Annotated in this window: 51 protein-coding genes and 1 rRNA gene (2 of these 52 cut by a window edge); 45 read left to right on the top strand and 7 right to left on the bottom strand. The window is 39.0% G+C overall.

Annotated elements, in window-relative coordinates; translation table 11 throughout:
* A protein-coding gene (locus PYW34_RS08565) for a peptide chain release factor 3 (RefSeq protein ID WP_002295394.1) crosses the window boundary here: on the top strand, positions 1 to 1,549 show its 3' portion. 32 nt of this gene lie to the left of the window's left edge; 1,549 of the gene's 1,581 nt are visible here — the last part of the coding sequence; the start codon falls outside the window, past its left edge; its stop codon occupies positions 1,547 to 1,549.
* A gap of 196 nt (positions 1,550 to 1,745) precedes the next feature.
* Positions 1,746 to 1,970 carry a hypothetical protein gene (locus PYW34_RS08560; protein WP_002287661.1) on the top strand — a complete coding sequence of 75 codons (225 nt, stop codon included), beginning with the start codon at positions 1,746 to 1,748 and terminating at the stop codon, positions 1,968 to 1,970.
* A 204-nt stretch (positions 1,971 to 2,174) separates the two neighbouring features.
* On the opposite strand, the gene PYW34_RS08555 is transcribed toward PYW34_RS08560, so the two are convergent.
* Entirely contained in the window at positions 2,175 to 2,495 is a 321-nt protein-coding gene (locus tag PYW34_RS08555; RefSeq protein ID WP_002290825.1) for a DUF1827 family protein, read from the bottom strand.
* Positions 2,496 to 2,642: 147 nt separating this feature from the next.
* Complete coding sequence (locus tag PYW34_RS08550; protein ID WP_015371012.1) at positions 2,643 to 4,877, bottom strand: ATP-dependent Clp protease ATP-binding subunit; 2,235 nt, start codon at positions 4,875 to 4,877, stop codon at positions 2,643 to 2,645.
* A 478-nt stretch (positions 4,878 to 5,355) separates the two neighbouring features.
* Between PYW34_RS08550 and PYW34_RS08545 the strand changes: the two genes are divergently transcribed.
* The 6 genes from PYW34_RS08545 to PYW34_RS08520 all read left to right on the top strand — a co-directional run bounded on the left by PYW34_RS08545 (position 5,356) and on the right by PYW34_RS08520 (position 11,091).
* The gene (locus PYW34_RS08545) at positions 5,356 to 5,622 is read left to right on the top strand and encodes a phosphocarrier protein HPr (RefSeq protein ID WP_002287602.1); all 267 of its coding nucleotides are present in this window, start codon (positions 5,356 to 5,358) and stop codon (positions 5,620 to 5,622) included.
* Entirely contained in the window at positions 5,622 to 7,349 is a 1,728-nt protein-coding gene (ptsP, locus tag PYW34_RS08540) for a phosphoenolpyruvate--protein phosphotransferase (protein ID WP_002295388.1), read from the top strand. Before PYW34_RS08545 ends, ptsP begins: the two co-directional genes overlap by 1 nt.
* A 163-nt stretch (positions 7,350 to 7,512) precedes the next feature.
* A complete protein-coding gene (locus tag PYW34_RS08535; protein ID WP_002319376.1) occupies positions 7,513 to 8,559 on the top strand; it encodes a glycosyltransferase family 4 protein in 1,047 nt (348 codons plus the stop codon).
* Between the two features lie 16 nt (positions 8,560 to 8,575).
* A complete protein-coding gene (locus tag PYW34_RS08530; protein WP_002287605.1) occupies positions 8,576 to 9,799 on the top strand; it encodes a glycosyltransferase family 4 protein in 1,224 nt (407 codons plus the stop codon).
* An 88-nt stretch (positions 9,800 to 9,887) separates the two neighbouring features.
* Positions 9,888 to 10,775, top strand: coding sequence for an NAD(P)-dependent oxidoreductase (locus PYW34_RS08525; RefSeq protein ID WP_002287606.1), 888 nt, complete (start codon positions 9,888 to 9,890; stop codon positions 10,773 to 10,775).
* A gap of 85 nt (positions 10,776 to 10,860) precedes the next feature.
* On the top strand, positions 10,861 to 11,091 hold the full coding sequence (locus PYW34_RS08520) for a YkuJ family protein (RefSeq protein ID WP_002287607.1): 231 nt from the start codon (positions 10,861 to 10,863) through the stop codon (positions 11,089 to 11,091).
* Between the two features lie 56 nt (positions 11,092 to 11,147).
* On the opposite strand, the gene PYW34_RS08515 is transcribed toward PYW34_RS08520, so the two are convergent.
* A complete protein-coding gene (locus PYW34_RS08515; protein WP_002333322.1) occupies positions 11,148 to 12,113 on the bottom strand; it encodes a GIY-YIG nuclease family protein in 966 nt (321 codons plus the stop codon).
* Positions 12,114 to 12,418: 305 nt separating this feature from the next.
* On the opposite strand from PYW34_RS08515, the gene PYW34_RS08510 reads away from it, so the two are divergent.
* From PYW34_RS08510 to PYW34_RS08410, 21 genes are all read left to right on the top strand, one after another.
* Positions 12,419 to 12,859, top strand: coding sequence for a MarR family winged helix-turn-helix transcriptional regulator (locus PYW34_RS08510; protein WP_002287610.1), 441 nt, complete (start codon positions 12,419 to 12,421; stop codon positions 12,857 to 12,859).
* 9 nt (positions 12,860 to 12,868) lie between these two features.
* Positions 12,869 to 13,831 (top strand): beta-ketoacyl-ACP synthase III, encoded by a 963-nt coding sequence (locus PYW34_RS08505; RefSeq protein ID WP_002295382.1) that lies wholly within the window; start codon positions 12,869 to 12,871, stop codon positions 13,829 to 13,831.
* A gap of 52 nt (positions 13,832 to 13,883) precedes the next feature.
* On the top strand, positions 13,884 to 14,108 hold the full coding sequence (locus PYW34_RS08500; RefSeq protein WP_002287614.1) for an acyl carrier protein: 225 nt from the start codon (positions 13,884 to 13,886) through the stop codon (positions 14,106 to 14,108).
* 106 nt (positions 14,109 to 14,214) lie between these two features.
* Entirely contained in the window at positions 14,215 to 15,132 is a 918-nt protein-coding gene (fabD, locus tag PYW34_RS08495) for an ACP S-malonyltransferase (RefSeq protein ID WP_002287616.1), read from the top strand.
* Between the two features lie 11 nt (positions 15,133 to 15,143).
* Positions 15,144 to 15,881 carry a 3-oxoacyl-[acyl-carrier-protein] reductase gene (fabG, locus tag PYW34_RS08490; protein ID WP_002287617.1) on the top strand — a complete coding sequence of 246 codons (738 nt, stop codon included), beginning with the start codon at positions 15,144 to 15,146 and terminating at the stop codon, positions 15,879 to 15,881.
* A gap of 18 nt (positions 15,882 to 15,899) precedes the next feature.
* Positions 15,900 to 17,135: a beta-ketoacyl-ACP synthase II gene (gene fabF / locus PYW34_RS08485; protein WP_002287619.1), complete on the top strand. Its 1,236-nt coding sequence runs from the start codon at positions 15,900 to 15,902 to the stop codon at positions 17,133 to 17,135.
* 2 nt (positions 17,136 to 17,137) lie between these two features.
* Positions 17,138 to 17,614 carry an acetyl-CoA carboxylase biotin carboxyl carrier protein gene (gene accB, locus PYW34_RS08480; RefSeq protein ID WP_002290844.1) on the top strand — a complete coding sequence of 159 codons (477 nt, stop codon included), beginning with the start codon at positions 17,138 to 17,140 and terminating at the stop codon, positions 17,612 to 17,614.
* A gap of 24 nt (positions 17,615 to 17,638) precedes the next feature.
* Positions 17,639 to 18,058, top strand: a complete 420-nt coding sequence (fabZ, locus tag PYW34_RS08475) for a 3-hydroxyacyl-ACP dehydratase FabZ (RefSeq protein WP_002287621.1) — start codon at positions 17,639 to 17,641, stop codon at positions 18,056 to 18,058.
* Between the two features lie 7 nt (positions 18,059 to 18,065).
* Complete coding sequence (locus PYW34_RS08470; protein WP_002295381.1) at positions 18,066 to 19,445, top strand: acetyl-CoA carboxylase biotin carboxylase subunit; 1,380 nt, start codon at positions 18,066 to 18,068, stop codon at positions 19,443 to 19,445.
* Positions 19,446 to 20,315: an acetyl-CoA carboxylase, carboxyltransferase subunit beta gene (accD, locus tag PYW34_RS08465; protein WP_002287623.1), complete on the top strand. Its 870-nt coding sequence runs from the start codon at positions 19,446 to 19,448 to the stop codon at positions 20,313 to 20,315.
* Positions 20,308 to 21,093 (top strand): acetyl-CoA carboxylase carboxyl transferase subunit alpha, encoded by a 786-nt coding sequence (locus PYW34_RS08460; RefSeq protein WP_002295380.1) that lies wholly within the window; start codon positions 20,308 to 20,310, stop codon positions 21,091 to 21,093. The genes accD and PYW34_RS08460 overlap by 8 nt, the downstream gene beginning before the upstream one ends.
* A gap of 227 nt (positions 21,094 to 21,320) precedes the next feature.
* Positions 21,321 to 21,848, top strand: coding sequence for a YqeG family HAD IIIA-type phosphatase (locus PYW34_RS08455; protein WP_002287626.1), 528 nt, complete (start codon positions 21,321 to 21,323; stop codon positions 21,846 to 21,848).
* Positions 21,845 to 22,954, top strand: coding sequence for a ribosome biogenesis GTPase YqeH (yqeH, locus tag PYW34_RS08450; RefSeq protein WP_002333323.1), 1,110 nt, complete (start codon positions 21,845 to 21,847; stop codon positions 22,952 to 22,954). Before PYW34_RS08455 ends, yqeH begins: the two co-directional genes overlap by 4 nt.
* 15 nt (positions 22,955 to 22,969) lie before the next feature.
* Complete coding sequence (gene yhbY / locus PYW34_RS08445; RefSeq protein ID WP_002295376.1) at positions 22,970 to 23,281, top strand: ribosome assembly RNA-binding protein YhbY; 312 nt, start codon at positions 22,970 to 22,972, stop codon at positions 23,279 to 23,281.
* A 9-nt stretch (positions 23,282 to 23,290) separates the two neighbouring features.
* Positions 23,291 to 23,941 (top strand): nicotinate-nucleotide adenylyltransferase, encoded by a 651-nt coding sequence (locus PYW34_RS08440; protein WP_002295375.1) that lies wholly within the window; start codon positions 23,291 to 23,293, stop codon positions 23,939 to 23,941.
* Positions 23,925 to 24,518 carry a bis(5'-nucleosyl)-tetraphosphatase (symmetrical) YqeK gene (yqeK, locus tag PYW34_RS08435; RefSeq protein WP_002287635.1) on the top strand — a complete coding sequence of 198 codons (594 nt, stop codon included), beginning with the start codon at positions 23,925 to 23,927 and terminating at the stop codon, positions 24,516 to 24,518. Before PYW34_RS08440 ends, yqeK begins: the two co-directional genes overlap by 17 nt.
* 20 nt (positions 24,519 to 24,538) lie before the next feature.
* A complete protein-coding gene (rsfS, locus tag PYW34_RS08430) occupies positions 24,539 to 24,898 on the top strand; it encodes a ribosome silencing factor (protein WP_077940756.1) in 360 nt (119 codons plus the stop codon).
* A 3-nt stretch (positions 24,899 to 24,901) separates the two neighbouring features.
* The gene (locus PYW34_RS08425; protein ID WP_002287639.1) at positions 24,902 to 25,642 is read left to right on the top strand and encodes a class I SAM-dependent DNA methyltransferase; all 741 of its coding nucleotides are present in this window, start codon (positions 24,902 to 24,904) and stop codon (positions 25,640 to 25,642) included.
* 216 nt (positions 25,643 to 25,858) lie between these two features.
* A complete protein-coding gene (locus PYW34_RS08420) occupies positions 25,859 to 27,010 on the top strand; it encodes a nucleotidyltransferase (protein WP_002330254.1) in 1,152 nt (383 codons plus the stop codon).
* Positions 27,011 to 27,140: 130 nt separating this feature from the next.
* Positions 27,141 to 27,860, top strand: a complete 720-nt coding sequence (locus PYW34_RS08415; protein WP_002287641.1) for a YebC/PmpR family DNA-binding transcriptional regulator — start codon at positions 27,141 to 27,143, stop codon at positions 27,858 to 27,860.
* A 178-nt stretch (positions 27,861 to 28,038) separates the two neighbouring features.
* Positions 28,039 to 28,686, top strand: a complete 648-nt coding sequence (locus PYW34_RS08410) for a hypothetical protein (RefSeq protein WP_002295372.1) — start codon at positions 28,039 to 28,041, stop codon at positions 28,684 to 28,686.
* 92 nt (positions 28,687 to 28,778) lie between these two features.
* Here PYW34_RS08410 and helD read toward each other — a convergent pair whose 3' ends face one another.
* Positions 28,779 to 31,058, bottom strand: a complete 2,280-nt coding sequence (helD, locus tag PYW34_RS08405) for an RNA polymerase recycling motor HelD (RefSeq protein ID WP_002333324.1) — start codon at positions 31,056 to 31,058, stop codon at positions 28,779 to 28,781.
* Positions 31,059 to 31,335: 277 nt separating this feature from the next.
* Between helD and PYW34_RS08400 the strand changes: the two genes are divergently transcribed.
* The 5 genes from PYW34_RS08400 to PYW34_RS08380 all read left to right on the top strand — a co-directional run bounded on the left by PYW34_RS08400 (position 31,336) and on the right by PYW34_RS08380 (position 39,182).
* Positions 31,336 to 33,159: a heavy metal translocating P-type ATPase gene (locus tag PYW34_RS08400; RefSeq protein ID WP_002287647.1), complete on the top strand. Its 1,824-nt coding sequence runs from the start codon at positions 31,336 to 31,338 to the stop codon at positions 33,157 to 33,159.
* Between the two features lie 46 nt (positions 33,160 to 33,205).
* Positions 33,206 to 33,385 (top strand): 2-hydroxymuconate tautomerase, encoded by a 180-nt coding sequence (locus PYW34_RS08395; protein ID WP_002287649.1) that lies wholly within the window; start codon positions 33,206 to 33,208, stop codon positions 33,383 to 33,385.
* 336 nt (positions 33,386 to 33,721) lie between these two features.
* Positions 33,722 to 35,662 carry a threonine--tRNA ligase gene (gene thrS, locus PYW34_RS08390; protein ID WP_002287651.1) on the top strand — a complete coding sequence of 647 codons (1,941 nt, stop codon included), beginning with the start codon at positions 33,722 to 33,724 and terminating at the stop codon, positions 35,660 to 35,662.
* A gap of 224 nt (positions 35,663 to 35,886) precedes the next feature.
* Positions 35,887 to 36,735, top strand: coding sequence for a MurR/RpiR family transcriptional regulator (locus PYW34_RS08385; protein WP_002333325.1), 849 nt, complete (start codon positions 35,887 to 35,889; stop codon positions 36,733 to 36,735).
* Between the two features lie 293 nt (positions 36,736 to 37,028).
* On the top strand, positions 37,029 to 39,182 hold the full coding sequence (locus PYW34_RS08380) for a peptidoglycan D,D-transpeptidase FtsI family protein (RefSeq protein ID WP_002287654.1): 2,154 nt from the start codon (positions 37,029 to 37,031) through the stop codon (positions 39,180 to 39,182).
* A 185-nt stretch (positions 39,183 to 39,367) separates the two neighbouring features.
* Here PYW34_RS08380 and PYW34_RS08375 read toward each other — a convergent pair whose 3' ends face one another.
* Positions 39,368 to 40,177 carry a Cof-type HAD-IIB family hydrolase gene (locus tag PYW34_RS08375; RefSeq protein WP_002296740.1) on the bottom strand — a complete coding sequence of 270 codons (810 nt, stop codon included), beginning with the start codon at positions 40,175 to 40,177 and terminating at the stop codon, positions 39,368 to 39,370.
* Between the two features lie 292 nt (positions 40,178 to 40,469).
* Here PYW34_RS08375 and PYW34_RS08370 point away from each other — a divergent pair, with 292 nt between their 5' ends.
* The gene (locus PYW34_RS08370; protein WP_002295362.1) at positions 40,470 to 41,906 is read left to right on the top strand and encodes an NCS2 family permease; all 1,437 of its coding nucleotides are present in this window, start codon (positions 40,470 to 40,472) and stop codon (positions 41,904 to 41,906) included.
* Positions 41,907 to 42,075: 169 nt separating this feature from the next.
* The gene (locus PYW34_RS08365) at positions 42,076 to 43,272 is read left to right on the top strand and encodes a multidrug efflux MFS transporter (protein WP_002290958.1); all 1,197 of its coding nucleotides are present in this window, start codon (positions 42,076 to 42,078) and stop codon (positions 43,270 to 43,272) included.
* Between the two features lie 61 nt (positions 43,273 to 43,333).
* On the opposite strand, the gene PYW34_RS08360 is transcribed toward PYW34_RS08365, so the two are convergent.
* Complete coding sequence (locus tag PYW34_RS08360) at positions 43,334 to 43,519, bottom strand: YjzD family protein (protein ID WP_002295359.1); 186 nt, start codon at positions 43,517 to 43,519, stop codon at positions 43,334 to 43,336.
* Between the two features lie 230 nt (positions 43,520 to 43,749).
* On the opposite strand from PYW34_RS08360, the gene dnaE reads away from it, so the two are divergent.
* The 3 genes from dnaE to pyk all read left to right on the top strand — a co-directional run bounded on the left by dnaE (position 43,750) and on the right by pyk (position 50,052).
* On the top strand, positions 43,750 to 47,064 hold the full coding sequence (gene dnaE, locus PYW34_RS08355; protein WP_002330253.1) for a DNA polymerase III subunit alpha: 3,315 nt from the start codon (positions 43,750 to 43,752) through the stop codon (positions 47,062 to 47,064).
* Between the two features lie 167 nt (positions 47,065 to 47,231).
* On the top strand, positions 47,232 to 48,194 hold the full coding sequence (gene pfkA, locus PYW34_RS08350) for a 6-phosphofructokinase (RefSeq protein ID WP_002304759.1): 963 nt from the start codon (positions 47,232 to 47,234) through the stop codon (positions 48,192 to 48,194).
* 73 nt (positions 48,195 to 48,267) lie between these two features.
* On the top strand, positions 48,268 to 50,052 hold the full coding sequence (gene pyk / locus PYW34_RS08345; protein WP_002295355.1) for a pyruvate kinase: 1,785 nt from the start codon (positions 48,268 to 48,270) through the stop codon (positions 50,050 to 50,052).
* Positions 50,053 to 50,086: 34 nt separating this feature from the next.
* Here the strand turns inward: pyk and PYW34_RS08340 are convergent, their stop codons facing one another.
* Entirely contained in the window at positions 50,087 to 50,989 is a 903-nt protein-coding gene (locus tag PYW34_RS08340) for a LysR substrate-binding domain-containing protein (protein ID WP_002295354.1), read from the bottom strand.
* Positions 50,990 to 51,174: 185 nt separating this feature from the next.
* Between PYW34_RS08340 and PYW34_RS08335 the strand changes: the two genes are divergently transcribed.
* The 6 genes from PYW34_RS08335 to PYW34_RS08310 all read left to right on the top strand — a co-directional run.
* On the top strand, positions 51,175 to 51,744 hold the full coding sequence (locus tag PYW34_RS08335) for a YceD family protein (RefSeq protein ID WP_002295352.1): 570 nt from the start codon (positions 51,175 to 51,177) through the stop codon (positions 51,742 to 51,744).
* A gap of 57 nt (positions 51,745 to 51,801) precedes the next feature.
* A complete protein-coding gene (gene rpmF, locus PYW34_RS08330) occupies positions 51,802 to 51,981 on the top strand; it encodes a 50S ribosomal protein L32 (protein ID WP_002290970.1) in 180 nt (59 codons plus the stop codon).
* A gap of 169 nt (positions 51,982 to 52,150) precedes the next feature.
* Complete coding sequence (gndA, locus tag PYW34_RS08325; protein ID WP_002295350.1) at positions 52,151 to 53,572, top strand: NADP-dependent phosphogluconate dehydrogenase; 1,422 nt, start codon at positions 52,151 to 52,153, stop codon at positions 53,570 to 53,572.
* A 192-nt stretch (positions 53,573 to 53,764) separates the two neighbouring features.
* Positions 53,765 to 54,451, top strand: a complete 687-nt coding sequence (locus tag PYW34_RS08320; protein ID WP_002290973.1) for a response regulator transcription factor — start codon at positions 53,765 to 53,767, stop codon at positions 54,449 to 54,451.
* On the top strand, positions 54,448 to 55,953 hold the full coding sequence (locus tag PYW34_RS08315) for a HAMP domain-containing sensor histidine kinase (protein ID WP_002333326.1): 1,506 nt from the start codon (positions 54,448 to 54,450) through the stop codon (positions 55,951 to 55,953). Before PYW34_RS08320 ends, PYW34_RS08315 begins: the two co-directional genes overlap by 4 nt.
* A gap of 685 nt (positions 55,954 to 56,638) precedes the next feature.
* Positions 56,639 to 57,671: ribosomal RNA gene (locus PYW34_RS08310) — 16S ribosomal RNA — on the top strand; it runs 527 nt beyond the window's last position.

Here is a 57,671-nt window from a genome sequence, read left to right as displayed (position 1 = left end):
CAATCGCAGAACTTTTGCGATCATTTCCCATCCGGATGCTGGGAAAACAACGATTACAGAACAATTACTATTGTTTGGTGGGGCTATCCGTCAAGCCGGGACCGTAAAAGGCAAAAAAACAGGTAATTTTGCCAAATCAGACTGGATGGAAATCGAGAAACAACGTGGGATTTCTGTTACTAGTTCTGTTATGCAGTTTGATTATCAAGGGAAACGAGTAAATATCTTGGATACACCAGGACATGAAGATTTTTCTGAAGATACTTATCGTACTTTGATGGCCGTGGATAGTGCGGTCATGGTAATCGATAGTGCAAAAGGGATCGAAGCACAGACAAAGAAATTATTCCAAGTTGTAAAAAAACGTGGCATCCCGATATTTACTTTTATCAACAAACTAGATCGTGATGGTCGTGAACCATTGGAATTGTTAGAAGAATTAGAAGAGCTATTAGATATCGAATCTTATCCGATGAATTGGCCAATCGGTATGGGTAAAGGGCTAGAAGGTCTTTATGATATCTACCATAATCGTGTAGAGTTTTATCGTCCGGAAAATTATCAGGATGAACGATTAGTAGAATTGGATGAAGATGGACTGCTTCCCGAAAATCATCCTCTAACTGAAAATTCCTTATATGAACAAGTCTTAGAAGAAGTAGAACTAATCAAAGAGGCTGGAGATGCATTTAATCAAGAAAAAATTGCTCGTGGCGATCAGACACCAGTATTTTTTGGTTCTGCATTGACTAACTTCGGTGTACAGACTTTTTTAGAGACTTTCGTTGAATTGGCACCAGCTCCTTATGGACACAAAACACAAGATGATCAGATGGTAAGTCCTTATGAGGAAGAATTTTCAGGTTTCGTATTCAAGATCCAAGCAAATATGAATCCAGCCCATCGTGACCGAATCGCTTTTGTCCGAATCTGTTCTGGAACATTCGAACGAGGAATGGATGTCTGGTTGGAACGTACAAATAAAAAACTGAAATTAAGCAATGTCACACAATTTATGGCAGATTCGAGAGAAAACGTCGAAAAAGCAGTAGCAGGCGATATCATCGGTGTATATGATACAGGCAATTATCAGATTGGGGATACATTGTTCGAAGGAAAACTAAAAGTTGCTTATGAAGAACTCCCTTCATTTACTCCAGAGCTGTTTATGAAAGTGACTGCAAAAAATGTCATGAAACAAAAATCCTTCCACAAAGGAATCTATCAATTAGTTCAAGAAGGAGCGATTCAGCTTTATAAAACATATCTAACGGAAGAATATATCATTGGAGCTGTTGGTCAGCTACAATTCGAAGTATTCCAATATCGTATGTTAAATGAGTATAACGCCGAAGTAATCATGTCTCCAATGGGACACAAAATCGCTCGCTGGATCGATCCAGAAGATTTGGATGAGAAGATGAGTTCAAGTCGCAATATCTTGGCTCGTGACCGTTTCGACCAACCGTTGTTCTTATTCGAGAACCAATTTGCAGAACGCTGGTTTGCGGATAAATATCCCAATGTAAAATTAAAAAGTTTGATGTAAAGAAGTCTTGACACAAGCTGCCCTGCATCAAGTAATAAGAATAGCCAAACAAAAACAGCCTCTCATATTTTGTTTAGAGCCGTGACGGATTTTCCGTGACGGCTCTTTTTACTATTTAAAATCATAGAAATGTCTAATCAAAAAAATATAAAAATTATTTTGCGTACATATGATTAAAGAAAGGAGAGTGTGACACATGGAAACAGAATGGCAAAGACGTGAAAGAAAAAAACAGAAAAAAGAAGAGATGTTACGATTATGTCGATTATTAGATGTAAAAGACTGGGACAAAAACGAGCAAATTGCACAAAAAGTACGATCAATCATCCATAAAGAGGAAAAAGTTAAAAATAAAGACACACGTAGAACTGAAAATGAAAAGAGAAAAGTACAAAAGAAAAGAGAAAAATCAAAAAGCTAGAAAGAAAAAGAGGCTGAGACAGAAGCGTTTAACTCCAAGAAATAAGCTGGAATTCACAAAAATTTGAAAAGCAATTTTCGTGAATTTTAGCTTATTTCCGAAGGAGTTGCTTCTGCTTCCGCCGTTTATACGTGTTTAGAGCGTGAGACAAAAGTGTTCTTTACTTTTGTCCCACGCTCTTTAATTATTATGTTCAAAATTTGTTTACACGGCTAATGTAGCGCCTAATTCATGTTTTGGAATCGAGATTTCAACAAGGCCTGCCAATTCGATTACTTTGATTTCATCCTCGTGGTAAACGGCGTCTTTGATTTTATCTAAGAAATAATTTTTAGCATCTTCGATTTCTTTCGGCTGGATTTTACGTTTGTCATTGATCAGCAGAATTTCATTATGTTCAGGGGCTTCAGTGTAGACAATAGTGGTATTTCCGGCTGTGTAGACCTTGACTAGATGGGCATCAGTGTTTTCAAGCTGGTTTAATACAAGACGGGAATGGCTGTTTGTTACATTTACCAATTTCATGGCGCTCACCTCTTTTATGTATTTTTAATTGCTTGTTTCTCTTATTATAATTTCTTTTTTATAAAATGAACAGTATTTTGACTTTTCTGAAAAAAGAATGAGACGGCATTTCTCAAAGAAATACCGTCTCACGCTATAAAACTGGATTTATTCAGCCGTTTCTTCGGCTGATTCTTTAGCCAAACGTTCTGGTTTAGAAGTAACGATGATTTTTCCATCTTTATCCAGTTTTGCTTTCAACTCATGGATAGAAGGGTGATCAAGATAAAATTCAGCGATACCATCTTCGATTTGTTCTTGGATCGTGCGTCGAAGAGGACGAGCACCCATAGATGGATCATAGCCTAAGTCAACTAATTTTTCTTTGACATTCGTAGGAACTTCGATGTGAAGTTGCTGTGCTGCCAGCATTTGGTTGACATCGTCTAGCATTAGTGTGACGATTGTCATCAAGTTTTCTTTTGATAATGCACTGAATTCGATGATCCCGTCAAAACGGTTCAGAAATTCTGGTGTAAAGTAGTTGTTTAATTGGTTCAATACAGAACGAGTAACACCTTCGCGTGCCGCACCAAAACCAACGTTTGCTTCTACTTTACCAGTTCCGGCATTACTTGTCATAATGATGATCGTATCTTTAAAGCTGACCGTTCTTCCTTGTGCATCTGTCAATCGACCATCATCTAAGATTTGCAAGAACATATGCAAAACATCTGGATGAGCTTTTTCTACTTCATCTAACAAGACAAGACTGTAAGGATTTCTCCGTACTTTTTCTGTTAATTGACCAGCTTCTTCGTATCCGACATAACCTGGAGGAGAACCAATCAATTTAGAGACACTATGTTTTTCCATATATTCAGACATATCGAAACGAATCATTGAATCTTGTGAACCGAATAGTTCGTAGGCAAGTTGTTTCGCAAGCTCTGTTTTACCTACACCAGTTGGTCCAACAAATAAGAAGGAGCCGATTGGACGATTCTGTTTGTTTAATCCAACACGGTTTCGGCGAATCGCTTTCGCTACTCGATCTACAGCGTTATCTTGTCCGATGACATGAGCTTTCAAGTCATCTGCTAAGTTTTTCAGTTGTGTCTGTTCTTTTTCTTTTAATTCACCCACTGGAATACCTGTCCGTTGTTCAACGATTTTTTCCATATCTTTTTCGGTAATCACAGGTGTTTCCTCTTCAGTGAGCTGACGTTCTTTCATTTTTTGAAGTTTATTGATCTGATCGCGATAATAAGCTGCTTTTTCGAAATCTTCTTCTCGAGAAGCTAAAACTTTTTGTTCTTCTGCTTCTTGCAGTTTTTTCTCGATTGTTTTAGGATCAACGATTTGGATCGTCAAGTTTTTCTTAGAACCTGTTTCATCTAGCAAATCGATGGCTTTATCCGGCAAGAAGCGATCTTGGACGTAACGATTGGATAAAGTTGCGGCTGCTTCGATGGCCTCATCAGTATATTTTACATGATGATAGTCTTCATAACGTTTTTGCAAACCTTTCAAAATACTGATCGTTTCTTCGACAGTTGGTTCATCTACCCGTACAGGTTGCATACGACGTTCTAAAGCAGCGTCTTTTTCGATGATGCGGTACTCATTTAAGGTAGTAGCACCAACCATTTGCAATTCTCCTCGAGCTAAAGCTGGTTTTAAAATATTACCAGCATCCATATTTCCATCACCAGCAGAACCAGCACCGACGATTTCGTGAACTTCATCTATGAATAGGATCACATTTTCTGCTTGACGGATCTCTTCAATCAATTTTTGCATACGTTCTTCAAATTGTCCTCGTATACCAGTACCTTGGACTAAAGATATGACATCTAAACGAATGACTTCTTTGTCCATTAATTTTTGCGGTACATCACCATCTACGATTTTTTGTGCTAAACCTTCAACAACTGCTGTTTTACCAACACCTGGTTCTCCAATCAAGACAGGATTGTTCTTGGTTCGGCGATTTAAAATTTCAATGACTCGTTTGATTTCGTCATCGCGTCCGATCACAGGATCGATATCACCTTGTCGTGCTTGTTCTGTGATATTGATTCCGTATTCTCCCAATAAACCTTCTGTATTGCCTTGAGGTGGCTGACCACCATTGAAGTTGTTGTTTCCGCCAAATTGTGTTGGTGGTGTTTGCTCATAATTTCCTTGCTGTTGCATTTGGCGAGACATGGAACGGAAAAGATCGTCCAAACTGCCAAATCCAAATGGATCATTTTGGGCCATATTAGTCAGACCTCCATTTTGTTGATTTTTGATTTTTTGATAACAGCTCTGACAGTAATCGAGTTGTGTCCGCTGACCATTGACAGTGGCATACAAGTGAATCGTTGCCTCATTCTTGCCGCAGTTTTGACAAAGCATGAATCATTCACGTCCTTTCACAAAAATGGGTACATCCATATTTTACATCTCGTTTTTCATGAGGTAAAAGAATAACCCCTAGTTTTTTAAGAGATTTATGAGGTAGAAAAGGTGAAATCTCTATTGACCATTCCTGACCTTTAACTCTTATTATACTAAAAATAAAAAGGGAAGCAAGTAATTCGTTTCATATGAAAACAAAGAGGGTCAAAGGAAAGAATGATAAACGTCAGGAGAAGAGAAAGCGACAAGAAAAAGAAAATAAACACGTTTGTTATAAAATGTGAAGAAAAGGATGAAAAAGAATCCGGAATAATTTGAATACTTTTATCTGAAATTGAATGAAAACTGTTGTATCTAACGAAAAAAAATGTTAATCTTTACAGATGAAAGGGTGGCATTTGTTAGGATTCTCTGAATTACTAAAAAAGAAAACCCTCACATAAAAACAACACTCACTTAAAGGAGACCGATTAATATGGAAAAGAAAGAATTTCACGTAGTAGCAGAAACTGGGATCCACGCTCGTCCAGCTACACTATTAGTACAAACAGCAAGCAAATTTAACTCTGATGTAAACTTAGAGTATAAAGGTAAATCAGTAAACTTGAAATCAATCATGGGCGTTATGTCTTTAGGTGTAGGTCAAGGTTCTGATGTTACTATTACTGCAGAAGGTGCTGACGAAGCTGATGCAATGGCAGCAATCGTTGAAACAATGAAGAAAGAAGGCTTATCTGAATAATGGTTGAAATGCTAAAAGGGATTGCCGCTAGTGACGGTGTAGCCGTTGCAAAAGCTTACCTGCTAGTTCAACCGGATTTAACATTCAGTAAGGCAACAGTAGAAGATACTGCGGCTGAAGAAGCTCGTTTGGATGCTGCATTAGCTAAATCTACTGAAGAATTGCAGCAAATTCGTGAAAAAGCAGCGCAAAGCTTAGGTGAAGCAGAAGCGCAAGTATTTGATGCCCATTTGATGGTTCTTTCAGATCCAGAAATGGTAGGTCAAATCAAGCAAAATATTAAAGACAACAGCGTAAATGCTGAATCAGCGCTAAAAGAAGTAACGGATATGTATATCGGTATGTTCGAAGCAATGGAAGATAATGCTTATATGCAAGAGCGTGCTGCAGATATTCGTGACGTTGCTAAACGTATTTTAGCGCACTTATTAGGCGTTACTTTACCAAATCCATCAATGATCAACGAAGAAGTGGTCGTTGTTGCACATGACTTGACTCCAAGTGATACAGCACAATTAGATCGCAATTTTGTAAAAGCGTTTGTAACAGACATTGGTGGACGTACTTCACATTCTGCTATCATGGCACGTTCTTTAGAAATTCCAGCAATCGTTGGGACAAAAGAAATTACTGCTAAAGTCAAAGAAGGCGATATTTTGGCTGTCAACGGGATCGAAGGCGATGTAATCATCGATCCTACAGATGAACAAAAAGCTGAATTTGAAAAAGCAGGTGCAGATTACGCAGCACAAAAAGCAGAATGGGAAAAATTAAAAAATGCAGAAACTGTCACAGCTGACGGCAAGCATTTTGAATTAGCTGCAAACATCGGAACACCAAAAGATCTAGTTGGTGTCCATAATAATGGTGGAGAAGCAGTTGGTCTGTACCGTACTGAATTCCTGTATATGGATTCTCCAGACTTCCCAACAGAAGATGACCAATATGAAGCTTACAAAGCTGTATTAGAAGGTATGGAAGGAAAACCTGTAGTTGTTCGTACAATGGACATCGGTGGAGATAAAGAACTACCATATCTGCAATTACCTCATGAAATGAATCCATTCTTAGGATATCGTGCATTGCGTATCAGTTTATCTGAACAAGGCGACGAAATGTTCCGTACACAAATGCGTGCATTGCTTCGTGCATCTGTTCATGGTAACTTACGTATCATGTTCCCTATGGTAGCTACACTCAAAGAATTCCGCGCAGCAAAAGCGATCTTTGAAGAAGAAAAACAAAAATTGATCAGTGAAGGCAAGGAAGTATCTGATACGATCCAAGTCGGCATCATGATCGAGATTCCAGCAGCAGCAGTCTTAGCAGACAAGTTTGCAAAAGAAGTAGATTTCTTCTCTGTAGGTACGAACGATTTGATTCAATACACAATGGCAGCAGACCGTATGAACGAACGCGTTTCTTACTTGTACCAACCATATAACCCATCAATTTTACGTTTGATCAAAAATGTAATTGATGCAGCACACGCTGAAGGAAAATGGGCAGGTATGTGTGGAGAAATGGCTGGAGATCAAACAGCTGTTCCATTGCTAGTAGGTATGGGTCTAGATGAGTTCTCAATGAGTGCGACATCTATTCTTAAAACGCGTAGTTTAATGAAACGCTTGGACACAGCGAAAATGGCTGAACTTGCTGATCGTGCATTGAAAGAATGCGATACGATGGAAGAAGTCGTTGAACTTGTTCATGAATATGTAAAATAAACAACGTATCAAAAGCTGGTGTGGCTTGTAAAAGAGCTACGCCAGTTTTTTTGTTCTTTTTTAAGAAAACGTTTTTGTCAGTAAGAATAGACAAAAATAGGGCTTAAGTTTGAGTGACAGTTTGTAGGCTATGTTATACTATATAAGTGAAGGGGGACGTAAGGTGAAGGTATTATTATATTTTGAAAGTGAAAAAATGCTTGCAAAATCTGGAATCGGGCGTGCGCTTGATCATCAAAAACGTGCTCTGACGGAAGTCGGTATCTCTTATACACTAGATGAAAAAGAAGATTATGACATCCTGCACATCAATACATACGGAATCAATAGTCATAATATGGTCAATAAAGCCAGAAGAGAAGGAAAAAAAGTTGTCTATCATGCGCATTCTACAGAGGAAGATTTCCGAAATTCCTTTATCGGATCGAACCAGCTTTCTCCTATCGTAAAAAAATATCTGGTAGGATTGTACCAAAAAGCGGACTATCTGATCACGCCAACACCTTATTCAAAACAGTTGTTGGAAAGCTATGGTATCCGTGTGCCGATTCAAGCTATTTCCAATGGGATCGACTTAGAGAAATATCGCCCTGATCCAATGAAAGAACAAAAGTTCAGAGAATATTTCAAACTGTCTCCGGATCAAAAAGTAATCATTTGTGTCGGTTTGTTTTTCGAACGTAAAGGAATCATTGATTTCGTAGAAATTGCTAAGAAGATGCCCGAATACACATTTATTTGGTTTGGTCATGTTCCCATGTACTCGATTCCTCGGAACATCCGGAAAATTGTAAAAGAAGATCATCCTGAAAATGTCCTGTTTCCTGGTTACATTCGTGGAGAGATCATAGAAGGTGCGTATTCAGGTGCAGATCTATTCTTTTTCCCTTCTTATGAAGAGACAGAAGGGATCGTTGTTTTAGAAGCTTTAGCAAGCAAACAAAACGTACTTGTTCGAGATATTCCAGTGTATAATGGCTGGTTAGAAGATAGCAAGAACTGCTATATGGGGAAGACAAACGAAGAATTTATCCGACTGATCCAACAGATTACCAATCAAGAACTACCGAGTACGACACAAGCCGGTTATCAAACAGCAAAAGAGCGAAGTATCAATAAAATCGGTGAAGAACTTAAAAATGTATACGAAAGTGTACTGAATGAAAAAGTCTCTAGCAAATTAAAAAAAGTAAATCAGATCAAGGACTAGTTTGGAGGCGAAAAACATGAAAATCGGCTTTTTTACCGATACCTACTTTCCGCAAGTCAGCGGAGTTGCTACATCGATCAAAACATTAAAACAAGAATTAGAAAGACATGGGCATGAAGTCTATATTTTTACAACGACCGATCCTAATGCGGATAAGTTGGAAAAAGATGTGATTCGAATGCCAAGTGTACCATTTATTTCTTTCAAGGATCGAAGAGTTGTTGTTAGAGGCATGTGGTATGCTTATTTGGTTGCCAAAGAACTAGAACTAGATCTTATTCATACCCATACAGAATTCGGAGCAGGGATACTTGGGAAGATGGTAGCTAAGAAGTTGAAAATACCTCTGATCCATACTTACCATACGATGTATGAAGACTACCTTCATTATATCGGTAAAGGAAAAGTGATCAGGCAATCCCATGTAAAATACTTGTCTAGATTATTTGCAAATCATACGACAGGTGTAGTTTGTCCAAGTGAACGTGTTATTGATACATTACGCAGTTATGGTGTAATAGCACCGCTTCGCGTGATTCCTACTGGTATCGACATTGAAAAATTCAAACGTTCTGATATCACTCAGCAGGATATCAGCAAATTAAGGGAGTCACTAGGTCTTCAGGAAAACCATTTGATGATTCTTTCTTTAAGCAGGATTTCTTATGAGAAAAATATCCAAGCCTTGATTAATGGGTTTCCTCAGGTCATCTCCGCTTATCCTAACGCCAGATTAGTTATCGTAGGAAAAGGACCTTATGTAGAAGAGTTAGAGGAATTGATCTCAGAACTGCAGTTAGAAGAATTTGTGCAGTTCACAGGAGAAGTGGACAACAATGATGTAGCACTTTATTATAAAGCGGCAGATTATTTTGTCAGTGCTTCTACTTCAGAAACACAAGGGCTTACTTATACAGAAGCGATGGCAGCCGGAACACCTTGTGTCGTGGAAGGAAATGCTTATTTGAACCGATTGTTCGATCATCCTTCATTAGGGAAAACTTTTGAAACCGACGAAGACTTTGCACCAGCACTTATTGATTATATTTCCAGTGAAGTTCCTAAAGATCCAAAAGTTTTAGAAGCTAAACTTTATGATATTTCATCTACACATTTCGGCGAAGCTATGATCGAATTTTATCAAGACATGGTTGTTTATCATGAAGAAGAGATGCGAAGAAAAGAAGAAGAAGACTCGATTGAACGAATCAAAATAAAATTAAATTCATTTAAAAGATAAAATTCAAACATTTTTTATGAAAAAATCCTTGTTTCTAGCGTATACTAGCATAGAAGCAAGGATTTTTGATTTTTAGGAGGTCGAAAAAATGAAACTTGGTTTTATAGGAACAGGCGTCATGGGAAGTGCTGTCGCACGCCATCTACTAGAAGCAGGACACGAAGTAGCTGTCTATAATCGGACAAAAGCAAAAGCTGATCCTTTAGTAACAGAAGGAGCTATCTGGGCAGATACACCAAAAGCGGTAGCAGAACAAAGTAATATTCTCTTTACAATGGTAGGTTACCCCAAAGATGTAGAAGAAATCTACTATGGACAGTCGGGGATTTTTTCTGCAGATATCTCAGGACATATTTTAGTTGACTTGACTACAAGTACACCAAGCCTGGCAGAAAAAATTGCAAAAACAGCAAAAGAAAAAGGCGCAGATGCGTTAGATGCACCGGTATCCGGTGGTGACTTAGGAGCAAAGAATGGTACACTGACGATCATGGTCGGTGGAGAAGAAGCCGTTTATGATCAAGTACTGCCTTTATTCAAAGAATTTGGTACGACATTTACATTGCATGGTTCTGCTGGGAAAGGTCAGCATACAAAAATGGCTAATCAGATCATGATTGCAGGTACGATGACAGGAATGACGGAAATGCTTGTCTATGCACAAAAAAACGGACTTGATTTAAAGAAAGTGATTGAGACGCTTTCAGGTGGAAGTGCAGCTAACTGGTCTTTAAGCAATTATTCTCCTCGTATTTTAAAAGAAGATTACACACCTGGTTTTTTTGTCAAACATTTTATCAAAGATTTAAAGATTGCATTAGAAGAAGCAGAAAAAATGGACCTTGTATTGCCAGCAACTACCCAAGCATTGAAACTATATGAAGAGTTGGCAGATAAAGGTTTTGAGAATGACGGAACCCAAGCTTTGATCAAACTTTGGTGGCCTGAAGGAAAAATACCAGAAAAAAAATCATAAAAAACGAGTTTTTTTAGAGAAAATCAATGCAAGTAGGCTATGCTTTTGATACAATATAACAGAAATAAGAAAAGGAGGACCTCCGATGACACATTCACAATTAGTCGCAATCATAAAACGACTGGAGGCTATGGTCGAGTCAGCAGATAATGAACTGCAAGTTCGCCGTTTTGAAAAAGAAGGCGTAGAGAAGTGTACAGTAACTTATGATAAAGCGACCGATACATTTGAATTAACTGAAACAGATACTCATCAGCAATACGAATTTGATAATATCGATATCGTAGCGATGGAAATCTATGACTTAATCCAATAAATTTTAGGATAATTGACATTTGAAGTTGAAGATGCCTAAAAGAAGCCGAGAAGCAACTAATTTAGTTGCTTTTCAGCTTCTTTTTTGTTTAACAGTTCAATTTCAAACTGTTCTTTTTCTAATTTTTTGCGGTAACTGATCAAGATTTGTACAGGATCGATTTCTTCTTTTGACAATTGACGTTTCAAAGATAAATGAGCTTCTTTCTTTTCATAATAGAAGTCAGGAGAAACGTCACCAGAGGCAATCATTGTTTCTGCAAGTTGACCATAACAAACGAGGTAGTGCTTTTTCTGACTCTCATCTGCTGCTAATGGCATGCTGAAGGTGAGCGATGGTGTTCTTAAAAACTGCTTTTGTTCCTGGATCCGTCTAATAAAATAAGTAACTAATTCGATATCTTTTTGAAGCATACCGGCTTTTTCGAAATTCAACTGATAGATGAAATGTTGTTGTCTTTTTTTCAAGTAAGTCAGTAGCTTTTTATTTCGGCCTTGAAACAGCCCTTGGAGTTCCTTTTTTTTCTGTTCAAAAGTCATTTCCTGTAGGTCAGAAAGCTGGGCTCGCAAAGCTAACAAACTAATTTCAGACAACCAAGGCATTTGATAAGTTTCTTCCATTATACGCAAAATAGACGGCATTTTTTTATAGAGACGAAAAGGCCCGTATGTTCGAGCCGTAGGAGTATCTGTTAATACAAATCCCTTATTGGTAATATGTACATAATTATAATTACTGAAATAATTCATTTGTCGGTTATAAAAAGGACGGTAATGTTGGATCAATTGACACTCGAGCAATAAAGCATCTAATTCCGTGTCTACTACGACGAAATCAAAATCTGTTATATGATGAATCATACGTAATACTTTTTTTGAATGCTGTTTATTCTGATGAAAATAGCTGCTTACTCTATTTTTGAGCCGTTTTGCTTTACCAACATAGATGACCTTACCATCTCGGTCTTTCATAAGATAGACACCCGGCAGCATGGGGAGAGTTTTCATTTTTTCTTTTAACATAGGATCTCCTTTTACGCTTTGAATAAAAAGACTATAACAAATTTTGAAATAATGGACAAGTTTTAGGGAATTCTATAGTTCTGTTCACAGAAAATACTTTGATAATCAAAATATGTGAGATAGATGATTTTTCTAATAAAAGAAATTATAAATGCTGATTTATCAGTTGTTTTAAATGAGTAAAATCTTAAAAAAAGCTCATATAGTAAAAAAATGATCTTTTAAGGTTGCATTTTGAAAAAAGTTAAGATATAGTTTGAACATCAAAAGATTTGATAATCAAACTAATTAGTGGACGGTGGAACATGGAACCAGATTTAAAAACAGTAAATGATTATCTTGTTAGTGTCTTCAATGATATTTTGACAATCGAAGAGTCTGAGCTGAAAAAATCTCAATTCAAAGATCTGTCAATCACAGAGATGCACACGATCGAGGCAATCGGGATGTACAAGAAAAAAACAACTTCAGAAGTAGCCAAAGAACTATCAATTACTGTTGGGACCTTGACCACTGCTATTAACAAGTTAGTAAAAAAAGGCTATGTCGAACGTATCCGCAGTGAAGATGACCGCCGCGTTGTAAAGTTGGGACTAACGAAAAAAGGAAAGTTACTATTTCGGGTCCATCAGCATTTTCATCGTGAAATGGTCAAGAACATCTTAGACGGAATGGCTACGGAGGAACAGCATGCCTTGCTGGATGCACTGAAAAACTTGCACGACTTCTTGCAAGACTATAAGTGAGGATATTTAATGGAACAATTTGGAATGATTACTGCAACAGCCAGCGTCCTTCCTGAAAAGATTATTACTAATAATGATCTTTCCAAGATGATGGATACCTCTGATGAATGGATTTCGACAAGGACGGGTATTCGTGAACGAAGATGTGTAACAAATCAGGAGACTTCTGATTTATGCATTTTAGTGGCGGAAAAATTGATAAAACAGAAAAATCTAAACCCTAAAGATTTGGATTTTATTTTAGTAGCAACAATGTCGCCCGATTACACGACACCATCTGTAGCAGCACAAGTACAAGGGAAATTGGGAGCAACTCATGCTATCGCTTTTGATATCAGTGCTGCGTGCTCAGGATTTGTTTATGCGTTAAGCATGGCTGAAAAAATGATCCGCTGCGGCTCAACTAAGGGACTGGTGATTGGTGGTGAAACACTATCTAAGCTAATCGATTGGTCTGATCGTACGACTGCTGTGTTGTTTGGCGATGGAGCAGGTGGGATTCTCTTAGAAGCGAATCCACAGAAAAAATTGCTGAAAGAAAAATTAGCAGCTGACGGTACCAGAAGTAGTTCATTGACCGCTGGCTACCAGCAAAATAAAAATCCGTTCTATTCAGAAGATTCAGAAGGTTCGTATTATTTGCAAATGACTGGCAGAGATATTTTTGATTTTGCCGTACGAGACGTTGCAAACAATATCCAAGAAGTCATGAAAGACAAACCAGTTGATTATCTGCTTTTGCATCAGGCAAACCTCAGAATTATTGAGAAAATTGCCCGAAAAGTAAAGATGCCGCAAGAAAAGTTCCTGACCAATATGGATAAATATGGGAATACATCTGCTGCAAGCATCCCTATCTTATTGGATGAAGCAGTTTCTAGTGGAAAGATCACCTTGGGAAAACAGCAGAAAGTAATATTTACAGGCTATGGCGGAGGTTTAACATGGGGAAGTATTCTCATGGAGTTGTAGACTGTTAAATTATAAAAATAAAAAGCAAACAATATCGGAGGAATATATTATTATGGTATTCGAAAAAATTCAAGAAATCATCGCAGAAGAATTAGGAAAAGAAACTGAAGAAATCAAATTGACTACTGACATCCAAGAAGACTTAGAAGCTGACAGCTTGGATTTATTCCAAATCATCAATGAAATTGAAGATGAATTTGACGTGAAAATCGAAACAGAAGACGGAATCAAAACGGTTCAAGATTTAGTGACTTACGTAGAAAAACAAACTGCATAATCATTAAAATTAGGTTGGGGGCTGGGACATTTCCTGAAATAGGAATGTCTCGGCCTTTTTGAATAGGAAGAATCAAACATATATTCTGGATATATTGGAGAAAAACATGAAAACAGCATTCTTATTTAGTGGCCAAGGTGCACAATATCAAGGTATGGGAAAAGATTTATATGAAGAAGCCGTTGTAAAGCAGACATTTGATGAAGCAAGTGAGATTCTCGGCTACGATATGGCTGAACTTTGCTTTACAGAAAATGAACGTTTGGATCAGACGCAATATACACAGCCAGCTATTCTAACAGTCAGCATCGCGTATTATCGCTTATTGAAGGAGCATGGAATCATCCCAGATGCAGCTTTAGGACTGAGTTTAGGAGAATATTCGGCATTAGTAGCTAGTAATGCGCTATCCTTTACTGAAGCAGTTGCGTTAGTAGCAAAAAGAGGCGCTTATATGACAGAAGCTGCCCCAGCTGGAAGCGGGAAAATGGTTGCAGTGATGAATGCGCCGATTGAAACGATCGAGGAAAGCTGTCATGAAGCTAGCAAGTACGGCATCGTATCTCCTGCAAATTATAATACACCTCAGCAGATCGTGATTGGTGGCGAAGAAAAAGCAGTAGACGAAGCTGTTTTACTATTAAAAGAAAAAGGGTTCAAAAGAATGATCCCTCTAAATGTCAGCGGGCCTTTTCATACAGCTATTTTAGAACCGGCAGCAAAAAAACTGGCGAAGGACCTAAGTCAGATTCAATTCTCTGAACCTTCTTTTCCTATCATAAGCAACACAACAACGGAAATAATGAAGAAAGAAACAATCGCGGGACTACTTGAACAGCAAGTCATGCAACCTGTTCGTTTCTATGAGAGTATCCATAAGTTAAAAACAATCGGCATCGAACAAGTCATCGAAGTCGGCCCCGGAAAAGTATTAAGCGGATTTATGAAAAAAATCGATAAAACAATACCAGTTCTGCGTGTTGAGAATAAGCAGACATTTGATGAAACAATAGCAATACTATAAGGAGGAACGTTATGGATGTAAAAGGAAAAAATGTATTTATCACAGGTAGTACAAGAGGAATCGGCAAAGCGATGGCCTTAGCTTTTGCAAAAGCTGGAGCAAATATCATTTTGAATGGTCGCGGAGAGATTCCAAAAGAAAAGATAGAAGAAATCGAAGCATTCGGTGTAAAATGCGTAGGAGTTTCCGGTGACATCTCTGATTATGAGAAAGCGGGACAAATGATCAAAGAAGCAGAAGAAAAGCTTGGATCGATCCATGTGTTAGTAAACAATGCCGGAATCACAAATGACAAACTTGTGATGCGAATGGATGCAGAAGATTTCAAAAAATGTCTTGATATCAATTTGATTGGAACCTTCAATATGACGCAGCACGTATTGAAAAAAATGATGAAGCAGCGAGAAGGGGCCATCATTAATCTCTCTAGTGTATCTGGGTTGATTGGAAATATTGGTCAAGCAAATTATGCAGCTAGTAAAGCTGGCGTAGTAGGATTAACAAAATCTGTGGCACGAGAAGCTGCAACTAGAGGCATTACATGTAATGCCATTGCGCCAGGATTCATCACAACTGATATGACGGAAGTTTTAGCAGACAAAGTCAAGGAACAAGCGGAAAAGCAAATTCCGATGCAGCGTTTCGGACAAGTAGAAGATATTGCACAAACAGCAGTTTTCTTAGCACAAAATCCATATATCACCGGACAAGTCATCAATGTCGATGGCGGATTGGTCATGCACGGATAAGAAAAGGAGAGCAAACAAATGAATCGAGTGGTAATTACTGGCTATGGAGTCACTTCACCTATTGGAAATGACGCAGACAGCTTTTTGAATAGCTTAAAAGAGGGGACGAATGGCATCGCACCGATCACTAAATTTGATGCTTCAGAAACAGGGATTACCTTAGCGGGTGAAGTCAAAGATTTCCCTTACGATAAATATTTTATTAAAAAAGATAGCAAACGAATGGATATGTTTTCGATCTATGGAATCTACGCTGCTTTAGAAGCAATGGAGATGAGCGGTTTAGATAAAGAAAAAATGAATCAAGACCGGTTTGGCGTCATCATCGGATCTGGAATCGGTGGTCTTCCAACAATCGAAAACCAAGTTATTCGTCTACATGAAAAAGGTGCAAAACGAGTTTCTCCAATGTTCGTACCAATGGCGATTGCCAACATGGCAGCTGGAAATATTGCTTTGCGCGTAGGTGCAAAAGGTATTTGTACAGCTATCGTAACAGCTTGTGCTAGCGGAACGAATTCAATTGGGGAAGCATTCCGTAACATCAAACATGGCTATTCTGATGTCATTCTTGCTGGAGGAACAGAAGCAACGATTTGTGAGATGGGGATTGCTGGATTTGCAGCTTTAACAGCACTCTCAGAATCAACTGATCCTAATCGTGGTTCGATTCCGTTTGACGAAAATCGGAATGGTTTTGTGATGGGTGAAGGAGCAGGCGTTCTAGTTCTTGAATCTTTAGAACATGCACAAGCTCGCGGTGCCAAAATCTATGGAGAAATCGTTGGATACGGTGCAAACTGTGACGCTTACCATATGACAGCTCCTACTCCAGATGGTTCTGGTGCATCTAAAGCAATGAAGCTTGCGATGGAAGAAGCTGGTGTACAGCCGGAACAAGTCGGATATATCAATGCTCACGGAACAAGTACACCAGCCAATGACCAGGCAGAAGCAAAAGCAATCCAAATCGCATTAGGTGAAAATTTCAGAGATACTTACGTCAGCAGCACGAAATCGATGACTGGACATTTATTGGGAGCAGCCGGCGGGATCGAAGCCTTGGCAACTTTGCTGGCATTAGAACATCAATTTATCCCACCTACGATCAATGTAGAAAAACAAGATCCTGAGATTGACTTGACAGTTGTCAAAAACGAAAGCAAACCTGCAAGTTTTACTTATGCAATGAGTAATTCATTAGGGTTTGGCGGACATAATGCGGTTCTGTGCATGAAACGCTGGGAGGAATAATTTTGGATATCAATGAAATCAGAGAATTAGTCAGTCAATTTGATCAATCCTCGCTAACGGAATTCGATTTGCGTGAAGGTCAATTTGAATTGTATATGAATAAAAATAAAACAAGTCGAGGCATGAATATGGTTCAAACAAACGAAACGTTGCCAGTTTCGGAGCCAGTCAATGTCATACCTGAACAAGCAACAACTGCTCCAGAAACAATGAAAGAAAAAGAATCGGCAGTATTTGATGGAATCGAGGTTGTTTCGCCAATCGTGGGAATCGTTTATCTGCAACCGGCGCCCGACAAACCAGCTTTCAAAAAAGTAGGTGATCAAGTTGCCAAAGGAGAAGTTATCTGCATTATTGAAGCGATGAAACTGATGAATGAGATAACTAGTGAGGCCGACGGAGTGATCACAGAAATCCTTGTAGAAAACGAGTCAGTTGTCGAATATGGACAGCCACTCTTTAGGATTCAGCAAAAATAAGCAAAGCAGGAAAGAGGGAAATCAATGAACATACAAGAAATAAAAGAAATCATTCCACATCGTTATCCAATGCTTTTGATTGATCGAGTGGAAGAAATGGTTGAAGGAGAACGGATCGTTGCTAAGAAAAATGTAACGATCAATGAGCCCTTTTTTCAAGGACATTTTCCAGAAGAACCTGTTATGCCAGGGGTATTGATTGTTGAAGCAATGGCTCAAGCAGGAGCAGTTGCATTACTTTCTCTTGAACAATTCAAGGGAAAGACGGCTTATTTCGGCGGATTGGACAAAGCAAAATTCCGTAAGAAAGTTACACCGGGAGATACCTTATACCTTGAAGTTGAGATATTGAAAGTGAAAGCTTCAGCCGGAATAGGCAAAGGAATCGCTAAAGTAGACGGTAAAAAAGTAGCCGAAGCGGAATTAACCTTTATGATTGGATAGGTGAAATATGTTTTCTAAAGTATTGATAGCTAACCGCGGTGAAATCGCTGTACGTATCATTCGTGCATGCCGCGAACTAGGGATCCAAACCGTAGCGATATATTCAGAAGCAGATGCCGAAGCACTTCATACACAGTTAGCAGATGAAGCAATCTGCATTGGCCCGGCAAAAGCCGTTGATTCATATCTGAATGTTCAGGAAGTACTGAGCGCTGCAATCGTGACAAAAGCCGAAGCAATTCATCCAGGATTTGGTTTTTTATCTGAAAATAGCCGATTTGCCTCCATGTGTGAAGAGTGCAATATCACATTTATTGGTCCTAAAAGTGCAACGATCGATGCAATGGGAAATAAGATCAATGCGCGTCAATTGATGCAAGAAGCAAATGTCCCAGTCATTCCAGGAAGTACTGGTGTATTATCTACAGTAGAAGAAGCATTGGAAATAGCAGACAGAATTGGTTATCCAGTGATGCTGAAAGCAGCTGCAGGTGGTGGCGGGAAAGGCATTCGGAAAGTTCAATCAAAAGAAGAGCTCCCACAGCATTTTTCTTCAGCTCAGCAAGAAGCAGCAGCGGCATTTGGAAATGATGATATGTATTTGGAAAAAATCATTTATCCTGCTCGCCATATAGAAGTTCAGATTTTAGGTGATCATTTTGGCAATGTCATTCATTTAGGAGAACGAGATTGTTCTTTGCAACGTAATAATCAAAAAGTACTGGAAGAATCTCCTTCTGTAGTGATCTCACAAACAAAAAGAGAAGCACTAGGAGACGCTGCTGTTCGAGCAGCTAAAGCAGTCAATTATGAAAATGCCGGAACGATCGAGTTTCTGATGGATGAAGAAGGCGATTTTTATTTCATGGAAATGAATACTCGAATCCAAGTGGAACATCCAGTAACAGAAATGGTCACAGGAATCGATTTAGTAAAAAAACAGGTGGAGATAGCAGCCGGTGAGCCTTTGAATGTGTGTCAAGAAGAAGTAGTATTCCAAGGACACGCAATCGAATGCCGGATTAATGCAGAAAATCCTGCTTTCCATTTTGCTCCTTCTCCAGGGAAGATCCAAAACTTACTGCTTCCAGCAGGTGGGATGGGACTGCGAGTAGACAGTGCAGTTTACCCGGGATATACGATCCCGCCATATTATGATTCAATGATTGCAAAAATAATCGTCCATGGAAATACGCGTTTTGAAGCATTAATGAAGATGCAGCGAGCCTTAAGTGAATTTATCACAGAAGGAATCATCACGAACGCAGAATTTCAGATGGATTTGATTAGTCATCCTGCAGTCATAGCAGGTGATTACAGCACAGCATTTTTACAAGAAGAATTTTTACCGAATTGGACACCAGAAACGGAGATAGGAGGCGCATAGATGGCTCTGTTTAAGAAAAAGAAATATATTCGGATCAATCCTAATAGAGAGAGCAAACCTGCTAACTCGCCATCTGTTCCTGATAACATGTGGGCAAAGTGTCCAAATTGCAAACATATCCTTTATACGAAAGACATCGGTGAAGAAAAAGTATGCCCTCATTGCGGATACGCTTTTCGAATCGGTGCATGGCAGCGTCTAGCTTTGATTATTGATGAAAAAAGTTTTGAAGAATGGGATACGGATCTTGTAACCAAAGATCCGCTAGCATTTCCCGAATATACGGAAAAAATTAAAAAAATGCAAGATAAAACAGGACTTCATGAAGCAGTCCTCACTGGTAAAGCAACCATTCAGGGGATTCCCTTCATTATTGGAGTGATGGATCCTAATTTTATCATGGGAAGTATGGGAACGATTGTCGGAGAAAAGATCACCAGATTATTCGAACGAGCAACAAAGGAAAGTCTTCCAGTCGTCTTGTTCACAGCTTCAGGTGGCGCACGGATGCAAGAAGGAATCTTTTCTCTAATGCAGATGGCAAAAATCTCTGCTGCTGTCAAACGGCATAGCAATGAAGGTCTTTTTTATCTAACTGTTTTAACGGACCCGACGACCGGAGGAGTAACTGCCAGTTTTGCAATGGAAGGCGATATCATTCTAGCAGAACCCCAAAGCTTGATCGGTTTTGCTGGAAGACGCGTCATCGAACAGACGATCAAGCAGGAACTTCCAGAAGATTTCCAAAAGGCTGAATTCTTATTATCTCATGGTTTTGTCGATCAGATTGTTCCCCGCATGGAATTGAAGCAGAAAATCCATACGCTTCTTGAATTGCATACACAGAAAGGATGGATAGATCGTGGATAAGACAGCACATGATGTCGTTCAGTTAGCAAGAGCTAAAGAACGATGGACAAGCTTGGATTTTTTTGAAGAGATCTTCGATTCTTTCGAGGAATGCCATGGTGATCGTTTATTTGCAGATGACGAAGCGATTGTTGGTGGAATCGCTCGATTAGATGGCAAACCGGTAACAGTGATCGGTATTCAAAAAGGAGGGGATCTGCAGGAAAATATCCGCAGAAATTTTGGTTCTCCCCATCCTGAAGGCTATCGAAAAGCTTTACGACTGATGAAACAAGCGGAAAAGTTCAATAGACCGGTGATTACCTTGATCAATACAGCAGGTGCATATTGCGGTGTAGGAGCAGAAGAGCGCGGCGAAGGAGAGGCTATTGCCAGAAATCTGCTCGAAATGTCTGATTTAAAGGTACCGATCATCGCCATCATCATTGGTGAAGGTGGAAGTGGCGGTGCCCTTGCTCTAGGTTTAGCGGATGAAGTCTGGATGCTGGAAGAAACGATTTATGCTGTGCTTTCTCCAGAAGGATTTGCGTCGATTTTGTGGAAAGACGGTAGTCGCGCCGCAGAAGCAGCTGAGTTGATGAAAATTACTGCGCCAGAACTACGCGAGTTAGGAATCGTTGATCGAGTTATTCCTGAAACGTTCAACGGCGAGCAGTTGCCACGATATAAAGTCGCACACATTATGAAAAAAGCGTTGATTGAAAGATTGACGGAACTTGTTCGATTCGACCAGCATGAATTACTGGAAAAACGATACAAGAGGTTCCGCCAATATTAGGTGTTTAACAACTAAGCAAAGAGTAAAGAATGGTTCTTGCTCGCTTAGTTGTTTTTTGTTTCTAAATTTTTCTGTGATCAATCTTTATTTTTGGTCATTTTGTAAAGAAATGCTTTTTCTGAAAGACGAACGAGTATAGAGGTAGTTTTTTTTGCTGATATGCAGTATAATACGGGGTTGAGGAGTACTTTATGTGCTCCTTCATTTTTTGCAGATGAGGAGACAGCATGTTTTCAAATTACAAACCAACATGGATGGTAGAAGCCATCTATCAGATTACACCTGCCCAATTAAAGAATCTAGGCATCAAAGCAGTATTGACCGATTTAGACAATACGTTGATTGCATGGAATAATCCAGATGGAACAGAAGAGTTGCTTACTTGGATTTTAGAAATGAAAAATGCAGGAATCCCTGTTGTTGTTGTTTCAAACAATAATTCAAAACGTGTCGCGCGAGCGATTGAAAAATTTGATCTTTTGTATGTTGCACGAGCAATGAAACCTTTAGCAAGAGGGATCAACATAGCAAAGAAACAATTGGATTTAGCAGATGATGAGATAGTAATGGTAGGCGATCAGATTATGACTGATATACGTGGAGCCAATCGTGCAGGGATACGTAGCATCCTTGTAAAACCCATTATCGCAACAGATAGTTGGAAGACACAATTTAATCGTTTTTGGGAAAAAAGAATTATGGCCTATCTATTAGCAAAACACCCTGATATGGGCTGGCGAGGTGGAATCGAATGACAGAAGAATTACAATGTATCGGCTGTGGTGCCGTTATACAAACAAACAAACCCGGTGAATTAGGATACACGCCGCAAACGGCTTTGGAAAAAGGTTTAGCTTCCGGGGAAGTCTATTGTCAGCGTTGTTTCAGATTACGCCATTATAATGAGATCCAAGATGTCTCATTGACGGATGACGACTTTTTGCGCTTACTGAATGAATTAGGGCAAAAAGATGCATTGATCGTCAATGTGGTGGATATTTTTGACTTCAATGGTTCACTAATCCCAGGACTACACCGTTTTGTCGGTGACAATCCAGTACTTTTAGTTGGGAACAAAGTGGATATATTACCTAAATCATTGAAAAAAACTAAATTAACACAATGGATGAAGGAACGTGCTTACGAAGCAGGAATTCGTCCAGTAGATGTATTATTAACTAGTGCTAAGAAATCTCATGAGATGACGGAACTATTAGAAAAAATCGAAGAATACCGCGATGGACGGGATGTCTATATCGTCGGAGTAACAAATGTCGGAAAATCGACGCTTATCAATCAAATCATCAAAAATACAGCGGGAGTACAAGATGTAATCACAACTTCGCAGTTTCCAGGAACGACCTTGGATAAAATCGAGATTCCTTTAGATGACGGGCATTTTTTGATTGATACACCGGGAATTATCCATCGCCATCAAATGGCGCACTACTTAGGTAAAAAAGATTTGCGGATCATTGCACCGTTAAAAGAAATCAAACCTAAAGTTTATCAGCTGAATGAAGGGCAAACACTTTTCTTGGGCGGACTTGCAAGATTTGATTTTATCAGCGGCAATCGTGCTTCATTTATTGCTTATGTGTCAAATGATGTAAATATTCATCGAACGAAACTGGAAAAAGCAGACGAATTTTATCAAAAACATGTAGGTGGATTATTACAGCCTCCTCGTCCTGATGAAGTCGAGGCATTTCCGGAGCTTGTTCGTTTTGATTTTTCTGTGAAAGAAAAAACAGACATCGTTTTTGCCGGTCTAGGCTGGATCACTGTAACAGCGCCAGCAGTAATTGCGGGCTGGGCGCCAAAGGGTGTAGATGTATTGAAACGCAAAGCATTGATTTAAGGAAGAAGGAAAATTATGAGTTTAAGAGGAAAACAAAAGCGTTTTTTACGTAGCAAAGCGCATCATCTTCAGCCGATTTTTCAAATCGGAAAAGGTGGGATCAATTCAGCAATGATCGTTCAAATTGAAGAAGCTTTAGAAAAAAGAGAACTGATCAAAGTATCGTTACTTCAAAATACAGATGAGATTGTAGAAGAAGCAGCTCAAGTATTAGAAAAAGAAATAGATTGCGAAATCGTCCAAATCATTGGACGTGTTATTGTATTATACAAACCTTCCACAAAAGAAAAGTATCAAAGGCTATCAAAAGAAGTAAAAGCAATATAAGGAGTGACCATGATGAATACGCAAGCTAAGACATTTGTTCGTTCACAATTATTTCCTGAAGAAATGCCTCAATTCTTAGAGAAGAAAAAGCAAGTAGGGATCTTGGGCGGAACATTCAATCCCGTTCACCTTGCACATTTAGTGATGGCTGAACAAGCTGGCCGGAATTTAGGTCTTGACCGCGTATTTTTGATGCCTTCTTATCAGCCACCTCATGTTGATGAGAAACAGACGATTGATGCAAAACATCGACTCAACATGTTGGAATTAGCTGTGGAAGACAATCCTTTTTTGCAGATTGAAACGATTGAATTAGCTCGTGGAGGGAAAAGTTACACCTATGATACTATGAAGGAATTGACGCAAAACAATCCGGATACAGATTATTACTTTATTATCGGTGGGGATATGGTAGAATATTTGCCAAAATGGTATAAAATCGATGAGCTGACTTCTATGGTCAACTTTGTGGGTATACGTCGACCAGGATACACAGCGGATACTCCATATCCTGTAATTTGGGTAGATGTACCTGAGATCGACATCAGTTCCACGAAAATACGTCAAAAGATCAAAGAAGGCTGTTCTATCCGCTACCTTGTTCCAGATAAAGTAATTGATTATATTCAAAATGAAGGGTTGTATGAATATGGACTATAGTAATGAATATACTGCTTATTCTAGAGAAAACCTGATGCAAAAAATACAGATGAGAATGAGCGAACAACGCTTCAAGCATGTGCTTGGAGTAGAAGAAACAGCCGTGGCTCTTGCCAAAAAATACGGTGCTTCTCCTGAAAAAGCTAGTATTGCTGCATTGACACATGATTATGCAAAAGAACGACCAGATGAGGAGTTCAAAATGGTAATCGTAAGAGACGGTTTTGATCCAGAGTTATTGAATTATAATAATGCAATCTGGCATGGTCTTGTTGGCGCTTCGTTTGTAGAGCGGGAATTAGGAATCACCGATGCAGAGATTCTTCATGCAATCCGGGTGCATACGACTGGGGCTGCTAAGATGAGTCTCCTTGACAAAATCATTTATGTAGCAGACTATATTGAACCAGGTCGAGATTTTCCTGGGGTACAAGATGCACGAGCCATTGCATGGGCTGATCTAGACGAAGCTGTAGCATTTGAAACAAAACATACATTGGCCCATTTGCTTGCGCAAGAACAACAGATTTATCCAAAAACAATCGAAACATATAATTACTGGGTAGCAAAAAAATAAGCTGCTCATATTAGGAGGAAATCATCATAGATAGTAAAGAACAATTAAAAATTGCGGTTGAAGCAGCAGATTCAAAACGGGCAGAAGACATTATCGCTTTAGACGTTCGAAATGTTTCCTTGTTGGCAGATTATTTCATGATCTGTTCAGCAAATAGCGAACGTCAAATCAACGCAATTACAGAAGAAATCATTGATAAAGAAGAAGAAAACAAATATGAAGTAAAACGTATTGAAGGAAAAGAAGGCGGAAAATGGGTATTGATCGATCTTGGAGATGTGATCGTACATGTTTTCCATGCACCAGAACGAAGTTTCTATAATCTGGAAAAACTATGGTCAGATGCTCCGCTAGTCGATCTTAGTGAATGGTTGGATTAACATATGGCTTATGAAACATTTGCTTTCATTTACGATGAAGTGATGGACGAAACACTTTATCAGCAATGGCTAGCTTTTTCGAAACGTCATTTACAAGAAGACACAAAAAATATTTTGGAACTGGCATGCGGTACTGGAGCATTAGCGGTTGCCTTTGCAAAAGATGGATATAAAGTGACAGGGTTAGACCTTTCAGAAGAGATGTTGATGATTGCCAGCCAGCGAGCATATGAAGAAGACGCATCGATCCAATTTGTGGAAGGCAATATGCTCGATTTATCAGAAATCGGACAATATCAGGCAATTACCTGTTTTTCTGATTCGCTGTGCTATATGAAAAATAGACAAGAGGTACAGCAAGTGTTTGATGAAGTCTATCAAGCGTTAGAAGAAAATGGCCGATTTTTATTTGACGTACACTCCACCTATCAAGTAGATGAAGTTTTTCCAGAATATAGCTATCATTATCAAGGGGATAATTTTGCTTTTTTGTGGGATAGTTATCCAGGAAGCGAGAAACACAGCATCGAACATTTTCTTACCTTTTTCGTTGAAGAACAAGAAGGGTCTGGTCGATTTATTCGTGAAGATGAACTACATCAAGAGCGTACCTATCCATTGGAAAGTTATCTAAGAATGCTGGAAAACAGCGGCTTTTCGAAAGTCGAAGCATTTTCTGATTTTACAGACGAAGCAGCATCAGAGAAATCAAAGCGCTGGTTCTTTGTAGCATACAAAGACTAGCGGTTTTGCCTGCTCGAGTTAACAAGAAAAGAATAAATCTTCAACATAAATTATATATCCGAACGATATAGGCATTGCTCTTGCAGTGCAGCTTTTCGTCGCAGAAGTATTGTGTTTGCGAGAATAGTTTATATAGTTCGGGTATTTTTTCCGATTTTTGCCTTTTTTTACTTGTCTCTATTTCTTTTTTATCGATAACTATGAAGGAGGATGCGCATGAAAAGCTGCGGGATTATCGTAGAGTACAATCCTTTTCACAATGGACATCGCTATCATGTGGAAATGGCACGAAAAACAACAGGAGCAGAGGTCGTCATTGCTGTAATGAGCGGGAATTTTTTGCAACGAGGCGAACCGGCTATCATCGATAAATGGCATCGCGCGAATGAAGCTTTACAAAATGGTGTGGATTTAGTAGTGGAGCTTCCCGTCGAATGGGCGGTTCAGTCAGCTGATTATTTTGCTAAAGGTGCAGTAAAAATCTTGCAAACACTGGACTGTTACAGTTTGTGTTTTGGAACAGAAGAAGAGACTTCGTTTGATTACAGCAGTTTCGGACGCTTTGTCCAAGAGAATCAAGATAGGATAGAAGAGGCATTTCAAGAACTGTCTGATCAAACGTATAGTTATCCGCAAAAAATGACTGAGGTTTTTCGCAGTCTGTATCCCGATATTACGCTTGATTTTTCTTCGCCAAATCATATCTTGGGATTAAGTTATGCAAAGGAAAATGCCAAGTATGTCCACCCTATGGAATTACATCCGATCCGACGTAAAAGTGCAGGCTATCATGAAAAAATCATCACAGATCAGAGGATAGCCAGTGCAACAGCCATTCGCCATGCGTTAGAAGAAGGAAAAAGAATAGCTGGACTTGTGCCGCTTCAGACAGAAGAAGATCTTTCAATTTGTTCGCTGCAGACTTGGGAATCTTATTGGCCGTATTTGCGTTATCGGTTGTTATCTTCTACTTTGCTGGAACTGACAGATATCTATCAGATGACCGAAGGAATAGAATCGCGCATGAAAACAGCAGCTGCAACTGCTGATAGTTTTGAGGATTTTGTGTCAAAGGTAAAAACAAAAAGATATACATGGACACGGATCCAACGATTATCTTGTTATGTCTTGCTGAATATCAAAAAGCAAGAGATTCCTGTCCAACAAAATAAAAATTATCTTCGACTACTTGGATTTACCGATGCTGGAAGAAGATTCTTAAAAGAAAAAAAAGAGATTTCTATTTATTCCCGAATCGGAAAAAAAGAGGCACAAGAAGCGGAACTGTTAGTTAGAAGTGATCAAATCTATCAATTGGGAGGCAATATTCCGGAACAGAATTTCGGGCAAATCCCAATCCGAGTATAGATAATTGACTAAAAATGAGAAGAATGAAGGAAGAAAGAAAAAAAGCTTCACAGAATCGTGATTCACAAGTATAATGGAACAGGACGTTTTTGCGTTATGAAACTATCAAATCAGAAAGCGAAGTGAAAATATGGGACGTAAATGGGCAAATATCGTAGCAAAGAAAACTGCTAAAGATGCTAATAATAGCCGGATTTATGCAAAATTTGGGATTGAAATCTACGCGGCAGCAAAATCAGGTGATCCTGATCCGCATGCAAACCAAAAACTACGTTTCGTCATTGATCGCGCTAAAACTTATAATGTACCAAAACATATTATTGACCGAGCAATCGAAAAAGCAAAAGGTGCAGGAGATGAAACATACTCTGAATTGCGCTATGAAGGATTTGGACCAAGCGGCTCAATGGTGATTGTTGATACATTGACGAACAATGTGAATCGAACAGCAGCAGACGTACGGGCAGCATTTGGGAAAAATGGCGGGAACATGGGTGTTTCCGGAGCGGTTTCTTACATGTTTGACAATACAGCAATCTTTGCTTTTGCAGGAGAAGACGCTGATGAGATCCTTGAATATCTAATGGAAAAAGACATCGATGTTCGCGATGTAATGGAAGAAGAAGGACAAATCATCGTTTACGGTGAAGTAGCGGATTTCCATAGTATACAAGAAGCATTAAAAGAAAAAGGAATCACTGATTTTTCAATCGCTGAGATCCAAATGATCCCTCAAAACGAGGTAACACTATCTCCAGAAGATCAAGAAACATTTGAAAAAATGATTGATGCACTGGAAGATCTAGAAGATGTACAGCATGTGTTCCATAATGTGGCATTAGAAGACTAAGCAACCAGTTTTAACGAAAAGTATTCAGTCTTTTTCGAAAAGCAAGACAATCTCACTAACAGATTGTCTTGCTTTTTTGTGTGATTTATTTTCTTTTCTAATTCAACCTGTGGTATGATGAGAGCATAAGTATCATGTGAAATGATATGAAGTATGTGGAAGATGGACGGGGAAGAATATGGAAGCAAAAATCACTTTAGAACCTTTTGAACGTATCTTAAGCGGTTACCGCAAAGTAGAAGAGTTAGCTGTGAACGTAACTGATTGTTCAAAATTAGCGCAAAAATACGCAAGATTCGGCGTTGAAGGCTATCGATTAGGAAACTATGTCGGTACAGGGTATCTGAACCGTTATTTAGAGTGTATGGTGGACCGCGCACCAATGCTGATTTATAGACAAAAATATTTGATTCCGCTGCTTTTTCGTCGTTCTGATTCAGCCTTTCGGTTATTTGAAGAAGAGTATCGGATGGAGGCTTTCTTTCTACTATTAGAGTGGAGCTTGAAACATCGTCCTGAAAAAATTCTTATCGAAAGAAATGAGAAGATAGACACGAAAAAAAATAATGTGATCGATAGTGCATACCTAGCATTTCGTGTATCAGAGATTTTGGATTGTGGCGGCTATCCAATCAGCAATTTCCAATCAATTGACCAGTTCATTGAATGGAATCGAATTTACCGATTGATCGACAATGGCGGGATTGGCCGTCATAGCAAGGTATTTGACCCAGAATATCCAGAAAACATGGAAGAACTGAAAATGATTATTTCGCTTGTTAAATTAAAATATCCTGAAACAGATTTGGATTTATATATAGAATAAATGACCTTAAATGATTAAATTACTTTTTCTGCAATTATTATTGTAAATAAAAAGACAACTGCTAACATTAATGATAGCAGTTGTCTTTTTACTTACAGTACTTTTTTCTCATAAGATGAAATATCCATATTGTTTAACAAAGGACTTTCATTATTGGAGGTAAAAAGGGTCAATTCATGCATCGCACGTGTACACATGGTGTAAAGGATCAATTTGTCTTGCTGAGAAGAAAAATGTTCTGCATCTACATCCCACAAGAAAACTCGGTCAAACTCCAGACCTTTTGCTAAAAAGGCTGGAAGTAAAATAATGGAACGTTTCATAAAGTCACTCTCATTTAAAATCAGCTGGACTTGTTGTTTCAACTCGTCTGGCAGTTGAGCATAAAGAGCTTCGCATTCTTCTTGTGTTTTAGCTATGATTGCTGTACGCCAATACCGGACTTTTCCCTGAGTCGTTCGAATGGTATCTGCTAACCAATTCAATTTGATATCATCTGTTGTTCCTTGGATGAGCAAAGGAAGGTCTCCTTTTCTTGCTGTTGTTTCTACTTGATGTTCTTTCACAATAAAATGATTAGCAAAATCAGTGATTTCTTTTGTGGAGCGATAGCTTGTCGTTAATTGGAAACGAGTGACTTCACGGTCCACGAAAAGGTCTTCCAATGATCCAACGATCGTTTCATTTCCAAAGACATTTTGATTTAGATCTCCACAGAAAGTCAAATTTGCTTTTGGGAACAAGGCTTGCAGCAATGCCACTTGTGATGGTGCGAAATCCTGCATTTCATCAATAAAGATATAGCGAGCTTTGTGTGTAACCGTCACTGGATATGTTCGGCGCATCAGTAAAAAGAATAGTACAGCATCCTCTTGACGCAATTCTCTTTGACGCAAGTGTGTACGAACAGTTGTCAAATGTTCCTGCCATCTGGTCTCGCTGATTTTATGTCGTGTTAGAAGAGAAAGTGGCACAGTTTGTAGAAAGTGGAGATATTGTTTCGTTATATTGACAAATTGATAATTCATGATCCCTCGATGGATTCGACGGAATCTTTTACGTACGATTTGGTTGGCCAGTTTTTTACGTAATGAACGCTCCTTTTGTTCTGTATATTCAAGATTTGGATCTGTTGCGTATAGTTCTTGGAGCTGTTCTTCCGCCAGATCTTTGACCCATTGCTGACGTGTTTCGTCTTTTTGCAGACCGCCTAATTTTTTCAGGAGCTTCGTTTGTAATAGAGAGAGTCTATGATGTAAAGGTAATTGTTCATTTGTTTCTTTATACCATTGGCGAATCGATTCCTTTGATAGGATCGTACGGCCATTTATTTTCATATCACGGAACAAGGGACCGTAGTTTGTGATGCCTTGGATATAGCGATCAATCTGATCGACTAAGGTCAATCCGCTTTTCATCACTTGTATCGGATCTTTTTCCCCTAGCAAAAAACCACTTTCTTGTTGCTGTTCATCTAGTAAAGAAAACTCTGGCAGCAGCTGCACCAAATAATTTTTGAATGTCTGTGTAGGCACGCCGCTTTCACCTAATGAAGGCAATACAGTCGAGATGTAATCAGAAAACAAATGGTTGGGTGAAAATAGAAGAACGTTTTCAGCCTCGAGCCACTTGCGATTATGATACAACAGAAAAGCAATACGTTGAAGCAAAGCGGATGTCTTTCCACTTCCGGCGATTCCTTCAATCAGCATTACTTTACTTGTTGTGTCCCGAATGATTGCATTTTGTGCTTTTTGTATCGTAGAGACGATGTTTTTCATATGGTTGCTTGATGATTCATCCAATATCTCTAGCAAAAAGTCATCATTGATTACTTCCGACGTATCTACCATAGATAAAATACGTCCTTCTTGGATTTTAAATTGTCGTTTCAACTGCAGATCGACATCTATTCTATCTGTTTCAGTTTCATAAAATGCGGGACCAATCTCACCTTCATAATAAAGATTGGCAATTGGTGCGCGCCAGTCAATAACGATTGTTTCTTCTGCCAGATCTCTTAAAGAAGCGATACCTAGATATAATGTTTCTGTTTCACGGTCTTCTTTAAAGTCGATACGGGCAAAATAAGGACTATCTTTCATGACAGACAACGTTTGCAGGCGTTTTTGCTGTGCTTCAAGAGTATGGTATTTCAAAAGCAATTCCTGCTCATGTTGGCGATATTCAACAGCAGATTCATAAAAAGCTTCATTGGAACCAGCTCGAATCTTGTGATTAGCTGTGTCTTTTGTCGAATGATTCATTTCCTGAGTCAATTCTTGTTGTTTTGTATCCAGCATATTTTGTTCGATCTGGATTAGTTCGATCGTTTCATCCACGTGCGTTTGTTCTAGTTGTTTCTCATTCATCGCATGTTTGCTCCTTCCGCCGTAAATAACGAATTAAAAGTATAGCATAGTTTTTCGAAAAAAGGTACTTTTTAACTGATGAATCGAAAAAGTAATCCTTGCTGAATATTTTTGTTTGTAGAACTGATGAATTTTGGAAACGCTGATAGTGATAGTTGTTTTCAATTAAGGCCTATTGTTTTAAAAAGTGCTAGTCAAGGACTATGCTTAAGATGAAAGAGGCAGCTGGAAATTTATTACTAACCTCTCTAAGTCACATAAAAGAGGAGAAAAAACAATGACACATTTCAAAAAATTTTTACTTACTTTGCTTATTGGTGGGATAGCTTTATTAAGTGAATTTGTTTTTCACCAGCCGGCCCTTGCATTTGCGATTGTCGCATTTACTGGAGGGATTCTCGCCTTCTTGATGTTTTTGGAAATGATCAAGACGTTACGTTCAGGAAGATATGGCGTAGATGTATTAGCGATTACCGCAATCCTTGCAACATTAGCCGTCAAAGAATACTGGGCTAGTTTGATGATATTGATCATGCTTACGGGCGGAGATAGTCTAGAGGATTACGCTAATAAACGAGCGGGTAAAGAACTGCAGTCTTTGTTAGATAACACCCCAAGAATTGCCCATCGATTCAAAGAAGGAAAATTGCAGGATATAGTAATCGATGAAATAAATATTGATGACCAGTTACTAGTCAAGCCTGGCGAACTTGTACCCGCAGATGGTCGAGTGACCAAAGGAGAATCTTCGGTCGATGAATCTTCTTTGACAGGTGAGTCCCGCCCGGAAACCAAGAAACCTGGAGATCAGATTATGTCAGGGTCTTTAAATGGAGACGGATCGATCCAAATGATCGCTGAAAAACGTGCCGCAGACAGCCAGTATCAAATGATTATTAAACTAGTCGAAGAATCAAAAGAAAAGCCTGCCCGATTTGTCCGTTTAGCTGATCGTTATGCAGTCCCTTTCACGTTGATTGCTTATTTGATCGGTGGTATTTCTTGGTGGTTCTCAAAAGACCCTTTACGATTTGCTGAGGTACTGGTAGTGGCATCACCTTGTCCACTGATTCTAGCTGCGCCCATTGCTTTAGTTGCAGGAATGAGCCGTTCAAGTAAAAACGGGATCGTTGTAAAAACTGGAACAACGATTGAAAAGCTCGCACGTACAAAAACGATTGCTTTTGATAAAACAGGAACGCTTACCAAAGGGATATTGGAAGTAGAGGCGATTCAGCCAGTCAATGGAATAAAAAAAGAAGAGCTACTTCTGTATGCAGCTAGTGCAGAACAGGAATCTAGCCATATCTTAGCTCGTTCGTTAGTGAACAACGTGAAAAACAGCCAACTGTATCCTGTTAGTCAACTGAAAGAAGTGACCGGTCAAGGAATCCAAGCAGTAGTCAATAATCATGAAGTAAAGATTGGACGTGCCTCTTTTGTTTCAGCTGAAGAAATAGAAACGTCCAATACAGCAATCTATGTAACAATTGATCGATCTTTTGCAGGAACGATCCTATTTTCGGATCAGATTCGCCCAGAAGCAGCAAAGACAATCAAGGAGCTAAGAAAACTTGATGTGAAAAATTTGATGATGATCACCGGGGATGGATCTGCCATTGCTCAAACGATTGCAGAAAAAGTCCAATTAGATTCTGTACATGCCCGTAGCTTGCCTCAAGATAAACTGACCATTTTAGAAAGTATCCCTAAAGATCAAAGACCTGTTGCGATGGTAGGAGACGGCGTGAATGACGCTCCAGCACTTGCTGCTGCAGATATCGGTATTGCAATGGGGGCACATGGTTCTACAGCTGCTAGTGAAAGTGCAGATGCGGTCATCTTGAAAGATGATCTCTTGCGTGTAGCAAAAGCAGTAGTGATTTCAAGAGATACGATGAGAATAGCGAAACAGTCTGTACTGATTGGCATCTTTATTTGTATTTTTTTGATGTTAATTGCAAGTACGGGACTAATCCCCGCATTATTCGGAGCTGTTTTGCAAGAAGTCGTGGATACGGTCTCTATTTTGAGTGCCTTGAGAGCAAAAAAAGATCCAGCCATTTTTCCTGATTCAGTACCCAAGACAAACATAGTATGATAGAATCGAGTTGAAAAAAGAACGATCAGAAAGAGGAGAGAGCATTATGCCATTCGTACATGTCGAATTAGTAGAAGGTCGCAGTCCGGAACAATTAGAAAATATGATGAAAGATATCACGGAAGCTGTTCATAAAAACACGCAGGCACCAAAAGAACACATCCATGTCATCATCAATGAGATGAAAAAAGGAACATACGGTGTAAATGGGGAATGGAAAAAATAAGTTTAGTTTCCCACTTGATTTTTCTATTTATTAGTGGTTAAATAAACACATAATTGATTGATGAGAAAGCCAACTGAATTTGAGAGTCTTCGATAAGAGAGGAAAAGCTAGGCTGAAACTTTTCCAGGAGAAAACCAAAGGATGACCACTTTCGAAACCCTTGTTGAAGCAAGGGCGGTCGGACCGTTACAACGCTTGAGGAACGCATTTGCGTTTGAACATTAGGTGGAACCACGAACTTTTCGTCCTAGTATCTCTTTTCAAGAGATGCTAGGATTTTTTTGTTTTTCAGCTTGATGATCTGATCAATCAAAACATTTCAAGGAGGAAACTATTATGATAAAAATTACTTTTCCAGATGGTGCAGTCAAAGAATTTGAGTCTGGAACAACAACATTGGCAATTGCTGAAAGCATTTCAAAAAGCTTAGCAAAAAAAGCTTTAGCTGGTAAAGTGAACGGAAAACTCGTTGATTTGACTCGTCCAATCGAGGAAGATGCAAGTATTGAGATCATCACACCAGACCATGAAGATGCACTTGGCTTAGTCCGTCATTCAGCAGCTCATTTGATGGCCCAAGCCATGCGTCGCCTCTATCCAAATATCCACTTTGGCGTTGGACCAGCTATCGATTCAGGGTTTTACTACGATACAGATAATGGACAAAACCAAGTAACTGCAGAAGATTTGCCGGCAATCGAAGCAGAAATGATGAAAATCGTCAAAGAAAATCTGCCGATCGAACGCCGTGTTCTTTCAAAACAGGAAGCATTAGAAATTTTTGCAAGTGATCCGTACAAAGTAGAACTGATTAGTGAATTGCCAGAAGAAGAAGTGATTACTGCTTATCAACAAGGCGAATTCATCGATTTGTGTCGTGGACCACATGTTCCATCCACTGGCCGTATACAAGTATTTAAATTATTATCAGTGGCAGGTGCTTATTGGCGTGGAAACTCAAACAATCAAATGATGCAACGTGTATACGGGACAGCCTTTTTTGACAAGAAAGCTTTGAAAGAATATATCCGTCTCCGTGAAGAAGCAAAAGAAAGAGACCATCGTAAACTAGGAAAAGAACTTGACTTATTCATGGTTTCCCCAGAAGTAGGTTCTGGTTTGCCATTCTGGCTTCCAAAAGGGGCAACAATCCGACGCACGATCGAACGTTATATCGTAGACAAAGAAGTTAGTCTAGGTTACCAACATGTATATACACCAATAATGGGAGATGTTGAGTTGTACAAAACATCTGGACATTGGGATCATTATCAAGAAGACATGTTCCCGCCAATGGATATGGGAGATGGCGAAATGCTTGTTCTTCGTCCAATGAACTGCCCTCATCACATGATGGTCTACAAAAACACGATCCATTCTTATCGTGAATTACCAATTCGTATCGCTGAATTAGGAATGATGCATCGCTATGAAAAATCAGGTGCTTTGTCAGGTTTACAACGTGTACGAGAAATGACGTTGAATGATGGTCATACATTTGTTCGTCCTGATCAAATCAAAGATGAATTTAAACGTACGCTTGAATTGATGGTGGCAGTATATGCTGACTTCAATATTACAGATTATCGTTTCCGCTTGAGCTATCGCGATCCAAACAATACAGATAAATATTTTGATGATGACGCAATGTGGGAAAAAGCCCAAGCAATGCTGAAAGCAGCTATGGATGAATTAGAACTAGATTACTTTGAAGCAGAAGGCGAGGCAGCCTTTTACGGACCAAAACTAGATGTTCAAGTCAAAACAGCTCTTGGTACAGAAGAAACATTATCAACTATACAATTAGACTTCTTATTGCCAGAGCGCTTTGATTTGACATATGTTGGAGAAGACGGGGAAAATACGCATCGTCCAGTAGTTATCCACCGCGGAATCGTTTCTACAATGGAACGTTTTGTTGCTTATTTAACAGAAGTATACAAAGGCGCTTTTCCAACATGGTTGGCACCTATACAAGCAACAATCATCCCTGTTTCTGTTGATGCACATGGCGATTATGCTTATGAAATCAAAGAACGTTTGCAAATGAAGGGGTTGCGTGTAGAAGTTGATGATCGTAATGAAAAAATGGGCTATAAGATACGTGCCTCTCAAACACAAAAGATCCCTTACCAATTGGTTGTTGGAGACAAGGAATTGGAAGATGCAACAGTGAACGTACGTCGTTATGGAAGTAAAGAAACAGCTGTAGAAGATTTGAATATCTTTATTGATGCTATGGAAGCAGAAGTCAAAAATTACAGCAGAGAAAACTAATAGGTAAATTTCCTGTAAAAAAGTAGTAGATAGAAAACAATCCGAACAATAGATAACAGGTATTCCTCAAAGACACAGATGCTCAATAGAATCTGTGGGATTGATAGGATAAGATATTCTGTTGGGCGGATTGTTTTTTTGTTTTTTTATCCAGTATACGACCGTGAATAAGGGTCTGATATGGTATACTTACATAGACTATCATTAAAAGGGTGGAGGAACTTATGAGCGTAATTAGTCGTATTGAAAGTATGATGGAAGATTATTCTTCAGCAGAAAAAAAGTTGGCCAACTACATTATCGGTAATATTGAGAAGGTCCCTACAATGACAGCTAATGAATTAGCAGAAGCTTCCGGGTTGAGTGCGCCGACAGTTGTACGTTTTTCCAAAAAAATCGGTTTTCAAAGTCTGACGGACTTCAAAATCACGATTTCAACAGAACTACAGACTGGAATCGATGAAGGTTTTAGTGATATAGAAGCAAATGAGTCCTTTTACTCTATCAAAAACAAACTTGGTAACAATGCACAAGTAGCGATAAAAGAAACAGTAGATATTCTAGAAGAAGAAACGATCCAAAAAGTCGTAGAGTGTTTGGAATCGGCAGAGACTGTTTTTTTATATGGGGTTGGCGCCTCTTCTTTAGTAGTAAAAGATATTCTGCAAAAATGGTCTCGTGTCGGTAAGCCAATCATTTTTGAAAAAGATATCCACGTCTTTCTCCCGCAACTTGTCAGCAATGAGAAAAAGAAAGTGCTTTGGCTTGTTTCAAACTCAGGTAGAAGTGCAGATGTAGTCGCATTAGCCGAGCTGGCGAAAAGCATGAATATCGAAATCATTGCGTTGACGCAATTTGGAAATAACCCGCTTAGCAAGATAGCCGATGTACTCGTACAAACATCTAGACCAAAAGAAATCACGAATCGAAGTGCGGCAACTAATTCACTTTTGGCCCAATTTGCTACGATCGATATCATTTTTTATTTCTATATGGCTAAAAACGAAAAGCTTAGCGAAAAAGTGAAAAAAACACGAGAAGCAATCCAAGAATATTTTATGGATTCGAAATAAAAACCTTACTATTTTTTATATAAGTTTTTTAGAATAACAAAACGTAGTTTTCCACAAATAAATGATCCATCAAAGTGTTTCACGACTTAAGAAAACATAATTTTCAAAAATAAGTTTATTTTTTAATGAAAAAAATAGTTGGATATGTAACTTTAAGTGATTGCTGTGAAACAAAAAGTTGATTTTATCTTGAAATTAGGTAAAGAATTTCTTGCTCCGCCCATTTTTTCTTTTTTATTAAGAAGTTTTTGGGTACAATGAAGCATGAATGTAAATAGGCGGAAGGATAGGAAATGATGAAAGATTTTATGAAAAAAATATTAAATACTTCTTGGTTAGAAAAAATAAGAAAAGGTGCACAAGAACCTAAGAACAAAACGTTTCGCCGGTCCCATGTTCCTTTTCGCTTAAATTTTCTTTTTTTCATTATATTTACGTTATTTGTTGCGTTGATTGCTAGATTGGGTTATTTGCAGATCGTGAACGGCGAAGAGATGGAGGCGCGAGTGAAGTCTACTTCTACGATTACGGTCCAAGAAAGTACTCCTCGCGGAATGATCTACGACTCCACAGGAAAAGCTTTAGTTACGAATAAAGCGAATCAGGCCATCACATATACGAGAGGAACACAAGTTACGGCTAAAGATTTGCTTGAAATCGCAACGAAGCTGAACTCGCTGATCGATGTTCCGGTAGATGAAAATCTGACAGATAGAGATAAAAAAGATTTTTGGCTGGCTGATCCCAAACATTTGAAAGAAGCCACAAAAAGACTTTCGGCAAAAGAAAAGCAATTAGGGAACAGCGAACAATATAGTGCGATGGTCAATAAAGTCACAGCTGATGAGATTAATTTAAACGAGGAGCAATTAAAAATTGCTACCATCTTTAAACGGATGAATAGTGCATATGAATTAAACACTGTCTATATCAAAAACTCTGGTGTTACTGATCAAGAGTTAGCTGTTGTGGCAGAACGCGCTTCTGAACTTCCAGGAGTTTCGACTGGCACAGACTGGACACGAGAATATAATGCAGCAAGTTCACTGAAAAGTATTCTTGGCAGTGTGACGACTGAAAAGCAAGGACTTCCAGCAGATGAAGCAGAGAAATACCTAGCAAAAGGTTATTCTCGGAATGACCGTGTAGGACAAAGTTATTTGGAAAAACAATATGAAGATGTCCTGCAAGGAACCAAAACCCAATATGAAGTTTCCCTTGATAATGAAGGAAATGTTTCGAATCAAAAAGAAATCTTCTCTGGGGAAAAAGGTTCTAATTTAATGTTATCTATGAATGCAGAATTCCAATCAAAAGTAGAAGAAATTTTGAAAAGGAATTATCAAACATTGATCAACAACGGCAAAGCACAGTATTCGCCTGGTGCTTATGCAGTGGCTATGAATCCTCAGACAGGAGAAGTGCTAGCAATGACTGGTTTCAGTCATGAACAAGGTTCCAAAGAAATCACCGAGAATGCTTTAGGCACGATTACTAGCGCCTTTGCTCCAGGGTCTGTAGTCAAGGCTGGTACTTTGACAGCAGGCTGGGCAAGTAACGCGATCAGCGGAAATCAAGTTTTGATTGATGAGCCGATTCGTCTGCAAGGTGCTTCAGAAAAAAGCTCTGTCTTTAATCGAAGCGGACAAGTTGCTCTTGATGCAGTCAAAGCATTGGAATTGTCTTCTAATACGTATATGATCAAAGTGGCGTTAAAGATGTTAGGACTAGACTATACACCTGGAATGGGACTACCTAGTTTAGATGAAGAAGCTAAAGCTTACCAGCAATTGAGAGACTCTTTCAAAGAGTTTGGTCTTGGTACAACGACTGGGATCGATTTGCCGAATGAATCTCCTGGGATCTCACGTTCTGTTGATTATATGAAGAAGTTCAATGCGGATAATGGCAAAGAATGGTATACTCCAGGTAACTTTACCGATTTGGCATTTGGACAGTTTGACACATATACACCAATCCAATTAGCTCAATATGCTTCAACAGTCGCTAATGGCGGGAAACGAGTACAGCCGCACCTAGTCAAAGCGATCTATGGCAATGACGAAAATGGAAACTTGGGTGAAGTGAAGAAAGAAATTGGCACAACAGTAGAAAATACGGTCAATATTTCTGCAGAAAATATGGCGATCCTCCGTGAAGGATTCCACCAAGTTGTCCATGGTACCGATCCTTACACAACAGCCAAACCATTAGCCAGTGCGAAAATGGACCTTTCCGCAAAAACAGGGACTGCAGAAACGGTTGCGGAAGGTCATCCAGATATTACGACAGTCAATAGTAATATCGTGGCATACGGACCAACAGACAATCCGGAAATTGCCATCAGTGTTGTCTTGCCGAACTTATTAGACGAACAAGACCACATGAACTTGACGATTGCTAAAGAAATAATGGACGCGTATTATGATATGTTCATGGCAAAATAAAAAAGAGGTCGTGAAAAAGCCGCTTAGTTTCGAGTATGAAGAAAAATTTTGTGAAAATAGCTTCTCACATTTTTGCTTAAATTTGACTTCATACCGAGAAACTGGCTTTTGAACACCGTTTACTCGGCAAAAAAGGTTGTGACAAAAATTGTCACAACCTCTTTTTTGTGGAATCTAATTCTCTATTATAGTTTAAGTAGTTTTTCCAGATAAACAGCTAAACCGTCTTCTTGATTGCTCAAAGGAGTGACATCATTTGCAATGCCTTTGAGTTGATCAGTACCGTTAGCCATAGCTACTCCCCAACCTGCATAATCCAACAATTCCAAATCATTATGCTCGTCACCAAAGGCAATGACGTCTTTTTGATCGATAGACAGGTAGTTAGCAATCTCTTGCACGCCTTTTGCTTTTTGGATTCCTTTTGAAACAATCTCTAAGATGGCAGTAGGTCCACCCCATGTCCGAACATCGACATAACTGCCAAATTGACGTGTTAATTCAGCAGATACAGCTCCTGCAAAACGTTTGTCTGTTCGGACAAGCAAAGATGTAGGATTTGTCGTCAAATTTTTAGGAGAAAGCAAATTCTTCTCTCCTGGACGAGAAGAAGCAAAAATTTTTTCATCAAAGAAATCAAAACTGTCAATAAAAAAAGTATCACGATTTTCAGCAGCGATAAAATCTAAATTTAGCTGCTTTTTTTGCGATAAGATTTCAAAAGCGATTTCACGATTGATCAACGTTTCTCTTTCACCATCCCAGTGCTGATTAGGGATGTGTACTAATGCGCCGTTAAAATTAACCATCGGTGTTGTTAATTCTAATTGTTGGTAAAACTGATGGCTCATTCGGAATGGGCGTCCTGTAGCAATACTGACATGATGACCGGCATTGATTGCTTTTTTCAGAGTCTCTTTTGTTTTAGATGTAATCATCGAATCTTGATTGAGGGTAGTTCCGTCCAGATCGATGGCAATTAATTTTTTATTCAATAAGGGTCCTTCCTTCCTCAACTAGCATTTGTTTTAGTCTAGCATATTTTAGGTAATTAACAAGAGCAATCAGCTATTCCTAACAAAAACTACAGTTATGGCTATATAAATAGCTAAACATAAGCTAAACACGAACGTTAAGTATTATTTTCGCTTTTTTTGTTAAAAAAACGTTGAAAAGCGAATGAAACGTCTATATAATTTGAAATTGTTCGATGGATTTGCCCTATTTTACTTATTTTTTATTATTATAGTTTTCCATCAGAAAAAAATTCAGGGAGTGGAACTTTTTATGGAAAAGTTTTTCGGTTTAAAGAAAAACAATACAAATGTATCAACTGAAATAATGGCGGGAGTAACGACATTCTTTGCCATGAGTTATATCTTATTCGTAAATCCGACGATTTTGTCAGCATCAGGTATGCCCTTCCAAGCAGTATTTCTAGCGACAATCATTGCATCGATTATTGGTACGCTGGTAATGGGATTGTTCGCAAATGTACCATATGCTCAGGCACCTGGTATGGGATTGAACGCATTTTTCACTTTTACGGTCGTTTTTGGGCTTGGTTATTCTTGGCAACAAGCCTTGGCAATGGTGTTTATTTGCGGATTAATCAATATTTTTATTACTGTCACAAATATTCGAAAAATGATTATTCGGGCGATTCCCGAAAGTCTTCAACATGCGATTGGTGGCGGGATCGGTATTTTCGTTGCGTATGTCGGAATCAAAAATGCAGGATTCTTATCTTTTTCAGCAGACCAGTCAGCTATTTCGAGCTCTGTCGTTGAAGGCGGAAAAGCGACAAATGTTACGATAAATGGTGGAATCGTCCCTGCGTTAGCCAACTTTGACAACGCTCCTATCTTATTGGCTGTGATTGGTTTGGTACTGACAGCCATTTTAGTTGTAAAAAATGTCCGTGGGGCTATTCTTATCGGTATCGTAGCGACCACAGTCCTTGGTATTTTTATGGGTGTTGTTGATTTAAGTTCCATTGATTGGCAAACGAATTCGTTAGGTAATTCATTTAAAGAATTAGGAACAACTTTCGGTGCAGCATTTGGTTCTGAAGGCATGCAATCTTTATTCAGTGATTCTTCCAAGATTCCTCAAGTATTGATGACGATCATCGCATTCAGTTTATCTGATACTTTCGATACGATCGGAACATTTATCGGTACAGGACGCCGCACAGGTATTTTCTCAAAAGAAGACGAGATCGCGTTGGAAGATGGTCGTGGGTTCAAAACAAAAATGGATAAAGCACTATTTGCCGATGCGATCGCTACTTCTGTGGGGGCTATCTTTGGTACATCGAATACAACAACTTATGTCGAATCTGCAGCTGGGATCGGGGCCGGTGGACGTACTGGTTTGACTTCAGTAGTAGTGGCAGTGCTATTCGCATTAAGTAGTTTATTCTCTCCACTGATCGCCATTGTACCAAATCAAGCAACTGCGCCAGCATTGATTTTAGTTGGAGTAATGATGATGGCTTCTTTTGCAGACATCAAATGGCTAGATATGGAAGAAGCTTTACCGGCCTTCTTTGCATCGATCTTTATGGGATTGTGCTATAGCATTTCCTATGGGATTGCAGCAGGATTTATTTTCTATACAATTGTGAAAGTAATCAAAGGAAAATACAATCAAGTTTCTGTTGCTTTGTGGATCGTTGATATTTTATTCATTATCAACTTCATCATTCTAGCAACAATTTAACTAAAGAGAAGGGATTGGAACAGTATTTGTTCTGATCTCTTTTTGTTTTACATAAAAAGAACGTTACATATAAAATGACCTTTGCGGGATTTTTCTCTTTTTACTGGCGAGATCGTTGCTTGTTTATTCGAAAATAGGTATGATAAAAGAGACGAAAGAGGGATGATAGATGGAGATTAATTGGAGAAAAAATTTAGTGATTGCGTGGATTGGCTGTTTTTTCACTGGTGCAAGTATTAGTTTAGTTATGCCATTCATACCAGTTTATGTTGAGCAACTAGGAACACCAAAAGATCAAATCGAATTGTTTTCGGGACTAGCAATCTCTGTGACTGCTTTTGCATCTGCCGTGGTTGCACCAATCTGGGGAAATCTAGCTGATCGAAAAGGCCGAAAACTCATGATGATCCGTGCAGCAGCAGGGATGACATTAACAATGGGATCTTTGGCTTTTGTACCGAACGCGTATTGGCTTTTGATCATGCGGTTTTGGAATGGGATTTTGTCTGGATATATTCCAAATGCCACAGCGATGATTGCTTCACAGGCACCTAGAGAAAAGAGCGGATGGGCGTTAGGAACATTGTCTACCGGAGCGATTGCTGGAAATCTGATCGGACCTTCAATGGGCGGTGCACTGGCTCAGTGGTTTGGTATGGAAAATGTATTCTTGATCACAGGGGCTTTGTTGATGATCACAACGGTATTGACCATTTTCTTAGTCAAAGAAGATTTCCATCCGATCGAGAAAAAAGATCTGATAAGCACCAAAGAAATTTTTTCAAAAATGGATCATCTCTCTATTTTGATCGGTCTCTTCATTACGACCTTGATTTTACAGATAGGAATCACTACGATCAGCCCTATTTTGACCTTATATATTCGTGAATTGAGCGGAAGTACAGAAAATATCCTTTTTGTCAGCGGCTTGATTGTTTCGATAGCTGGTGTTTCCGCTGTCTTTTCTTCACCGAAACTAGGAAAACTAGGGGATAAGATTGGGAATCAAAAAGTTCTAATTGGAGGACTCATTTTATCATTTTGCTGTTATTTACCTATGGCATTCGTCACTACACCGCTCCAATTAGGTATACTTCGCTTTATTTTAGGCTTTTCAACTGGCGCTTTGATGCCTTCTGTCAATACACTGATCAGTAAGATTACGCCTCAAGAAGGAGTCAGCCGAATCTATAGCTACAATCAGATGTTTAGCAACTTTGGACAAGTTTTAGGTCCCATGCTAGGATCGACAGTCGCGCATGCTTATAATTACAGTGCTGTTTTTATTGTGACAAGTTTGTTTGTTCTGTCAAATATTCTTCTTTCTTTATTCAACTTTCGTAAAGTTCTTCGCAGCAGATTATAATGGTGGTGAGGAGTAGAAAATAAAAAAGAGCTTGAGAAATCTCAAGCTCTTGGCTGTTTTTTTACGAATGGGCAGAGGTTTCTTTTCTTGGCGCAACTGCACCAATCAAAAGGATAATGACACCCGCAATGAATGAAATGATTGTTGTCAAAGTAAAATCATATGTTCCGCTTGTTAATGCAGCACCAATATAACCGACTACTTGACCTAGAACGACAGCCCAGAATAATGTAACGATATATCGCATAAAGAACACCTCTTTTCTATCTTAATTTTACCAGATTTTCTTTGAATGTAAAGAAACGAGACCAAATCTCAATAAAATTTGAGTTCTTGCGAAAGAACTCATTCCTACAGATTACAAGCAAGCAAATGAAGTGGAATAATCAACTTCAGCGCCTGCTATCTTAATGAAAGTAAAAGGATCAAACCTTTTAACGCTAGTGAATTTTAACGAAAAAAAAGGCGGAATGCAAGATGTTTTTCCCACAACTTTATACAATTACTTCTTATTCTCTTTTACAAAGTACGATACGTATTCGAGAATATGTACAAGAAGCAAAAAAACAAGGCTACACTTCATTAGCCATAACGGATAAAGATGTCTTATACGGTGCACCTGAATTCTATCGTATTTGTGTAGAAGAAGGAGTACAGCCAATCATTGGATTACATCTTAGTTATACTTATGAAGAAAAAAATTATGGCTTGCTTGCGTACGCAAAAGATGAAATAGGTTATCAGCAGCTGATGAAACTTTCCAGCCGAAAAATGATCCAAGAAAAATTGGAACTTGCAGAAATGACAGAAACCGACCATCTAGCGTTTGTTGTTCCGGCAAATCATTCTGTTTCTGAGGCTTTCAATAAAGAGGATAACTTTTTCGGTCATTGGCAGTTTTTACTTGAAAATGTTTTTACTAGAAATTTTTATATCGGCTTGACAGAAAACACGCCTGATCAATTGCCTGAATGGTATCAGTATGTGATAAAAGAAAATTATTCGCTTTGTGCATTACATCCCATCGCTAGTTTACAACAAGAAGAACTTTTTGCACTTGAAGTGATGAAACATATCAAAGAGGGAAGCCAAATACCTTTAGAAAATTTATCTGCATCTTTACCACTAACAGCAAATGGCTATCTTCTTTCAGAACAAGAAATGATCAAACGATTCGAAAAAGCGGGTCTTTCCCAAGCTGTAATAGGCGCCCAGCGTTTAGCTGAATCGATTTCATTTGAATTCCAGTTCCATCAGAAATTACTTCCGCATTATCCAGTTCCTAATGGAAAACAAGCTGGAGAATATTTAAGAGAGTTATGCTATTCGCAAGTGGAACGCCGAATCACTGATTATACAAAGGAATACCAAGAACGTTTGGACTACGAGTTATCTGTCATCCATCAAATGGGATTCGATGATTATTTCTTGATCGTATGGGATGTAATGGCTTTTGCTCATAGAAACAAAATCGTTACCGGTGCAGGTCGTGGTTCTGCTGCGGGTTCATTAGTAGCCTATGTGTTAGAAATCACAGATGTGGATCCATTAGAATATGATTTGCTGTTCGAACGCTTTTTAAACCCCGAACGCTTTACGATGCCAGATATCGATTTGGATATTCCTGACAATCGACGTGAAGAAGTATTGAATTATGTTCGAGAAAAGTATGGACAATATCATATGGCACAAATCGCAACATTTGGCACAATGGCAGCAAAAATGGTTCTTAGAGATGCAGCTAGAGTGTTTGGTTTATCGCAAAGTGAAGCAAACCGCTGGTCAAAAGCAATACCCAATCAATTGAAAATCACATTGACCCAAGCTTATAAAACTTCGCATCAATTAGTAGAATTAGTTCAGGCAAGCGAAAAAAACCAACTTTTATTCAAAACTGCAGTGATTTTAGAAGGATTGCCAAGACATGTTTCGACTCACGCAGCAGGTGTAGTTATCAGCGATAAGAATCTACTTGAACTAGTTCCGCTCCAACGCGGTTCTGATGAAGCTTTTCTGACCCAGTATACGATGAATGAGGTAGAAGCAATCGGTCTTTTGAAAATGGACTTTTTAGGACTACGCAACTTATCGATTATTGATTTTACTTTGAAAGCTGTTAAGCGAGTAGAAGGGTATGAGATCCGATTAAAAGAGATCCCGCTAAATGATGCAAAAACGCTGCTCTTGTTTCAACGAGGCGAAACCTCAGGAGTATTTCAATTTGAATCTGCTGGTATCCGGAACGTTTTACGAAGATTAGATCCAGAAAACATCGAAGATATTGCCGCAGTCAATGCATTGTATCGACCAGGCCCTATGCAAAATATAGATACCTTCATTGCCAGGAAGAAAGGAAAAGAAGCCATTCGCTACCCAGATGATTCACTGATCCCGATTTTGAAAAACACATATGGAGTGATCGTCTATCAGGAACAAATCATGCAGATCGCCTCGACTATGGCTGGATTTACATTAGGGCAGTCAGATATTCTGCGACGGGCAGTGAGTAAAAAGAAAAAAGACGTATTAGATGAAGAAAAGTCGCATTTTGTATCAGGAGCATTACAACAGGGATATTCGGAAAAAACAGCAGCGACCGTATATGAATATATCGAAAAATTTGCAAACTATGGATTCAATCGGTCACATGCATTTGCTTATTCATTCGTGGGATTCCAAATGGCGTATCTAAAAGCCCATCATCCAGGTGCTTTCTTTACCAGCCTGATGAATTCTGTTCGGCATAACACATCAAAATTGAAAGAATATATTGCAGAAGCACGTAAAAATAAACTCAAACTTTCCTCGCCGTCCATTAATCAAAGTAATTCCAGTTTTGAGTTGGTCAATAAGGAAGAAATCAGATTCGGACTGACAGCGATAAAAGGTATTCGGCGTGATTTTGTAGAAGATATATTAAACGAAAGAAAACAAAATGGCCCGTTCCAGTCAGTGGATCAATTCCTCATACGGATCGATAAGCGTTGGCTGAAATTAGAGTTACTGCAATCACTGACAGCAGTAGGCGTTTTTGATGAATTATCTCCTAACAGGAAACAATTGATGCTTGATCTCGAAGGAAAAATCCAAAATATCGTTTACAGTGGTGGAAGTCTTGACTTGCTGGGAATCATGGCATTAAAAGAAGAAGAAGTCGCTGACTATACACTAGAAGAACGCTTGAAGCTGGAAGAGGAGTACTTAGGTATTTATTTGTCAGGTCATCCTGCAGAAGGGTTTGATCGTCTTCGTTTAGCTAAACAAGTTCAGCTGATTACAGATATCGTCCCTAATCAACCAGTCAATTTATTAGTGATGATCAAGGAAGTTAGAGAAATTCGGACAAAAAAAGGAGAACTGATGGCCTTTGTTGAAGGAACCGACAGTAGTGGAGAAATTTCTGTCACAGTTTTTCCAACTCTTTATCGTAAATATCGTAATTTGTTTGCCGTTGATCGAGTGATCTTTGTTCAAGGGCGGAGCGAAATCAGCAAATATAATCAGGAACTGCAACTAATTGGAGAAAGCTTTGCTGATCCTAACCAGTTAGAAGCCCAGTATCCTTCACAAACTTGCTATTTGCGTATTACAGAAGAACGGGAAGATCCCGAGATAATGAAACAATTACAAGTGATTTTTCAGAAACACCCAGGATATATACCAGTAGTTATGTATCACGAAAAAACGCAACGAAAAGTAGTTCTGTCAGATGCTTATTGGGTGGATGACAGCAAGAGTATAAAGGGGCAACTTATTTATCTGCTTGGCGAAGATAATGTGGTTTTCAAATAACTTACGGTAAAAAATACTACTTGCTTTCATTTTTTTTCATTTTTTTATCCGTAAATCAAGACAAGTGAGAAAAATAATGTTAGAATGTTAGTCGTGGTTAACGCAAAAATGGTTGTAAACCTAAGTCATACTTAGGATAAAGTATTTTAATGAGGTGAATGTTTATTATGAAACGCATCGGAATTTTGACCAGTGGCGGAGACGCACCTGGAATGAATGCAGCTGTTCGTGCCGTTGTTCGTAAAGGTATTTACGAAGGACTGGAAGTATACGGGATCAATTATGGTTTTGCCGGTTTAGTTGCTGGAGATATTCGTCGTCTTGATGTGGCAGATGTAGGTGACAAGATCCAACGTGGTGGTACATTCTTGTATTCTGCACGTTATCCAGAATTTGCAACTGAAGAAGGTCAATTAAAAGGAATCGAACAATTGAAAAAATTCGGAATCGAAGGTCTAGTGGTTATCGGAGGAGACGGCTCTTATCATGGCGCAATGGCTTTGACAAAACGCGGTTTCCCAGCAGTAGGTATTCCTGGAACAATCGATAATGATATTCCTGGGACTGATTTCACAATCGGTTTTGATACAGCAATCAATACAGTACTAGAATCAATTGACCGTATTCGTGACACAGCGACTTCTCATGTTCGTACATTCGTTATCGAAGTAATGGGACGCAATGCAGGAGACATCGCTTTATGGTCAGGTGTGGCTGGCGGAGCGGATGAAATCATCATCCCAGAACATGATTTTGATATGGCTTCAGTTGCTAAAAAAATCCAAGAAGGCCGCGATCGCGGGAAGAAACATTGCTTGATCATCTTGGCTGAAGGTGTAATGGGCGGAAATGAATTCGCTGAGAAACTTTCAGAATTTGGTGACTATCATACACGTGTATCTATCTTGGGACACGTTGTCCGTGGTGGAGCACCAAGCGCACGCGACCGCGTGTTGGCAAGTAAATTCGGTGCTTACGCTGTCGAATTGCTTCAAGAAGGAAAAGGTGGATTATGTGTCGGTATCCATGACAACGAAATCGTTGCGTCTGACATCATTGATACACTTGAAAACAACAAACATAAACCAGACTTATCACTATATGATCTAAATAATTCACTTTCATTTTAAGAGTGAAAGAAACCAAGCTATTTAAGCTGTGTACAGCTTTAAATAAACAAAATTGAATGGGAGAGTTTTTTAAATGAAAAAAACCAAAATCGTTAGTACATTAGGACCAGCAAGTAACTCAGTAGAAATTATTTCTCAATTGATTGAATCTGGGGCAAATGTCTTCCGCTTTAACTTTTCTCATGGTGACCATGAAGAACAATTATCACGTATGACTATGGTCCGTGAAGCAGTTAAAAAGACAGGAAAAGATGTCGGTATTCTTTTAGATACAAAAGGAGCTGAAATCCGTACAACTGTTCAAGGCACAACAGAAGCTGATTTTGGTCGTGCAGGATACATCAAATTTGAAGTAGGAGATCAAACACGCATCTCTATGGATCCTGAACATGTAGGTTCAAAAGAAAAAATCGCGGTTACTTACCCAGGATTATTTGACGATGTTCACGTTGGCGGACACATTTTATTTGATGATGGTTTGATCGATATGCAAATCATTGAAAAAGACGAAGCAAACCGTGAATTAGTCGTAGAAGTTAAAAATGCAGGTATGCTAGGATCACGTAAAGGGGTAAATGCACCAGGCGTTTCTATTAGTTTGCCAGGTATTACTCCAAAAGATGCTGACGATATTCGTTTTGGTTTAGACAACGATATCGACTTTATCGCTGCAAGTTTTGTACGTAAAGCACAAGACGTTCTAGATATCCGCGAAATCTTAGAAGAAAAAGACATGACTCATGTTCAAATCTTCCCTAAAATCGAATCTCAAGAAGGTATCGACAACATTGACGAAATCATCAAAGTTTCTGACGGTGTTATGATTGCCCGCGGAGATATGGGTGTTGAAATCCCAGCTGAACTAGTACCAATGGTTCAAAAACGCATTATCAAAAAATGTAATGCTGCTGGTATCCCAGTTATCACTGCTACACAAATGTTAGAATCAATGCAAGAAAACCCACGTCCAACACGTGCGGAAGCTTCTGACGTTGCTAACGCTGTATTTGATGGCACAGATGCAACAATGCTATCTGGTGAATCTGCAAACGGGGACTACCCAGTTGAAGCTGTTTCAACAATGGCACGTATCGACCAAGAAGCTGAAAATGCATTATCAGAATTAGGTACATTCCAATTGAACGAATTCGATAAAACAGATGTAACTGAAACAATCGGTTTATCTGTAGCTCGTGCTGCAAAAAATCTAGGCGTGAAAACAATCGTTGCTGCAACTGAATCAGGATACACTGCAAAAATGATTTCAAAATATCGTCCAGATGCAGATATCTTGGCTGTTACTTTTGACGAACGCACAAAACGTGGTTTGATGTTAAACTGGGGCGTTTACCCAACAGTTGCTGAAAAACCATCAACAACTGATGAAATGTTTGAACTAGCAGCTAAAAAAGCTGTTGAATTAGGTTTCGCATCAGAAGGCGATTTAATCTTGATCACTGCTGGTGTACCAGTTGGTGAACGCGGAACAACTAACGTGATGAAAATTCAAATGATTGGTTCTAAATTATTAGAAGCTCAAGGCGTTGGACAAAAATCTGTCGTTGCAAATGCAGTTATTGCTTCATCTGCTGAAGAAGCTGTAAAAAAAGCAAAAGACGGAATGGTTCTAGTTGTACCATCAACTGACAAAGAATATATGCCTGCAATCGAAAAAGCAGCTGCTGTTATCGTTGAAGAAGGCGGATTGACTTCTCACGCTGCAGTTGTAGGAATTGCACAAGATATTCCTGTAATCGTTGGTGCTAAAGGCGCAACAACAACAATTACAGAAGGTGAATTGATTACCGTTGATTCACGTCGCGGCATCGTTTACCGTGGCGAAACAACAGCTATCTAATTTAGCTTAATAAAAAATAAAAACAGCTCTTCTTTTACGAAGAGCTGTTTTTTTGTGCTGTAACGAATTCATGGATAACTTGGACTACTTGTTCTTGAAGAGGCGTGACGATCTGCTGTGTTCGTTTTGCCAATGAAATCAAGAAGCGAGGCTGAACTTCATCTGAAAGAGGGAGGCAAACTAAATGATCTTCAGGATGGACAGCAATCTCTGCCAAAAAACCGATACCCACATTTTCTCGGACCATACTCTTTAAAATCGTCAAGTCATTGCTTTGATAAACAACTTTTGGATGAGTATGTGTTTGTTTAGAAAGCTTAGTGAATGCTGCGGGGTGGACATAATGTTCGTTCAATAGTACAAACTGTTCATCTGCTATATCTTTGAAAGAGACAGTATCCTGCTTGGAAAGAGGATGTGTAGGTGGCACGACGATCATGAAACGTTTGTCCAAAAGTAACTCTGTTTCTAAATATTGATCCACGATTGGCTGTGTTGAGCCTAATACAGCTAAATCGATCCTCCCTTGTCGGATCATCCCGTATAAGTCCCGAGAGCCTCCATCGGTAATCTCAATTTGATTCATCAATTCATGCTTGATAAAGTAACTTGACAGTTTAGGAAAGTATTCATTGCCGATAATAGGAGGCATGCCAAAACGAAGCTTTTTCTTTTGCAACTGAGTGATTTCAGCTCTTGCAGTAGAAATCTCTTGGAGAATGGTTTGTGCATGGAGAAACAGCTGCTTTCCAGAAGGCGTGACGATTAATTCGTGATGCGATCGATCTCTTGTAATAAGTACGGTGTCAAACTCTTTTTCAAGACGTTGTAATGCATATGTAATAGTAGGTTGGCTCACACGGAAATAATTAGCCACTTTCGTAAAATTTTTTTGTTTGACGATTTGGACATAGTATTCGATATCTTTCGTGTTCATGAAGATCATCCGCTCCTTTAATGGAATAATGATTATTGTAAATGATTCTGAGGATGATAGCAAACAGAGGCTTTCTAATAAAGATTTTTCTGTTTTTTTATGAACTGCAAGGTGTCAAGAAAATTTCATTGACAACATGCTTTTTGCCCTGTATAATTGCTTTTGTTGCTTAGGAGTGATGAAAAATGAAATGGTCTTTATTGGAATTGAGAAAATACCAGGAGACACCGTTAACTTTTCATGAGACGCTCGACTTGAAAGCCGCTCTCATGAAGCGAGACAATTTAATACTTGATGTTGCGCCAGTGGAAGTCGAAGGTTTGGTCTCAGTTGATAAGAAAGGCTATATCGTTCATTACACTGTGCAGACGACTTTGACAGTTCCTTCAACACGTTCACTAGAACCTGTTGAACTGCCCATGGATTTTTCTGTAGACGAAGTATTCATGACAGAAGAACAATTCCAAAGTAGAGATGAACAAATGTCTGCAGATGAGATTTTGCTAATTGAAGGTCCATTATTGAATTTAGCAGAGTCGATTGAAGACAACATCTTATTGGCGATTCCAATGCGGGTATTGACAAAAGAAGAGGAAGCAGCAACAGAACTTCCAAAAGGCAATGATTGGGAAGTTGTTTCCGAAGAAGAATACCAGCGCAGAAAAATGGAAGAAGCCGAGAATAAAATTGATCCTCGTCTTGCAAAACTATCTGAACTTTTTGATTCTAAATCAAAAGACGACGATAACAAGTAAGATTGGAATATATTGTGTCTAATTTAGATACAAGACTTTACAAGGAGGTGTAGCAAAATGGCAGTACCAGCTAGAAGAACATCAAAAGCTAAAAAAGCAAAACGTCGTACACACTACAAATTGACAATCAAAGGGTTAAACGAATGTCCAAACTGTGGTGAAATGAAAAAAAGCCATCACGTATGTGCAAATTGTGGTTACTATGATGGTAAGGACGTAATGTCAAAAGAAGCTTAATACATTTTAATTAGAAAATGTAAAACCTCAAGGCTAACCATGGAGCCTTGAGGTTTATTTTTTTGTAGTCGGTAAATAAAAAATATGTTGTTCTTTAGTTTGCAATGTAGCCGTGTTAAGCTATAATGTAAGAGATTAGGGAGAAATCCCGTATGTAGGAGGAGTTCATATGTCAAAACAACAAATCGGCGTTGTCGGTATGGCCGTTATGGGTAAAAATCTAGCCTTGAACATAGAAAGCCGCGGCTATTCAGTGGCTTTATTCAATCGTACAGGGGCTAAAACAACCGCTGTAGTAGAAGAACACCCAGATAAAAATTTCAAAGCAACATATACAATCGAAGAATTTGTAGAATCTATCGAGAAACCACGTCGGATCTTGCTAATGGTCAAAGCAGGACCGGCAACAGATGCAACAATCCAAGAGTTACTTCCTCACCTTGATAAAGGCGATATTTTGATTGACGGAGGAAATACATTCTTTAAAGATACGATGCGTCGTAATGAAGAGTTAGCCAACTCTGGCATCAACTTTATCGGTACAGGCGTTTCCGGTGGTGAAGAAGGAGCTTTAAAAGGACCTTCAATCATGCCTGGTGGACAAAAAGAAGCCTATGCGCTAGTTGCACCAATCTTAGAGCAAATTTCTGCAAAAGCAGAAGACGGAGCACCATGTGTCACATATATTGGCCCAAATGGAGCCGGACATTATGTGAAAATGGTACACAACGGTATTGAGTATGGAGATATGCAACTGATTGCTGAATCTTATGACTTAATGAAGAATATTTTAAACCTTTCAGTAGAAGAAATGGCTGATATCTTTAAAGAATGGAATCAAGGCGAATTAGACAGCTATTTGATAGAAATCACTGCTGACATTCTGACACGTAAAGACGATGAAGGAACAGGTAAACCAGTAGTAGATGTGATCCTTGATGCAGCTGGGAATAAAGGAACAGGTAAATGGACAAGCCAAAGCGCGCTTGACTTAGGTGTGCCACTTCCATTGATCACTGAATCTGTATTTGCCCGCTATATTTCTGCTTATAAAGAAGAACGCGTACAAGCAAGCAAGATTTTGTCTCGTACGAACGATTTTGAGTTCACGGGAGACAAAAAAGAATTGGTCGAAAAAATCCGAGAAGCGTTGTATTTCAGTAAAATCATGAGTTATGCCCAAGGATTTGCTCAATTACGTGTCGCTTCAAAAGAATTTGATTGGGACTTGCCATTTGGTGAAATCGCAAAAATCTGGCGCGCTGGATGTATCATCCGAGCTCGATTCTTGCAAAAAATTACGGATGCCTATGACAAAAATCCTGAGATCGAAAATTTATTGCTAGATGATTACTTCGTTGAAATCACGAAAAAATATCAGCAATCAGTCAGAGACGTCGTTGCCTTGGCTGTCCAAGCTGGCGTACCTGTACCGACTTTCTCATCAGCCATCGCTTACTTCGATTCATACAGAGCAGAACGTCTGCCTGCAAATATAATCCAAGCCCAACGCGATTACTTTGGCGCACATACCTATGAGCGTGTCGACAAAGAAGGAATCTTCCATTACTCATGGTACCATGAAGAATAATAGTCTTTCGGCTGTTAGGAAATGAGAAAATAAAAAGAGGACGAAAGAGCTGAAGTCGATTGTTATGAGTAGACTTCAGCTCTTTTTTAAAATTGCTATCCATGATAAAATGACTATAGATTTTTAAGCATATTATCGGTATAATGATAGAGTTTTTAAAAAGCCAGTAGAATAGAAAGGATAAAATAATAAATGAGCAATATTCTAATCATTGAAGATGAAAAGAACTTGGCACGATTTGTCGAGCTAGAGTTGAAGCATGAAGGGTATAACGCAGAAGTCCACTACAACGGCCGAACTGGTTTAGATGCGGCATTAAATAATGAGTGGGATGCCATATTGTTGGATCTGATGCTCCCAGAATTGAACGGTTTAGAAGTCTGCAGACGTGTACGCCAAGTCAAAAATACACCAATCATTATGATGACTGCAAGAGATTCTGTGATCGATCGTGTATCTGGACTTGACCACGGAGCAGATGACTACATCGTCAAACCATTTGCTATCGAAGAATTATTAGCACGTCTTCGTGCATTGTTGCGTCGAATCGATATTGAAGGCGATAAAAATGTGGCTAAACAAACTACTATTACTTATCGCGATTTGACTATCGAAAAAGAAAACCGTGTCGTACGTCGCGGAAATGAAGTAATTGAACTAACAAAAAGAGAATACGAGTTGCTGCTTACTTTAATGGAAAACGTGAACGTGGTATTAGCACGTGACGTTTTACTAAATAAAGTGTGGGGATACGAAACAGAAGTTGAAACAAACGTAGTGGACGTATATATTCGTTATCTTCGCAACAAAATTGACGTTCCCGGGGAGGAAAGCTATATCCAAACTGTACGCGGAACAGGTTATGTGATGCGCTCGTGATAAAGCCGAAAAAATCGGAAAAAAGAGAACTGAAAGGGCCCTCCTTGACAATCAAGTGGGCCTTTGCGAGTTCTTTCTTCATATTCGTTGTGTTTACAATTTTCGCTGTCATTACCTATAAATCATCTATCAATCTGATTGTGGCAAAAGAAAGAAACAATGTAGAGCGTACGATTTCAGAAGTAGCTTCTCGTTTGGCTAACTCGGATGAAGAACTGACATTAGTAAATACGTATCGTAATCTGACGAAAGCGACAAATGACGGAGATGAGGTCGTAGATCATACTTCACTGGTCGAAGGAAACTTAATGAAGATCGATTCCTTTATAGCTGAGCTAGGGCAGCCATCAATGGATCTTTATGTTTATGATTTGGACGAGAACTTGATTTTTAAAACCCATGAAAACAGTCGAAACCTGATTCAGACTACACGTAAAGTTCCAACGATCGTTACACTAGAAGGAAAAACTGGCTTTTTATCTATCCAGCCTATATATTCTAAAGGTACAAGAGAAAAGATCGGCTATGCGCAAAGCTTCTATGAATTATCTTCTTTCTATGATATTCGAAATAAGCTATTATTGACTCTTATTGTTTTAGAAGTTGTTTCTTTGATCTTAAGTAGTATTTTAGGTTTCTTTTTATCTTCTTATTTCTTAAAACCACTCAAGGTACTCAGAGATACAATGGATACTATACGTAAAGATCCGCAATCAGATATCTACATGCCTGAAATCGACACAAATGATGAATTGGCAGATTTAGTTGAAATATTCAATGAGATGCTTGACCGTATGCGTTTGTATATTGAACAACAAGAGCAATTCGTGGAAGACGTATCTCATGAGTTAAGGACACCTGTTGCAATTATTGAAGGGCATCTTAGTCTGCTAAATCGTTGGGGGAAAGATGATCCTGAGATATTAGAAGAATCATTAAGCGCCAGCATGCAAGAAATCAGCCGTATGAAAAGCTTAGTTCAAGAGATGCTAGACTTATCAAGAGCAGAACAAGTAGATGTTCATTATGCGAATGAAACAACTAAAGGAAAAGAAGTCACCTATCAAGTTTATAATAATTTCAAGATATTATATCCAGACTATGTGATCACTTTAGATGATGATTTGACAAAAGAAGTGACCCTGCAAATTTATCGTAATCACTTTGAACAATTAATCATTATCATATTGGATAACGCAGTAAAGTATTCAACTACACGAAAAGAAGTCCATATCTCTATTTCTTCCACTCTGAATGAATTTGAGATCGCGATTCAGGACTTTGGCGAAGGAATACCCAAAGAAGACCTTAATAAGATCTTCAATCGTTTTTATCGAGTGGATAAAGCAAGAGCTAGAACGAAGGGTGGAAATGGTCTGGGGTTGTCTATCGCTAAACAACTGGTTGAAAACTATAAAGGACGTATCTTAGCAGAAAGTGTAGTAGGGCAAGGGACAATTTTTAGAATCTTTATTCCTATCGCAAAGGCAGAAGACAAGTAAAGCATGTGCTTTACTTGTTTTTTTATATATCCAACAAAGAATAAGGTACAAAATACAAGCAAGTGAGAAATTCAGGGATGTCATTATAAAAAAACTAGCGAACAATTAAATAGAATAACATCCGTTAATTAAATGTAAGTAGCTTTTAGATGAACGAAAAAACAATAAAATGCTGTAATATTCGTGTTTAAAAATAATAAATAAAAATAGGGAATTTTCTATTGCAATTTTATAAAGAGATTGCTATATTATTATTTGTTCTAAATGATTCCTTTAAGGTGTCACTAAAAATTATAAAAAATAGTGTTGACGCACTTTTGATGTCATGTTATAATAACGAAGTCGTTTGGATGAGATAGCTAATAAAGCTTGATTTTATCGAAAAAAACTTCGAAAAAGTTATTGACAAATAACAATAAAGATGATATGATAATCAAGTCGCTGCTAATGAGTGGCAAAGACGTTTAGAAAAAATAAACAAAGAAGTTGTTGACATTCTCTTCTGAATCTGATAAGATTAAAGAGTTGTTGAAACAAAAAGATTAGACCTTTGAAAACTGAACAAAGTAAGACAAACCAAATGTGTAGGGCGTCTTGATTCAATTCAAGACAACAAACATTTTTAACAAGCAAGCAATATGCTAGCAAACAAATTGAGCTTAACAATCGCAAGATTGTTCGAACTTTTTATGAGAGTTTGATCCTGGCTCAGGACGAACGCTGGCGGCGTGCCTAATACATGCAAGTCGAACGCTTCTTTTTCCACCGGAGCTTGCTCCACCGGAAAAAGAGGAGTGGCGAACGGGTGAGTAACACGTGGGTAACCTGCCCATCAGAAGGGGATAACACTTGGAAACAGGTGCTAATACCGTATAACAATCAAAACCGCATGGTTTTGATTTGAAAGGCGCTTTCGGGTGTCGCTGATGGATGGACCCGCGGTGCATTAGCTAGTTGGTGAGGTAACGGCTCACCAAGGCCACGATGCATAGCCGACCTGAGAGGGTGATCGGCCACATTGGGACTGAGACACGGCCCAAACTCCTACGGGAGGCAGCAGTAGGGAATCTTCGGCAATGGACGAAAGTCTGACCGAGCAACGCCGCGTGAGTGAAGAAGGTTTTCGGATCGTAAAACTCTGTTGTTAGAGAAGAACAAGGATGAGAGTAACTGTTCATCCCTTGACGGTATCTAACCAGAAAGCCACGGCTAACTACGTGCCAGCAGCCGCGGTAATACGTAGGTGGCAAGCGTTGTCCGGATTTATTGGGCGTAAAGCGAGCGCAGGCGGTTTCTTAAGTCTGATGTGAAAGCCCCCGGCTCAACCGGGGAGGGTCATTGGAAACTGGGAGACTTGAGTGCAGAAGAGGAGAGTGGAATTCCATGTGTAGCGGTGAAATGCGTAGATATATGGAGGAACACCAGTGGCGAAGGCGGCTCTCTGGTCTGTAACTGACGCTGAGGCTCGAAAGCGTGGGGAGCAAACAGGATTAGATACCCTGGTAGTCCACGCCGTAAACGATGAGTGCTAAGTGTTGGAGGGTTTCCGCCCTTCAGTGCTGCAGCTAACGCATTAAGCACTCCGCCTGGGGAGTACGACCGCAAGGTTGAAACTCAAAGGAATTGACGGGGGCCCGCACAAGCGGTGGAGCATGTGGTTTAATTCGAAGCAACGCGAAGAACCTTACCAGGTCTTGACATCCTTTGACCACTCTAGA

It is taken from the genome of Enterococcus faecium (assembly GCF_029023785.1).
Classification (GTDB): Bacteria; Bacillota; Bacilli; order Lactobacillales; family Enterococcaceae; genus Enterococcus_B; species Enterococcus_B faecium.
This window is presented reverse-complemented; position numbering and strand designations above follow the sequence as displayed.

What these genes read in the sequence shown, in the direction of transcription:
- PYW34_RS08420 (WP_002330254.1), top strand. Translation starts at nt 25,859, where the DNA reads ATGAAAAGCTGCGGGATTATCGTAGAGTACAATCCTTTTCACAATGGA.
- PYW34_RS08520 (WP_002287607.1), top strand. Translation starts at nt 10,861, where the DNA reads ATGACACATTCACAATTAGTCGCAATCATAAAACGACTGGAGGCTATG.
- PYW34_RS08410 (WP_002295372.1), top strand. Translation starts at nt 28,039, where the DNA reads ATGGAAGCAAAAATCACTTTAGAACCTTTTGAACGTATCTTAAGCGGT.
- PYW34_RS08555 (WP_002290825.1), bottom strand. Translation starts at nt 2,495, where the DNA reads ATGAAATTGGTAAATGTAACAAACAGCCATTCCCGTCTTGTATTAAAC.
- yqeK (WP_002287635.1), top strand. Translation starts at nt 23,925, where the DNA reads ATGAATATGGACTATAGTAATGAATATACTGCTTATTCTAGAGAAAAC.
- PYW34_RS08360 (WP_002295359.1), bottom strand. Translation starts at nt 43,519, where the DNA reads ATGCGATATATCGTTACATTATTCTGGGCTGTCGTTCTAGGTCAAGTA.
- PYW34_RS08400 (WP_002287647.1), top strand. Translation starts at nt 31,336, where the DNA reads ATGACACATTTCAAAAAATTTTTACTTACTTTGCTTATTGGTGGGATA.
- PYW34_RS08470 (WP_002295381.1), top strand. Translation starts at nt 18,066, where the DNA reads ATGTTTTCTAAAGTATTGATAGCTAACCGCGGTGAAATCGCTGTACGT.
- yhbY (WP_002295376.1), top strand. Translation starts at nt 22,970, where the DNA reads ATGAGTTTAAGAGGAAAACAAAAGCGTTTTTTACGTAGCAAAGCGCAT.
- thrS (WP_002287651.1), top strand. Translation starts at nt 33,722, where the DNA reads ATGATAAAAATTACTTTTCCAGATGGTGCAGTCAAAGAATTTGAGTCT.
- PYW34_RS08550 (WP_015371012.1), bottom strand. Translation starts at nt 4,877, where the DNA reads ATGCTTTGTCAAAACTGCGGCAAGAATGAGGCAACGATTCACTTGTAT.
- PYW34_RS08545 (WP_002287602.1), top strand. Translation starts at nt 5,356, where the DNA reads ATGGAAAAGAAAGAATTTCACGTAGTAGCAGAAACTGGGATCCACGCT.
- PYW34_RS08515 (WP_002333322.1), bottom strand. Translation starts at nt 12,113, where the DNA reads ATGTTAAAAGAAAAAATGAAAACTCTCCCCATGCTGCCGGGTGTCTAT.
- PYW34_RS08560 (WP_002287661.1), top strand. Translation starts at nt 1,746, where the DNA reads ATGGAAACAGAATGGCAAAGACGTGAAAGAAAAAAACAGAAAAAAGAA.
- fabD (WP_002287616.1), top strand. Translation starts at nt 14,215, where the DNA reads ATGAAAACAGCATTCTTATTTAGTGGCCAAGGTGCACAATATCAAGGT.
- PYW34_RS08530 (WP_002287605.1), top strand. Translation starts at nt 8,576, where the DNA reads ATGAAAATCGGCTTTTTTACCGATACCTACTTTCCGCAAGTCAGCGGA.
- PYW34_RS08525 (WP_002287606.1), top strand. Translation starts at nt 9,888, where the DNA reads ATGAAACTTGGTTTTATAGGAACAGGCGTCATGGGAAGTGCTGTCGCA.
- PYW34_RS08505 (WP_002295382.1), top strand. Translation starts at nt 12,869, where the DNA reads ATGGAACAATTTGGAATGATTACTGCAACAGCCAGCGTCCTTCCTGAA.
- PYW34_RS08335 (WP_002295352.1), top strand. Translation starts at nt 51,175, where the DNA reads ATGAAATGGTCTTTATTGGAATTGAGAAAATACCAGGAGACACCGTTA.
- yqeH (WP_002333323.1), top strand. Translation starts at nt 21,845, where the DNA reads ATGACAGAAGAATTACAATGTATCGGCTGTGGTGCCGTTATACAAACA.
- helD (WP_002333324.1), bottom strand. Translation starts at nt 31,058, where the DNA reads ATGAATGAGAAACAACTAGAACAAACGCACGTGGATGAAACGATCGAA.
- PYW34_RS08320 (WP_002290973.1), top strand. Translation starts at nt 53,765, where the DNA reads ATGAGCAATATTCTAATCATTGAAGATGAAAAGAACTTGGCACGATTT.
- PYW34_RS08425 (WP_002287639.1), top strand. Translation starts at nt 24,902, where the DNA reads ATGGCTTATGAAACATTTGCTTTCATTTACGATGAAGTGATGGACGAA.
- gndA (WP_002295350.1), top strand. Translation starts at nt 52,151, where the DNA reads ATGTCAAAACAACAAATCGGCGTTGTCGGTATGGCCGTTATGGGTAAA.
- pfkA (WP_002304759.1), top strand. Translation starts at nt 47,232, where the DNA reads ATGAAACGCATCGGAATTTTGACCAGTGGCGGAGACGCACCTGGAATG.
- PYW34_RS08365 (WP_002290958.1), top strand. Translation starts at nt 42,076, where the DNA reads ATGGAGATTAATTGGAGAAAAAATTTAGTGATTGCGTGGATTGGCTGT.
- accD (WP_002287623.1), top strand. Translation starts at nt 19,446, where the DNA reads ATGGCTCTGTTTAAGAAAAAGAAATATATTCGGATCAATCCTAATAGA.
- fabZ (WP_002287621.1), top strand. Translation starts at nt 17,639, where the DNA reads ATGAACATACAAGAAATAAAAGAAATCATTCCACATCGTTATCCAATG.
- fabF (WP_002287619.1), top strand. Translation starts at nt 15,900, where the DNA reads ATGAATCGAGTGGTAATTACTGGCTATGGAGTCACTTCACCTATTGGA.
- pyk (WP_002295355.1), top strand. Translation starts at nt 48,268, where the DNA reads ATGAAAAAAACCAAAATCGTTAGTACATTAGGACCAGCAAGTAACTCA.
- dnaE (WP_002330253.1), top strand. Translation starts at nt 43,750, where the DNA reads ATGTTTTTCCCACAACTTTATACAATTACTTCTTATTCTCTTTTACAA.
- ptsP (WP_002295388.1), top strand. Translation starts at nt 5,622, where the DNA reads ATGGTTGAAATGCTAAAAGGGATTGCCGCTAGTGACGGTGTAGCCGTT.
- fabG (WP_002287617.1), top strand. Translation starts at nt 15,144, where the DNA reads ATGGATGTAAAAGGAAAAAATGTATTTATCACAGGTAGTACAAGAGGA.
- PYW34_RS08500 (WP_002287614.1), top strand. Translation starts at nt 13,884, where the DNA reads ATGGTATTCGAAAAAATTCAAGAAATCATCGCAGAAGAATTAGGAAAA.
- PYW34_RS08440 (WP_002295375.1), top strand. Translation starts at nt 23,291, where the DNA reads ATGATGAATACGCAAGCTAAGACATTTGTTCGTTCACAATTATTTCCT.
- PYW34_RS08510 (WP_002287610.1), top strand. Translation starts at nt 12,419, where the DNA reads ATGGAACCAGATTTAAAAACAGTAAATGATTATCTTGTTAGTGTCTTC.
- PYW34_RS08455 (WP_002287626.1), top strand. Translation starts at nt 21,321, where the DNA reads ATGTTTTCAAATTACAAACCAACATGGATGGTAGAAGCCATCTATCAG.
- PYW34_RS08395 (WP_002287649.1), top strand. Translation starts at nt 33,206, where the DNA reads ATGCCATTCGTACATGTCGAATTAGTAGAAGGTCGCAGTCCGGAACAA.
- PYW34_RS08380 (WP_002287654.1), top strand. Translation starts at nt 37,029, where the DNA reads ATGATGAAAGATTTTATGAAAAAAATATTAAATACTTCTTGGTTAGAA.
- PYW34_RS08370 (WP_002295362.1), top strand. Translation starts at nt 40,470, where the DNA reads ATGGAAAAGTTTTTCGGTTTAAAGAAAAACAATACAAATGTATCAACT.
- PYW34_RS08415 (WP_002287641.1), top strand. Translation starts at nt 27,141, where the DNA reads ATGGGACGTAAATGGGCAAATATCGTAGCAAAGAAAACTGCTAAAGAT.
- PYW34_RS08385 (WP_002333325.1), top strand. Translation starts at nt 35,887, where the DNA reads ATGAGCGTAATTAGTCGTATTGAAAGTATGATGGAAGATTATTCTTCA.
- PYW34_RS08340 (WP_002295354.1), bottom strand. Translation starts at nt 50,989, where the DNA reads ATGAACACGAAAGATATCGAATACTATGTCCAAATCGTCAAACAAAAA.
- rpmF (WP_002290970.1), top strand. Translation starts at nt 51,802, where the DNA reads ATGGCAGTACCAGCTAGAAGAACATCAAAAGCTAAAAAAGCAAAACGT.